We start from the raw sequence: 56135 nt of genomic DNA, 5'->3' as shown, positions 1-56135 counted from the left end.
GCCCGCTCCTCTCCGGGCGCCGCGAGGATCGGGGAGAGGAGCGGGCGGCGCGGAGTGGGCGAAAGGGGGGACCGCCGGTCCCTGGACAGGTGCGGCCTTCATCCGGGGACCGGCCGGGGCGACTCTCGTAAAGGAACAGGAAGACCTGGCAGGGCGCCGTCCGGCGCCTCACCCATCCCGAGGAGTACACATGACAGAGCAGACCGCGGACCACCGCACGCCCAGGGCCACCGCCCCCTCCGGCAGGATCGCGCTCATCACCGGCGCCAACCGGGGGCTGGGCCGTCGTTCGGCACAGCACCTCGCGGCCGCGGGAACCGACCTGATCCTGACCTACCGCTCGCACGCCGAGGAGGCGGAGGAGGTCCTCGCGCACGCCCGCGAGCTGGGCCGCACCGCGGTCGCGTTCCGCCTGGACACGACGGAGCCGTCCGCCTTCCCGGCCTTCGCCGAGGACGTACGGTCGGCGCTGCGCGAGCACTGGGGCAGGGAGGACTTCGACTTCCTGCTCAACAACGCGGGCTCCGCCGCGATGGCCCCCGTGGCGGAGACCACCGAGGAGCAGGTGGACCTGATGTATCAGGTCCACTTCAAGGGCCCGTACTTCCTGACGCAGAAGCTGCTGCCCCTGATCAAGGACGGCGGCCGCATCCTCAACTTCTCGACCGGCCTGACGCGGTTCACCGCCGAGAACGCCGCGCCGTACGCCTCCATGAAAGGCGCGGTCGAGGTCCTGACCCGCTACCTCGCGAAGGAGCTCGGCCCGCGCGGCATCGCGGTCAACGCGATCGCGCCGGGCGCGACGGCCACCGACTTCGGGGGTGGAGCGCTGCGCGACGACGAGCAGGTACGCGCGCACCTCGGCGCGGTCACCGCGATGGGCCACGTCGGTGACCCCGAGGACATCGGGTCGGCCGTCGCCGCCCTCCTCGCCGACGGCACGGGCTGGATCACCGGCCAGCGGATCGAGGCCTCGGGCGGCATGCTGCTCTGAACCAGTGGTCCGCGCCTCGGGCCGGGGCGGGGCCCATGACCCGGGTACGGGGGAGGGACGGTCCCCGGGGCAGGAACGGGCTGACCACCGCATGACACCCCCACGCACCACGGACCGGACCACGACCACGGCCCCGGACCACCCACCACCGCCCGGACCGCACCACGGACGCGGCCCAGCCCCCCCCACCCCCCACCACCCCCACCACGGACACGGCTCAGAACCCCCCGCCCCGGTCCGGAACACGCCCCCGACCGGGACGGCCCCGCCCCGCGCCCGGAAGAAGAGAGGAGACTGGAGCCGTGGACCGAGCTCAACTCGCGGACTTCCTCCGCACGCGCCGTGAGGCCCTGCAACCCGAGGACGTGGGCCTGCCCCGCGGCCCGCGCCGGCGTACGTCGGGGCTGCGGCGCGAGGAGGTGGCCTCGCTGTGCGGGATGTCCGCCGACTACTACAGCCGGATCGAGCAGCAGCGCGGGCCGCAGCCCTCGGAGCCGATGCTCGCGTCGATCGCGCGGGGCCTGCATCTCTCGCTGGACGAGCGCGACCACCTGTTCCGGCTCGCGGGGCACAACACCCCGAGCCGTACGCTGCGCGGCGACCACATCACGCCGGGGCTGATGCGCGTCCTGGACCGGCTGGAGGACACCCCGGCCCAGGTCGTCACGGACCTCGCGGAGACTCTGACGCAGACCCGTCCGGCGGCGGCGCTGCTGGGCGACGAGACCCGTTTCTCCGGGCTGGAGCGCAGCCTCGTGTACCGGTGGTTCACTGATCCGGCGACCCGTCTGCTGTACCCCGAGGCGGACCACGAGCGGCACAGCCGTTTCTTCACCTCGGAGCTGCGCGCCGCGTACTCGCGGCAGGGCAGGGGCGGGCGGGCCGAGCGGATCGCCGGGCTGCTCCGCGACAGCAGCGCGGAGTTCGCGGCGCTCTGGGCGGCCCACGAGGTGAGCCTGCCGCGCAACGAGCCCAAGCGCATCGTCCACCCCGACCTCGGGGTCCTCGAACTGCACTGCCAGAAGCTCATGGACCCCGAGCAGGCGCAGACCCTCCTCGTCTACACCGCGACCCCCGGCACGGAGAGCCACGAGAAGCTCCAGCTCCTCAACGTCTTCGGCGTACGCGCCCCGGGAACCTGAGGGCGCCCAGGCCCGTATCGCCTCCCGGAAACCCTCGAAACTCCCGAAACCCTCGAAACCCCCAGGACCCCCAAAACCCCCAGGACCCTCGGAACCCCCGGGACCAGGCCCCCCGAAACACCCGCGTCCACGAACGCAGAGGGCGGTGTCCCCCACAACCGTGGGGGACACCGCCCTCTGCGTACTGCCTCAGGATTCCGATCCGGCCGGCCGGGGCCGGCGGGGGGATCAGAAGTCCATGTCACCGCCGGGCATGCCGCCCGGAGCACCGGCCGGGGCGGCCTTCTCCGGCTTGTCGGCGATGACGGCCTCGGTGGTGAGGAACAGCGCGGCGATCGACGCGGCGTTCTGGAGCGCGGAGCGCGTCACCTTGGCCGGGTCGAGGATGCCCTCGGCGACCATGTCGACGTACTCGCCGGTGGCGGCGTTCAGGCCGTGGCCCACGGTGAGGTTGCGGACCTTCTCCACCACGACGCCGCCCTCAAGGCCGGCGTTGACGGCGATCTGCTTGAGCGGGGCCTCCAGGGCGAGCTTGACGGCGGCGGCGCCGGTCGCCTCGTCACCCTCCAGCTCCAGCTTCTCGAAGACCGAGGAAGCCTGGAGAAGCGCCACGCCACCACCGGCGACGATGCCCTCCTCGACGGCCGCCTTGGCGTTGCGCACCGCGTCCTCGATGCGGTGCTTGCGCTCCTTGAGCTCGACCTCGGTGGCGGCACCGGCCTTGATGACGGCCACGCCGCCGGCCAGCTTCGCCAGACGCTCCTGGAGCTTCTCGCGGTCGTAGTCCGAGTCGCTGTTCTCGATCTCGGCGCGGATCTGGTTGACGCGGCCCTGAACCTGATCGCTGTCACCGGCACCGTCGACGATGGTCGTCTCGTCCTTGGTGATGACGACCTTGCGGGCGCGGCCCAGCAGGTCGAGACCGGCGTTCTCCAGCTTGAGGCCGACCTCCTCGGAGATGACCTGGCCACCGGTGAGGATGGCGATGTCGCCGAGCATGGCCTTGCGGCGGTCACCGAAGCCCGGGGCCTTGACGGCGACGGACTTGAAGGTGCCTCGGATCTTGTTGACGACCAGGGTCGACAGGGCCTCGCCCTCGACGTCCTCGGCGATGATCAGCAGCGGCTTGCCCGACTGCATGACCTTCTCCAGCAGCGGAAGGAGGTCCTTCACGTTGCTGATCTTGGAGTTGACGATGAGGATGTACGGGTCGTCGAGCGACGCCTCCATACGCTCCATGTCGGTGGCGAAGTACGCCGAGATGTAGCCCTTGTCGAAGCGCATACCCTCGGTGAGTTCCAGCTCCAGACCGAAGGTCTGGGACTCCTCGACGGTGATGACGCCTTCCTTGCCCACCTTGTCCATGGCCTCGGCGATCAGCTCGCCGATCTGGGTGTCGGCGGCGGAGATGGAGGCGGTGGAGGCGATCTGCTCCTTGGTCTCCACGTCCTTGGCCTGCTCCAGCAGCGCGGCGGAGACCGCCTCGACGGCCTTCTCGATGCCGCGCTTCAGCGCCATCGGGTTGGCGCCGGCGGCCACGTTGCGCAGACCCTCACGGACCAGCGCCTGGGCCAGGACGGTCGCGGTCGTCGTGCCGTCACCGGCGACGTCGTCCGTCTTCTTCGCGACCTCCTTGACCAGCTCGGCGCCGATCTTCTCGTACGGGTCCTCCAGCTCGATCTCCTTGGCGATGGAAACACCATCGTTGGTGATCGTGGGGGCGCCCCACTTCTTCTCCAGGACGACGTTACGGCCCTTGGGGCCGAGGGTCACCTTGACGGCGTCGGCGAGCTGGTTCATACCGCGCTCAAGGCCGCGCCGCGCCTCCTCGTCGAACGCGATGATCTTGGCCATGTGAAGTGGTCCTCCCAGGACGGGGTGGGCTGAGGGACCGTGTGGCGCCCGCGACGGACGGCCTGCGCACCGCACGGTTCCTAGCCCCGTACGGCCTGCGGGCCTCACCGACCCGGTCCTTCTGTCACTCTCAACGTCAGAGTGCTAACGCCTATGATTAGCACTCGGCCCAGGAGAGTGCAAGCCTCCCAGGAACGGGTGCCCCGAAGGGGCGGCCCCCGGGAGGCGGTCCCCCCGACAGCCCGAGGGCCCGCACCCCTGGGGGTGCGGGCCCTCGGCCACGTCGTCCGTTTATCGGTCGAGCGCTGTTCAGGCAGCCTGACGGACCATGTCCGCCTGCGGCCCCTTCTGACCCTGCGAGATCTCGAACTCGACTCGCTGGCCCTCTTCAAGGGTGCGGTAACCGTCCATCTGGATCGCGCTGTAGTGGACGAAAACATCCGCACCACCGTCGACCGCGATGAAGCCGTACCCCTTCTCCGCGTTGAACCACTTGACGGTGCCCTGAGCCATGCCTAACTCCCCTATTACTGGCCCTTGCACAGGAACGCACTTCGCGAACCCGGGTCAGACCTCACCCCCCAGACGTATGGGGGTGTGCGCCGGAACGCGTCGACCGCCGCTGAATGTATCTGCCCAACTGCCGTCTGCAACAGGTCAATCGGACGAGAAATCCAGGCATCAGGTATGGACCTATAGGCCGGAATCGGCGGAAGTTCCGGGCAATTCGGGCCCGGCAAAAGGAACGCAAAGCCGCAAAAAGGCAAGAGATTCAGGAGCGGGAACACCGGCTCACAGAAGCCCTGCGGCGCGTTTCCCGGGCCGCCGCCCCGGACGCTCTTCGAGGTGCGGGGAAACGGCGAATCATTATCCCCAACTGTACCTCCGCCAATCACATGGAATTGCCCCCTCCGCTTTTTCGCGGAGGGGGCGACGGACGTGCGGGGTCGGCAGTGGTCAGCAGCCGCCGGCGACCGCCGGGATGATCGAGATCCCGGCGCCGTCGGGGGTCGCCGTCTCCAGGCCCTGCTCGAAGCGGACGTCGTCGTCGTTGACGTAGACGTTCACGAAGCGGCGCAGCTTGCCCTGGTCGTCGAGGACGCGGCCGGCGATGCCGGTGTGGTTCTTCTCCAGGTCGGCGATGACCTCGGAGAGGGTCGCGCCCTCGGCCGGGACCTCGGACTTACCGCCGGTGTAGGTGCGCAGGATGGTGGGGATGCGGACGTTGACGCTCATGGGGTACAGCCTTTCTCGGCCTGCTCGGCCGAAGGGGCACGGGGACGGCATCAGGCGGAGGGCGGACACGGGGGCGCGCCGAGGGCGCGCGGGAGCGCCGGGGGCGGCCCCGTGGTCGCGCGCCGGGTCAGTCGCGGGCGAGACCCGCGGCGCGGAACGCGTCGAGGTCCGGGCGGATGGTCGCGGTCGGACCGGTGGTGGGGGCCACCGCGTCGAGCGTCTTGAGGCCGTCACCGGTGTTGAGGACGACGGTGGTGAGGCTCGGGTCGAGCGCCCCGGACTCGATGAGCTTGCGCGTCACCCCGACGGTGACGCCGCCCGCGGTCTCCGCGAAGATCCCCTCGGTGCGGGCGAGCAGCTTGATCGCGTCCACGACCTGCTCGTCGTTCACGTCCTCAACGGCGCCGCCGGTGCGCCGGGCGATGTCCAGGACGTACGGGCCGTCCGCCGGGTTGCCGATCGCGAGGGACTTGGCGATGGTGTTCGGCTTCTGCGGGCGTACGACGTCGTGGCCGGCCTTGTACGCGGTGGAGACCGGCGAGCAGCCCTCCGCCTGGGCCCCGAAGATCCGGTACGGCTTGTCGGCGACCAGGCCGAGCCTGATCAGTTCCTGGAAGCCCTTGTCGATCTTGGTGAGCTGTGAGCCGGAGGCCACCGGGATGACGATCTGGTCGGGCAGCTCCCAGCCGAGCTGTTCGGCGATCTCGTACGCGAGGGTCTTGGAGCCCTCGCCGTAGTACGGGCGGAGGTTGACGTTGACGAAGCCCCAGCCCTCGCCGAGCGGGTCACCGATCAGCTCGGAGCAGAAACGGTTCACGTCGTCGTAGTTGCCCTCGATGCCGACCAGCTCGCCGCCGTAGACGGCGGCCATGACGACCTTGCCCTGTTCCAGGTCGTGCGGGATGAACACGCAGGAGCGGAAGCCGGCGCGGGCGGCGGCGGCGCCGACGGCGCCGGCCAGGTTGCCGGTCGAGGAACAGGAGAGGGTCGTGAAGCCGAAGGCGCGGGCGGCCTCGACGGCGATGGCGACGACGCGGTCCTTGAAGGAGTGCGTCGGGTTGCCGGAGTCGTCCTTGACGTACAGGCCGCCGGTGACGCCCAGCTCGCGGGCGAGACGGTCGGCCCGGACGAGCTGGGTGAAGCCGGGGTTGGTGCTGGGGTGGGTGGCCACGTCGGCGGGGACGGGCAGCAGCGGGGCGTAGCGCCAGATGTTGTCGGGACCGGCCTCGATCCGCTCGCGCAGGGCCTCGGCGTCGCCCTCGGGGAGGTCGTAGGCGACCTCCAACGGGCCGAAGCAGCTCTGACAGGCGAAGATGGGTCCGAGCGGGAAGCGCTCGCCGCATTCGCGGCACGAGAGAGCGGCGGCGGGTCCGAGATCGACGCCCGTCTTCGCGGGAGCGGAGGTTTCGGCGGTCTGCACAGCCATGGTGGGGAGGCCCTTTCTCCTCATCTTCCTCGCGACGCATCTCGCCACGAGACGGAATTGGCACCTTCCCGAGCCGTGGGCCTCGGTGGCGGACGTACCGCCAGGAGACTCGGCCGGAGGGTTGCCGGGGCTTCAACGGGCCGTATCCCTCTGCCCCTCTGGATGAGCGGTATGGCAGGCGGACCCTGAGGATCCACCGCGTTTGTCACGTGTCCGGCACGTGGTGTCACGTGTCTGTCATGACACGCGGTGCGGGTGGCACAGCCCGACACGGGATGGTCACCGGCACTGTCCAAGACTGTAACCGAAGCACCGGATCGTTGAGATAGTCGTCCGCACGCCGAGATGGAGATCACGGCCGGCCGGCCGGGCCGGCCTCCCAGGTCAGTCAGTTCCGGTATCCGGTATTCCGCAAGCAGTACCCGCACGAGGGGACGCACAACGTGCTCGAAGAGGTGGAGCGCTGGCTCGACCGCCGTTCCTGGACCGCAGCCGACCGCACGCTGCCGCAGATTCTCGCGGCGAAGCGGGCAACCGGGTCCTCGGTGAGCGTGGTCCTGCCCGCACTGGACGAGGAAGCCACGGTCGGCGACATCGTGACCGTGATCCGGCGAGAGCTCATGGAGAAGGTCCCGCTCGTGGACGAGCTGGTGGTCCTCGACTCCGGTTCGACCGACTGTACGGGAGAGGTCGCCGCGGCGGCCGGGGCCCGGGTCGTGCACCGCGACGTCGTGCTGCCGGGCCTGCCCGCGGTGCCCGGCAAGGGAGAGGTCCTGTGGCGCTCCCTGCTCGTCACCGAGGGTGACATCGTGTGCTTCGTGGACTCCGACCTGAAGGAGTTCTCCCCGGACTTCGTGTCCGGCATCGTGGGCCCGCTGCTGACCGATCCGGACGTGCACTTCGTCAAGGCGATGTACGAGCGTCCACTGGGCGACGCCTCGGGGCAGGGCGGCCGGGTCACCGAGATCATGGCCCGCCCGCTGCTGAACATGCACTGGCCGCGGCTGGCCGGTTTCGTGCAGCCGCTGGGCGGGGAGTACGCGGCGCGGCGCTCCCTGCTGGAGCGCCTGCCGTTCCCGGTGGGTTACGGCGTGGAGCTGGGCCTGCTCGTGGACGCGCTGCACACCGTGGGCCTGGACGCGCTCGCCCAGGTGGACGTCGGGGTGCGCAAACACCGTCACCAGGACGGGCAGGCGCTGGGCCGGATGTCGGCGGCGATCTACCGCACCGCGCAGCTCCGGCTGGCCAGGGGCCACCTCGTACGCCCCGAACTGACCCAGTTCGAACGCCACCCGGACGGCGGCTACGTCCACCACACCCACGAGGTGGACACCCGGGAGCGGCCCCCGATGACGGAGATCCCCGAGTACGAGAGCCGGCGCCGGGCGGCCTGAGGACGCCGGGCGGCTCGGGACCGCGCACGCGCTGGGCGGGTACGGCCTCGTACTGGGCGGCGGCCGGGCCTGGCTCCCGGTCGCCGCGTGCGCGCTCGCGGCGTCCCAGGCGCGTGCGCGCTCGCGGCGTTCCAGTTCCGGCGGCGGGCGGCGCACCGCCCCAGTGTCGTGTCCTCGGGCACGAGCGGGTCGAGGACACGACACTGAGGCGGTGGGGACCCCGGCGGTGCGGTCGGCCTCGGCCCGGAGGTCGGCCGTCACGTCCGCGCGACCGCCGCGCAGGGCGTGGAAGGCGCCCGCCGGCCGAGCCCTCCCGATGCTGCTCTCGCCAGAGCCGGAGGCGCCGTCGAGCAGGACTCCCCCGGCGCCCCCCGGCGGCCGTCGTTCCGGTTCCCGCTTCCGCTTCCGCCCCTCCCGTCACCCGTCCTCGCGGCGTCCTCGCGCGTCGCTCCGGCCCCTCTCCCGGCCCCTCGTATACAACTCGTACGTTTGAGCGCATAACGGTGCGGCTAGGAAGGATCTATGTCTACGTCTGCTGATCAGTCGCGCGCCTCCGTCCTGGTGGCGTCCAACCGGGGCCCCGTCTCCTACACGCTGCGCGAGGACGGCTCGCTGAGCGCCAGGCGGGGCGGGGGCGGGCTGGTGTCGGGGCTGTCCGCGATCGGCCCGGAGTCGGACGCGGTGTGGGTGTGCGCGGCGCTGAGCGACGGGGACCGGGAGGCCGTGCGGCGTTCCGGCGGCGATCTCGATCCTGCGGACAGCGGCGGTCAGCGCGTCCACATGCTGGGGATCGATCCGCAGACGCACGCCGAGGCGTACAACGACATCGCCAACTCGGTGCTGTGGTTCGTCCACCACATGCTGTACGAGACGCCCTTCGAGCCCGCCTTCGGCCCGGAGTTCCGGGCGCGCTGGGCCTCCTTCCAGACGTACAACCGGGCCTTCGCGGAGGCGCTCGCGGCGCGGGCGGAGGACGGGGCTGCCGTCCTGGTGCAGGACTACCATCTGGTGCTCGTGCCCGGGATGCTGCGGGCGCTGCGGCCGGATCTGCGTATCGCGCACTTCTCGCACACGCCGTGGGCCCCGGTCGACTACTTCCGGCTGCTGCCCGACGACGTGGCCCGCGAGGTCCTGCACGGCATGCTCGGCGCCGACCGGGCCGGCTTCCTCACCCGCCGCTGGGCCGACGCCTTCGTGGCCTGCGCCGACGCGCTCGTCGACGGGGTCGGCAACACCCGGATCGGCGTGCACGGCCTCGGGGCGGACGCCGACTTCCTGCGCGAGCGCGCGCACCGCGAGGACGTGGACGAGTGGCTGGAGAAGCTGCGCGAACAGGTCGGCACGGACGAGGAGGGGCACCCGCGCCGGACCGTCGTGCGGGTCGACCGCACCGAGCTGTCCAAGAACATCGTGCGCGGGCTGCACGCCTTCCACCGGCTGCTCGTCGAGCGTCCCGAGTGGCGCGGCCGGGTCGTGCACATCGCGTTCGCCTACCCTTCCCGTCAGGACCTCGCGAGCTACCGGGCGTACACGGCCGAGGTGGAGCGGGTCGCGAATCTCGTCAACGACGAGTACGGCACGTCGGACTGGACCCCGGTCCTGCTGCGCGTCGACGACGACTTCGCACGCTCCCTCGCCGCCTACCGGATGGCGGACGTGGCGCTCGTCAACCCGATCAGGGACGGCATGAACCTCGTCGCCAAGGAGGTCCCGGTCGTCTCCGACGAGGGCGTCGCGCTCGTCCTGTCGCGGGAGGCCGGGGCGTTCGAGGAGCTGGGTGAGGACGCGGTGGTCGTCAACCCGTACGACCTCCTGGCGACCTCGGAGGCCCTGCACACCGCGCTCACGATGGAGTACGGGGAGCGGGCCGAGCGCTCCAAGCGGCTCGCGGAGGCGGCCACCGCCCTGCCGCCCGCGCAGTGGTTCCTGGACCAGTTGCACGCGCTCACCCCGGGCGACTGACACGCGGGCGGGCCCCGGCGCCGGGGTGGCCGTGGCAAGGCCGCCTCGGTCCACCGGCCCCTGAGCCCCGTCGCCCTCACGGTGGCCCGGACCCGCTCCAGGGGGCACGAGGGCTCGGCGCTCGCGCGCCGTCAGCGTCCGGCCGCCCGTCCCGCCAGCTCCTCGGCCAGGGCCGCTAGCAGGGCCACGACCTCGGCCGGTCCGCCGGGCAGCGGCAGGTCCGCGCGGTCCACCAGCTCCGTGACCTCCGTACCGCTCGCGACCAGGACACCGGGCAGTCCGGGCCGGCCCCGCTCCACCGCGGCGTACGCGGCGAGATCCCCGAGGTCGTCGCCCGCGTACAGAACCGAGCCGGCGGAGACCTCGTCCAGGTAGCCGCTCAGCGCCCGGCCCTTGTCGACGCCCGGCGGTCGCAGCTCCAGGACCATCCGGCCCGGTTCGAGGATCAGGCCGTTGCGGTGCGCGAGGTCGGTGAGCGGTGCGAGGAGCGCGTCGAAGGCGGCCTTCGGCTGCTCGGCTCTGCGGGTGTGGACGGCGACGGCCTGGCCCTTGTCCTCGATCGAGGAGCCCTTCGCCTCGCCGGTCGCGTCGAGGAGAGCGGGCAGTCCGGCGCGGGCGGCGGCCACCCCGGGGTGCGGTTCCGGGGTCCGCACGGCGTCGCTGACGGCGTCCCAGCGCTCGGCGCCGTAGTGCCCGAGGACCACGAGGTGTTCCAGGCCCCGGACCCCGGCGAAGCCGCCGTTGCGGACCGCGACGGCGGCCGGGCGGCCGGTGACCACCGCGACGGAGCGCACGTGCGGGGCGAGTGCGGCGAGCGCCTCGACCGCCCCGGGGCGGGCCCGCGCCAGGTCCGGGTCGGGGACGATGTCGGCGAGCGTGCCGTCGAAGTCGAGGGCGATCACGGCCCGCTCGGGGTGGGCGAGCAGCGCGGCGAGACCGGCCCGGCCCGCCTCCGTCACGGGCCGGGGCAGCCCGTCCGGGACGGGGAGGGCCCCCGGCGCCCCGGAGGACCCGGGCGCCTCAGGGGGCCCGGACGCCTCGGGGGACGCGGACGACTCGGACGGCTCCGGCGTGTGGCTGACCATGGAACGAGCCTATCCACGCGAGGCGCTCCTCACTCGGCCCGGCCGCGCCGGGAAGTGAACCGCCGCGCACGCCTCGGCGCACCCGGCCTCACCGCGCCGCACGCCGCGCGTCCCGTACGCGGCGCAGCCGGTTGACGGTCACCGGGTCGTGCTCCAGGGCGCGGGGGTCGTCCAGGAGCGCGTTGAGCAGTTGGTAGTAGCGCGTCGGGGACATGCCGAGGCGTTCGCGCACGGCACGCTCCTTGGCGCCGGGGCCCGGCAGCCCGGCCCGCTCCAGCGCGAGGACGGCCCGGTCGCGCGCCGAAAGCCCGGCCTCCGCGCCCTGGGCTCCCGCCTCGACGGCCTCCCCGTCAGCCGCCTCCGCCTCGACGGCCTCCCCGTCAGCGGCCCCCGTCTCGGCGGCCTCCCCGTCAGTGCCCGCGTCGACGGTCTCCGTACCGGCTTCGCGCGGCTCGGTGTCGCCCGGCCCCGGGGCGGTGCTCCCGGCCCCGGCGACGTCGGCGTCCTCCGGCTCCGTCCCGATTTCTTCCTCGTCCACAGCGGCCAGCCTAGGCGGGCGCACTGACGTTTTCCCCGGTGAGTCACCCACTGGGCGGGTGAATGGACTAGACCTCTCGCGGGGTGAGGCGCGAAACTGTTTCACGTGAAACATGTCATCGCCCTGGATGTGGGCGGCACCGGGATGAAAGCCGCCCTGGTCGGGGCGGAGGGCGAGCTGCTGTACGAGGCACGGCGGGAGACCGGACGCGAACGCGGCCCGGAGGCGGTGGTCGAGGGCATCCTCGCCTTCGCCGCCGAGCTGCGCGGCTACGGGATCGAGCACTACGGGGAGCCTGCGAGCGCCGCCGGGGTCGCGATCCCCGGGGTCGTGGACGCCGAGAAGGGCGTCGCGGTCTTCGCGGCGAACCTCGGCTGGGAGAACGTACCGCTGCGCGACCTGCTCACCGAACGGCTCGGCGGCCTGCCCGTCGCGCTCGGCCACGACGTACGGACCGGCGGGTACGCCGAGGGGCGGCTCGGCGCGGGCCGGGACGCGGACCGCTTCCTGTTCCTGGCTCTCGGAACCGGGATCGCCGGGGCCATCGGGATCGACGGGGTCATCGAACCGGGCGCGCACGGCGGCGCCGGGGAGATCGGCCATGTCGTGGTGCGGCCGGGCGGCGTCCCGTGCGGCTGCGGGCAGCGCGGCTGTCTCGAACGGCTCGCCTCCGCCTCCGCGGTGACCGCGGCCTGGTCGGCGGCCACCGGCGACCCGCGGGCCACCGCGGCGGACTGCTCGCGGGCCGTGGACGCCGGGGACCCGCGCGCCCTCGCGGTCTGGGAGGAGGCCGTCGAGGCGCTCGCCGACGGGCTGCTCACGGCGATCACCCTGCTCGATCCGCGCACCCTGATCATCGGCGGCGGTCTGGCCGAGGCGGGGGACACCCTGTTCGTCCCGCTGCGGGCGGCGGTCGCCTCCCGCATCACGTTCCAGCAGCTCCCCTCGATCGTTCCGGCGACCCTCAAGGACACCGCCGGCTGCCTGGGCGCGGCGCTGCTCGCCTGGGATCTACTCGACACGGAGGTACGCGCCTGATGGCCGCCAGCACCGAGTACACCGTCCTGACCGGCGCCACCGCGGTCCTGCCCTCCGGTCCCGTCCCGGACGGGCGGGTGGTCGTGGCGGGCGAGCGGTTCGCCGAGCGGGCCCCCGAGGGCGCCCCCGAACTGGACCTGTCCGGCCACTGGCTGGTCCCCGGTTTCGTCGACCTGCACAACCACGGCGGGGGCGGGGCGGCCTTCGGGGCCGGCACCGCCGAGGACGCGCTGAAGGCCGTCCGCACGCACCTGGAGCACGGCACCACGACGCTCGTCGCCTCCACGGTCACCGGGGAGATGGACTCGCTCGCCGAGCGCGCCGGCCTCCTCTCGGAGCTCGCGGAACAGGGATCGATCGCCGGCATCCACTTCGAGGGGCCGTTCATCTCCCCGTGCCGCAAGGGCGCGCACAGCGAGGGCCTGCTGCGCCACCCGGACCCCGCCGAGGTGCGCAAGCTGATCGACGCGGCGCGCGGACAGGCCCGCATGATGACGCTGGCCACGGAACTCCCCGGCGGCCTCGACTCCGTACGGCTGCTGGCCGAACAGGGCGTGATCGCCGCCGTCGGGCACACCGACGCGACGTACGAGCAGACGCGGGAGGCCATCGAGGCCGGCGCGACCGTGGCGACCCACCTGTTCAACGCGATGCCGCCGCTCGGCCACCGCTCCCCCGGGCCGGTCCCGGCGCTGCTGGAGGACGAGCGGGTCACCGTCGAGCTGGTCAACGACGGTACGCATCTGCATCCGGCCGCTCTCGGCCTGGCGTTCCGTCACGCGGGCGCGGACCGCGTCGCCTTCATCACCGACGCGATGGACGCGGCCGGTTTCGGGGACGGCCGCTATCTGCTCGGCCCGCTGGAGGTCGACGTCGTGGACGGGGTCGCACGGCTCACGGAGGGCGGCTCCATCGCGGGTTCGACGCTCACCATGGACCGGGCCTTCCGGCGGGGGGTGACCGTGGACGGGCTGCCCGTCGAGTCGGTCGTGCGGGCCGTCTCGACGAACCCGGCGCGGCTGCTGGGGCTCGGGGACCGGATCGGTTCGCTGGAGCCGGGCAAGGACGCGGACGCCGTCGTCCTGGACGCCGACTTCCGGGTCAAGGGGGTCCTGCGCAAGGGCGCCTGGGTGGTCGCGCCCGAACTCTCCTGAACTGTGTGACAACTGATCGGCGCTCACTTCTGCCCCGGGCGCGGGATTCGAGTGGAGGCGGACCGCCCGGACCCCTGGGCGGGCCGCCTCCGTTTTGGCATGATCAGTTCGCGTGCCGGCCGACGCGCGGTCGCCGGCGAGCGGCGCGCGCACGTCGCGGACCGTTCGGAGGGGAAGGGGGGCGCCGGGGTGATCCTCACCGTCACGCTCAACACCGCGCTCGACCTGACCTATCAGGTCCCCGTACTGGTCCCGGGCGCCTCGCACCGCGTCGGCGAGGTGGCGGAACGCGCGGGGGGCAAGGGGCTCAACGTGGCCCGGGTGCTCGGCGCGCTGGGACACCGCACGACGGTGACCGGCCTGTGCGGAGGAGCGACCGGCGAGCGGGTACGGGCACTGCTCGCGCGGGCCGAGGGCGTCGAGGACGCCCTCGTGTCGATCCGGGAGCCCTCCCGCCGTACCGTCACCGTGACCGAGGGCCCCGGCGCCGCGCGGCCGGCCGGGGCGACGGTGTTCAACGAGCCGGGGCCGCTCGTGGCCGCCGAGGAGTGGAGGATCTTCCGCCGGACCTACGCCGAGTTGCTGGGCGGGGCGACGGCCGTCGCACTGTGCGGAAGTCTCCCGCCGGGCCTGCCGGTCGGGACGTACGCGAGTCTCGTACGGGAGGCGCGGGCCGCCTCCGTCCCGGTCCTGCTCGACACGAGCGGGGAGGCGCTGCGCCGGGGGGTGGCGGCGCGTCCCGACATGGTGAAGCCGAACACCGAGGAACTCGCACAGCTGACCGGGTCCAGGGACCCGGACAGGGCCGCCCGGGACGCCCGGCGGCGCGGCGCGCGGGCCGTGGTCGCCTCGCTGGGCGCGGAGGGCCTGCTCGCGGCGACCGCCGAGGGCATGTGGCGGGCGGCGGTACCGCGCCGGATCGAGGGCAACGCGACGGGCGCGGGCGACTCCGTGGTGGCGGGACTGCTGTCGGCGCTCGCCGAACGGCTGCCGTGGCCGCAGCGGCTGGCCCGCGCCACCGCGCTGGCCTGCGCGACGGTGCACGCGCCGGTCGCGGGCGAGTTCGACCGGGGCGTCTACGCCGAGCTGCTGCCGCGCGTGCTGGTCACGGAGTCGCGGGCGGGGTGAGGCGGGCGGGGACCTCAGCCCCCGCCTCGCACCTCGGGCGGGGAGCCGGGGCCCGGGGCACTCGGCCGGGGCGGCCACGCAACGGCGGGCGCGCGGCGCTCGCGCGGCCGGGTACGGGAGCGGCCCGGGGCGGCCCACGAGGAGCGCGCGCACCGGGCCGGTTCCGTGCCCAAGGGGCTCGTGGGGCCCCTCAGTTCTTGACCTGGCCCTCCTTGAGCCACAACCGGTCGAAGTTCGCATCGCACTTGTCGCCGTCCTCGCAGCTGAAGACGATGCTGTTGGTGCCCTTCGTCAGGTGCGTGTAGACGTAGGAGTTGGTCCAGCCCTTCTCCCAGTCGCCCTCGGGGGCGCCCGCCCAGTTCTTGAGCGGCAGTTCGCGCCGCTCACCGCCGTTGACGATGAGACTGGCCTGCTGGTCCTTCCCGGGGACGCCGTAGTCCAGGAAGATCGTGTAGTCGCCGTCCTCCGGGATGCCGCTCACGGTCCAGGTCAGCTTGGCGCCGACCTTGTTGAAGCCCGCGACGTAGATCCCGTCACCGGCCTTCGCGCCCTTGACGTCGGAGGAGAGGGTCGTGCCGCCGTCCAGCTTGAGCGCCTTCGCGTCGGACTTCGGCAGGTCCTCGGGCTCCTCGGAGGGGTTCGCGGAGGGCTTGTCGTCGTCCTCGCCGGGCTGCGACTGATGGGCGGTCGGGGCCGGCGGCTGTTCCGCCTTGTTGTCCTTGCCGTCGCCCGAGTCCCCCGTGCCCAGCGCGATACCGATGCCCACGCACACGGCCGCGACCACGGCGATCGCCCCGATCAGCAGGCCCTTCGTGTTGGGGCCGCGCCCCCGGCCACCGGTCTGCTGCTGCGCGCGCCGGCCACCCGCGGGCGGACCGCCGGGCAGCGTCTCGGGCGCCGCGTAGTGCGCGTTCTGCTGGGGGTACCCGGGGCCGCCCGCCGCCTGACCGTCGTAGGGCTGCTGCGCGGCCTGCTGCGGCGGATAGCCGTACTGGCGCTCGCCGACGGGGCGGACCTGATGGTAGGAGCGTGGACCGGGGTAGCCGTAGCCGCCGCCCCCGCCGGGCGGGGTCGCGCCTGCCGCCTGGCCGTCCGCGTACAGGTAACCGAACGGGTCGTCGGCGGCGGGGTCCGCGGGCGGATTCTCGCCCTCGGGCGGGTTCTCGCCGTTGTTGCCGGGCGTCATCCCTTGGTCACTCCTCAACGGTCGGGCTCACGGTGCGGGACAAGCGGATCGGATGAGCGGGAGCGTCATCGGTCGATCCGGCGAGCCTACCCGCTTCACATGGACGCCCCGCCTGCCCCCGGAGCCGGTTCCCGCGGGGCACACGGGCACACGGGGCCCGGGTGGTGACCGGACTCACGAGACACGACAAGCCGGGGCGCACACCGCAGCGCGCCCCGGCACCGGGCGAAGCGCGACCGGCGATGCGGGGCGGCGCGGGTGGGAGCGGCGCGGGTGGGAGCGGCGCGGGTGGGAGCGGCGCGGGTGGGAGCGGCGCGGGTGGGAGCGGCGCGGGTGAGGCCCGCCCGGCCCGTGGGAGGGCGCTCAGCCCGCTCGACGGTGGAGACGGCCTCTCAGCCGCTGCCGACGGCGGACCGTTCCCCTCAGCTCAGCCCGCGCGGCGGTGCTGGCGGGAGCGGGAACGCTTCTCGACGTACATCCGCTGGTCCGCCGACTGCAGCACCTCGTCCGCGCTCTCCCCGCACTGCGCCCAGCCGATGCCGAAACTCGCGCCGACCCGGACCGCGCGCCCGTCCACCCTGATGGGCTGCGTGATGGCGGTGCGCAGCCGCACCGCGAGGTCCTCGGCGTCGCTGCGGCCCACCCCGTCCGCGAGTACGACGAACTCGTCGCCGCCCAGCCGCGCCACGGTGTCGCCGTCCCGCACCCCGCCGGTCATGCGACGCGCGACCTCGATCAGCACGGCGTCCCCGACGTGGTGGCCGAAGCGGTCGTTGATGGGTTTGAAACCGTCCAGGTCGCAGAAGAGGACCGCGAGCCCCTTGGTGCCGTCGTCCGGCTGCCCCTCGGGCGGCGGGGCCACCGCGTGGACGTGGTGCCCGTAACTCCCGTACCCGGTGCCGTACGGGCCCCCGGAGCCGTCCGGCGCGAGGTCGTAGGTGTGTCCGCCCGAGTCGTGGACGGCGCTCGGCGCGTAGGGGTCGCCGGGCGCGGACGCGTAGAGGCCGCCCGCCGGGTCGTGGACGGGGTAGCCCCCGGGGGGCGTGTCGCCGTACGCGGCGTCCAGCGACTCGACCGGGCTCGGCGGGCGCGACATGGGACGCCGGCACAGCCGTGCGGCGAGCCGGGCGCGCAGCTCCGCGCTGTTGGGGAGGCCGGTGAGCGCGTCGTGGCTGGCCCGGTGCGCGAGGTGCTGCTCGCGGCGTTTGCGCTCCCCTATGTCCTCGACGTGGGTCAGCAGAAAACGGGGGCCGTCGGCGGCGTCCGCGACGACCGAGTTGCGCATGTGGACCCACACGTAGTGGTCGTCCCTGCGCCGCAGCCGCAGTTCGGCGTGACCGCCCTCGGCCGAGGTGCGCAGCAGGGTGCCGAGGTCGTCCGGGTGGGCGAGGTCGGCGAAGGACCAGCGGCGCATCGAGGAGGCCGAGCGGTTCAGCAGCCGGCACAGCGCGTCGTTGGCCCGCAGGACGTGCCCGTGCTGCTCACCGCCGAGTTCCGCGATGGCCATACCGCTGGGGGCGTACTCGAAAGCCTGCCGGAAGGACTCCTCACTGGCCCGCAGCGCCTGCTGCTCGCGCTCCAGCCGGACCAGGGCGCGCTGCATGTTGGCGCGCAGCCGCGCGTTGGAGATGGCCGTCGCGGCCTGGAAGGCGTACATCTGCAACGCCTCGCAGCCCCAGGCGCCGGGGCGCCGGCCGTCCCGGGGGCGGTCCACGGACAGCACGCCGATCAGTTCGCCGCCGGCCGTCCCGGCCTCGTACATCGGGGCGAGGAGCAGGTCCTCGGGGTGCCACTCGCCCTCGAAGCGGGGCTCGGGTCCGGGGGTGTGCCAGGTCGGCACCTCGTACTCGCCGAGCATGCGCGCCGTGGTGTACGGGATGAAGCGCAGGGAGCCCCACTCCTCGCCCACCGCGAGCCGGCGCTCCCACGCCTCGCGGGCACCGATCCGGCCGGTCAGGAGCGAGTCGGCGGCCTGGTCGCCGGAGAAGGCGGCGACCACGAGGTCGCCGTCCGGGCGGACGAGGTTGACGGCGGCCAGTTCGTAGCCGATGCCGTTGACGACCCCGTCGGCGACCGCCTGGAGCGTGTCGGCGAGACTACGGGCGGTGTTGAGGTCCGCCACCACCTGATGGAGCTGTCGCATGGTCGCAAGACGGACGTAGGGCTCCGACTCGGTCTCCATGCTCGCTCTCCCCGAGACCTCGACAGCAACTCCAGGATTCGCGCGTACTCACCAGTGGATCAGCCGCGCGCCGTGCGGGCCGCTGATCGTTCGATCACACCGGCTTGAATGGCCTGTGCCACTGAATCACAGTGAGCTGCGCCGCCGGTACTCAGGGTCAGCAAAATCTCGCTCCTGTGACTCAAGTCACAGCAGAAACCGGGGACTTCGCGACTCTCTGTACGCGACTCCCGCTCGCCAGGCACACGGAAAGCGACGGCCGCCCCGCGCGCGACGACGGAACTCGGACACCTCTCGCGCACCGTCCGCCCCCGGACCACCGGGACCCGTCTCCCCGGGGCCAGGGACGGAGGGGGGTCCTAGGTCCGCTCTCGGGCGCAGGTCCGATGCGGGGGGCACGGATACGGCGTTAGCGTTTTCCCGTGCTCAAGTCTCAGCTGTCCGCTTCCCCCGCCCCGTCCGCCACCCCGCATGCTGTGGGGGTGAGCGATGACGAGTTCAAGGCCGCGCTGGGCCGGCTGGCGGCCGGTGTGGTCCTGGTGACGGCGCACGAGCCGCAGACCGACCCGGACGGCCCCCGGGGCGAGGACGCGGGCATGACCGCGACCGCCTTCCTGTCCGTCTCCCTCGATCCCCCACTGGTCCTGGTGAGCCTGCGGGCCGGTGGGCGGATGGACGACCTGCTGGCCGAGCAGCCCCTGTGGGCCGTCTCCGTCCTCGCGCACGGTCAGCGCCAGATCGCGGGGCGCTTCGCGATGAAGGGCCGGGTCAGCGACCGGCTGCTGTTCGAGGACCTGTCCTTCGAGCGCGGGGAGCACACCGGGGCCCCCCTCATGGACGGCGCGCTCGCCACCTTGGAGTGCCGTACGGAGCGGCAGGTCCCGGCCGGTGACCACGTGCTGGTCATAGGCCGCGTACTGAGCGCCCGGCTGCCGAGCGGGGACGGCGAACCGCTGCTGTACTTCCGGGGCAAGTACCGGCACCTGGGCTGAGGGCCGGCCGGGCCGGGGCTGCTCAGGTCCAGTCGCGGCCGGAGCGGCCGCGTTTGCGCTCCGACTTCTGCTTCTTCTCCCGCAGCCGCCGCTCGTTGATGCCGCGCGGGACCTTGCGGGCCTTGCGCGGACGCGGCGGCGGGGCCGTGGCCTCGGCGAGCAGCGCCGCGAGGCGGACCGCGGCGGTCTCCCGGTTGCGCCACTGGGAGCGGTGCTCGGAGGCGCGCACGGTGACCACCCCGTCCACGAGGCGTTTGCCGAGCCGCTCCAGGGCGCGTTCCTTCCACACCTCGGGCAGCGCCTCGGTGCGGGCGAGGTCGAAGCGCAGCTCGACCTGGGTGTCGGAGGTGTTGACGTGCTGGCCGCCGGGCCCCGAGGAGCGGGAGAACCGCCACAACAGCTCGGACTCCGGGAGCACGACCGAACCGCGGATGACGTGGGGACCGGACATGTGCTCCATGGTCGCGCGTCCGGACGGCGACGTCACATCGTTTTCCCGCCGCTACGGCCGGGTGTCCGGCCGCGGTCCCGGGGCCCGTGCGAAGGGACCCGTGCGAAGGGAGCGGCCCCCGGGACGGAACGGTAAAGAAAGCAAAGAAGGCAGGAACCTACGGGCCGGGTGTCCGCGTTCATAGAGGTGACGGCAGCTCCGCCCCCGGTGCGGAGCCCGGCATCTCGACGAAAGGGACTTCCCATGGCTGTAAGCCTGTCCAAGGGCGGCAACGTCTCCCTCACCAAGGAGGCCCCCGGCCTGACCGCTGTCACGGTGGGCCTCGGCTGGGACGTCCGCACGACCACCGGCACGGACTTCGACCTGGACGCCTCGGCGATCGCGGTCAACCCGGAGGGCAAGGTCTACTCGGACGCCCACTTCGTCTTCTTCAACAACAAGCAGACGCCGGACCAGACGATCGTCCACACCGGCGACAACCGCACGGGCGAGGGCGAGGGCGACGACGAGGCGATCAACGTCAACCTGGCGGGTCTCCCGGCCGACGTGGACAAGATCGTGTTCCCGGTCTCCATCTACGACGCCGAGAACCGCAGCCAGAACTTCGGCCAGGTCCGCAACGCGTACATCCGCATCGTGAACCAGGCCGGTGGCGCCGAGATCGCCCGCTACGACCTGAGCGAGGACGCCGCGACGGAGACCGCGATGGTCTTCGGCGAGCTGTACCGCAACGGCGCGGAGTGGAAGTTCCGTGCCGTGGGCCAGGGCTACGCCTCCGGCCTCGCCGGCATCGCCCAGGACTTCGGCGTCAACGTCTGACCGCGCCGCCCGGGGTCCCCGCGGCGGGTCTGTCGCCCGCCGCGGGGACCGGGGCCGTGGCACGGAGTGCGGGTCACAGGTACGGCGCGTGTCACCGGGCCCAGGGGCGGGCGGCCCCGCGGCCGCCCGCCCCTGGGATCAGTCGGTGAGGAGTTGAGCGCGGTACGGGTGGGCGGCGTAGACGCCCAGTTCCCGGACCTCGGCGGAGAAGAAGGACAGCTCCTCCAACGCCAGGGCCACCGAGGGCTCCTCGGGGTGGCCCTCGATGTCGACGTAGAACTGGCTCGCGAAGAAGCTGCCGCCCAGCTGGTAGCTCTCGATCTTCGTGAGGTTGACGCCGTTGCTCGCGAAGGCGCCGAGCGCCTTGTAGAGCGAGGCGGGGATGTTGCGGGTGCGGAACAACAGGCTCGTGATGTAGGCCGTGCCCTCGGCACGCTCCGGGCGGGGCGCGCCCTGGGACAGCGCGAGGAAGCGGGTCGTGTTGTGGTGCTCGTCCTCGACCGCCTCGGCGAGGACGTCCAGACCGTACAGACCGGCCGCCGCGGGCGGCGCGAAAGCGGCCTCGTGCGGGTCGCCGAGTTCCGCGATCTCGCGGGCGGCGCCGGCCGTGTCCTCGGTGACCAGCGTCCGCCAGCCGTGCTCCTGGGTGATCTTCCGGCACTGCCCGAGCGCGTGCACGTGGCTGCGTACCGTCCTGACCTCCTCGATCGTCGTGCCGGGCAGCGCCACGAGGTCGAAGCGGATGGGCAGGAAGGACTCGGCGAACATCCGCAGCCCGGACGAGGCGAGCAGCTGGTGCACGTCGGCGACCCGGCCCGCCGAGGAGTTCTCCACCGGGATCAGCGCGATGTCGGCCTTGCCCTCGGAGACCGCGAAGAGCACGTCGGCAAAGGTGGAACAGGGAAGCGTGCGGCTGGTGGGGAACATGGCGGCGCTCACGGCTGCGGAGTTGCAGCCGGGCTCACCCTGGTATGCGACGACAGTGCTCATGGCATCCAACGTATCGAAAGGGACGACACCCCCGTCGCGCTGTCCACGGAACGGAGGGAGCCGCGCGGAGAGGGAGACGTGCGGGCAACGGCAACGGCAGCGTGCGCGAAGACGGACACGTGCGGGGAACGGCAACATGCGCGGAGGCGGACGCGTGCGGGAAACAGCAGCGTGCGCGGAGGCGGATGGGCCACGGACGGAGCGGGGGCGTCGCGTGGGCGGAGCCGTTCCGGGTCCGTGGCCGTCGGCCGTACGCCGCTCGCCGCCGCTCAGCCCTCGGCCCGTGCGCGTGGAGGGGCGGGCGAGGGGCGGGTGTCGGCGCCCGGCGCCCCCGCGCGACGCCGCTAACCTCCCGGCATGATGGTCGAAACCCTCGTGCCCGTCGACAACGACATCCCCGGCCCGGTCCTCACCGAGCTGACCGGGCTGTACGCCTCGAACCGTGAGTTCCAGCAGCTGAGCGGGGAGTTCCCCGACCCGCAGGACATCCGGCCGGAGCAGGTCGCCGCCTCCCTCGCCGACGAACTGTCGCACCCGGACGCGGAGGTGCTGCTCGCCCGCTCGCGGGGCCGGCTGGTGGGGATCGCGGTCACCCGGCGCCGTCATCCCTCGCGCTTCGACGATCCGGACCCCTGGATCGGGCTGCTGATGATCGACGAGGGCGCGCACCGCTCCGGTTTCGGCCGCCGGCTCGCGCACACGGTGGAGGACCGGTTCAGGGAGGAGGGCCGTACCGGGGTGCGGCTCGCCGTGCTGGAGGACAACACCAGGGCGTTCGCCTTCTGGACGGCCCTGGGCTACGCCGTCATCGACCACCGCCCCGACCTGACGCTCGGCCGCCCGACCGTCGTCCTGCGCAAGGAACTCGCCCCGGGCCCGGAGCTGGACGCACCCGCCGGGGCGCTCTGAGCCCAGGCCACAGGGCGGCTCCCGTCACAGGGCGGCTCCCGTCACAGGGCGGCCCGGCTCCCGCCCGGCGCCACCTGCTCCCGCCTGCCGCGACCGGCTCCCGTCACGGCCTGGACGGTTTCCCGTCCCCGTACAACCAGTCCTTCCACACGCCGCCGAGGTTCTCGCCGGTGGCGTGTTCGGCGTACGCGGTGAAGTCGGCGGTGTCCGCGTTGCCGTGCCGGTGGTCGGTGGCCCAGTCCTTGAGCAGGGAGAAGAACGCCCTGTCACCCACCTGCCGGCGCACTCTGTGCAGGACCATGGCGCCGCGCTGGTACACCGGCGCCTTCGAGATGTCGCGGGCCGAGGGCGGTCTGGCGGGCGGGAACTCCCAGACCGCGGCGCTCGCACCCGGGTCGTCCTCGAAGTACTCACCCGCGTAGAGCGCGTCGAAGGTGTGCTGGGCGCTCGGCCCCCCGTGCCTCTCCTGCCAGAGCCATTCCGCGTAGGTCGCGAAGCCCTCGTTGAGCCACATGTCACGCCAGCTCGCGGGCGTGACGGAGTCGCCGTACCACTGGTGCGCGAGTTCGTGCACGAGGAGACCGACGCTCGGGACGCCCGTGAGGACCGGCCGGGTCTGGGTCTCCAGCGCGTAGCCGGCGTCCCGCTCGCGCTCCACGATCGCCCCGGCGGAGGAGAAGGGGTACGGCCCGAATGCCTCCGCCTCCCAGGCCAGGATCTCGGGCAGCCGGTCGAGCGCCTTGCGGGCCGCCGCGTGACCGAGCCGCGGGTCGAAGGCGGTGATCGAGCGCACCTTGCCCCGGGGGCCGGCCACGGGACCTGAACCGCGGGCGGGGCGGGGCCCTCGGGCCGGGCGGGGCCCTCGGGCCGGGCCGCTTCCGCCGTCGGACCGCGTGGCGACGTCGATCGTCGTGTCCCGCACCTCGTACGCGCCGATCGCGAGAGTGGCCAGGTAACTCGCCATGGGCTGCCCCGTGTGCCAGCGGTACGTCGTCCGGCCGTCCGCGCCGCGCCGCTCTCCGCGCGGTTCGCCGTTGGACAGCGCGCGGAGCCCCTTGGGGACGGTGACGGTCAGGTCGTACGTGGCCTTGTCGCTGGGGTGGTGGTTGCCCGGGAACCACGCCATGGACCCGGTGGGCTGGCCGAGCGCGAGGGCCCCGTCCGCCGTGGGCAACCAGCCCTCCTGGGAGCCGTCCGGGTCGGTGATGGTCCGCGGGGTGCCCGAGTAGCGCACGACGGTGCGGAACGCGTGGCCCTTGCCGAGGTCGCGCCGGGGACGGATCGTCACGTCGTCGGCATCCCTGCTGACCCGGGCGGTCTCCCCGTCCACCGTGACCTTCTCGATGTCGAGTCCGTGCAGGTCCAGGCGGAAGGCGGTCAGGTCCTGTTGCGCGCGGGCCCGGAGGGTGGCCACCCCGCGCAGGTGCTGACCCGAACTCTGCGCGTTCTTACGGGTGTAGGTGATCCGCAGCCCGTAGTGGAGCACGTCGTACCCGCCGTTGCCGAGCCGCGGGAAGTAGGGGTCGCGCAGGCCCGCCGCCCCCGGGGTGCCGTGCACACCCCGCGCGTGCGAACAGGAGACGAGCGGCCCGAGGGACAGCACGGCCAGGACGGCGGCACCGGCCCGGGTGGTCCTGCGGAGGAGCGAATGGGGGCACGGTCGTCTCGGCACCGGCTGATAATACGATCCATGGTGGGTGATTTACGGCATTTCAACCGATTGCCTCCCGTACGTCAGTCCGGTCTTTCTGTCTCCGGTCAGCTCGTCTTCCTGTCTCCGTCCGCTCCCCTTCCGCTCCGGCCAGTCCCCTTTTCCCGCGTTCTCCCGCGCCGACCGGCTCACTTTTCCCGCCTCCGGTCAGCTCGCCTTCTCCACCTCCGCCCGGACGTCGCCGTTCCTGCTCGACAGGTCGAGGAGGTGCGGCTCGGCGCTGCTCTTCGCGTGGGGCACGTCGAGGGAGCGGTGGCCGTTGGTGGTGGAGCCGCCGGTCCGGTAGAGCGTGCCGTCGTCGGGGAGGACCACGGTCACCTGCCCGTTGACGGCGCGGCCGACAACGCGCGCCGGGGAATCGGCGAAGGCCAGCCGGGCCTTGCCGTTGGTGGCGCGGGCCTCCGCGTCGCCGTGCAGGGCCTTGGCGTCTATGCCGCTGTTGGAGGTCTGGAGGTCGCTGTCCCCGGTGACCTCCTCGATGTCCATTCCTCCGTTGGTCGTGCGCACGTGGAGCGAGCCGTCGACGTGGCGCGCGGTGACACCTCCGTTCCGGGTCGTCAGGCGTACCGCTCCGGTCACTCGGTCGACGGTGACGGAGGACGAGGACGTCGTGACGTTCAGGGCGCCTCTGACGTCGGAGAGGGTCACACCGCCGTTGCGGGAGGTGATGGTCGCCGCGTGCCGCAGCCCGGCGGCCCGCACGCTTCCGTTCTGGCTGTCCACGTCGACCGCGAGCTTCCTCGGCACCCTGACCTCGGCCCGGCCCTCGCAGGAGAAGTTGATGCCGGGGCAGTTCAGTTCGACCTTGAGCCGGTCCCCGTCCAGCGACCACCGGGCCTTCGGGCTGCGCAGGCCCGACCCCTTGATCCACCGGTCGACCTTCACAGTGGCACCGTCGTAAGGGACTATCCGCAGCTTCATGTTGCTGGTCTGGAGCGTGAGCCGGGTGCCGTCGTAGGCGAAGTCCTTGCTCGCGTGCTCCTCGTCGCCCGCACCGCAGCCGGTGAGCAGTCCGGCCACGAGCACCACGAAGGCGGACGACAACGCGGCGCGGGCGGCCCCGCGGGAGCCGCGAGAGCCCGGGAGCACGGCGGCGGGCACGAGGCCGGTGCCGGGGCGGGAGGAGCGGGCAGAGGGAGCCGAGTAGTCGGGGAAACCCGAACGGCTGCTGGATACACGCGGCTTGAGGACCATGCGTTCAGCTTGCCGGGCCACCGGACCGCTCCACCATGAGGTGTACCGCACAGAGTTACTGAGGTTTACCCCACCGTGCCCGCTGTGGTGGGCCGCCCTCTTCCGTCCTCTTCCGCCCGCCCGCCCGATCACTCAGCCGGCCAGTCAGCCGACCATTCAGCCACCCAGCCAGCCAGCCGGCCGGCCGGCCGGTCAGTCAGCTCAACCGGCCGTAGCCTCGGCCGCCCGCAGCAGGCCCTCGATGCGGTCGAAACCGAGGCGCCGCGCGTGCTGCCGTGCGGTGACGCCGTCGCCGTCGGGCAGGTCGGGCGTGGCGCCCGCCGCGAGCAGCAGCCGCACGATCTCCTCGTGCGCGGCTCCTCCGTCGCCGAGGATCACCGCCTCCAGGAGGGCGGTCCAGCCGAGGCGGTTGACGTGGTCGACGTCCATGTCCGTCTCGCGCAGCGCCGCGCGGACGTACGCGACGTGCCCGCGTTCGCACGCCGGGATGAGCGCGATCCCGCCGAACCGGTTGCGCAGGGTCAGGTCGGGGTGGGCCGGCAGCAGGGCGCGCATCATCGCGACGCTGCCGGTGACCCCTGTGACCAGCCACGGACTGTTGAGCTGCTCGTCCTGCGCGTCCGGATCGGCCCCGGCCGCGACCAGCGGCCCGGCCGCCGCCACGTGGTCACCGAGCGCGGCGAGCAGCAGCGGCGTCCGGCCGGCGGCGTCCCGCACCGCCGGATCGGCGCCCGCGTCCAGGGCCTCCCGCACCCCGGCCTCGTCTCCACGGGCGGCGGCCTCCAGCAGCCGGGCCCCGGCCCCGCCCTGGTGACTACCGCTCCCGCCGTGGCTGTGGCTGGTCATCTTCCCGCACTCCTGCCTCGTGTCGTACGCGTTACGGAGCCACGTTACGGAGGCTCCGATCACGCGGACCACCCGGATTCCGTACGCCGCGGTACGCCTTGCTACGCCGATGTCCCCGCTGGTCAGCGGCCGAGGGCGGCCACACCTGCCTGCGCGTACCTCTCGTCCTGGTCGCCGCTCGGGGCACCGGCGACGCCCACCGCCGCGACGGGGGCTCCCTTGGCGGCGACCGGCGCGCCGCCCGCGAGGAACAGCGTGCCGGGGATGTCCTTGAGCGTGGGAGCGCCGTCGAGCCGCTTGACCAGCTCGGAGGTCGGCGCGTTCCAGGACACGGCCGTGAACGCCTTCTTCGCGGCCGCGTCGTACGACTGCGGGCCCGCGCCGTCGCCGCGCAGCGTCACGAGCGTACGGCCGTCCCGGTCGACGACCGCCACGGACACCTTCTGGTGGTCGCGCACGGCGGCGTCGAGGGCGGCCTGCGCGGCCCGGGTCGCGGCGGCCGTCGTCAGGTGCGGGGTGCTCGTCAGGTTGCGCGAAGCGGCGTCCGCCGGTGCGGCGGAGGCCGGACGGGGCGCGGCGGGGGCGTCGGCGTTCGCCGAGACCGTGCCGAGGACGCCCGCGCCGAGCGCCACGACCGCGACGCCTCCGGCGAGCAGACGGGCACGGGAGCCGGGACGCGAACCGTCGCGGGTGGAGCGGTGAGCGGTGAAGCGGGACATGGTGTGACTCCTCGGGCCGGGTGGTGGCGCCGCCGGTCGGGCGGCCTGTCTCCAGCCTGGTGGCGCGGGGGCCGCCTCCGGCTCCTCCGCCCGGCCGCGACCGGCGCTCCGGCCGGTGGACACGCGGGTCGGCCGATCGGTTGACGCGGAGGGCCCCGGGTCCGGGTGATGATGCGGAGGGAGCCGTGTCGCCCGCGCGCACGGCCCGCACACGACCGACGGAACGCGGACCAAGCGGACGCGGACCAACCGGACGCGGACCAACCGGGCACACGCCCACCCAACACACGTCAGCCGGACACACGCCAACCCGGACACACGTCAGCCGGACTGCGCCAACCGAAAACAGCCGACCGAACACAGCCGACTGGAAGCCCCCATGCCCCCCGCCACCCCCTCCGAACGGCCGGAACCGCCCGAGCCGGGTCCCCCGGACGCGCTCGCGCACCCCGGGGGGACCGGGCGCCCCGGCGCCTCCGCGAACCTCGCGGCAGGGAACGGCGCGACGGCCGGGCGCGAGAGGACGCGGGCATCACGTGGGATGCGCGGGTCCCCCGGGGCCCTCGGGACCTGGGGGCGGTACGAGGCCGGGTTCCGTGAGCCCGGGGAGCCAAGCGCGTCCGGCGGGACCGCCGAGGCCGGTGAGCGGAGGCTGTCCGCGCTGCTCACGGCGGCCTTCCTGGTCCTGCTGGCCGGGGCGCTGCTGCGCTACGTCCTGCGGCACGGGGACAGCGAGCGGCTGCCGTGGGTGTGCGCGCTCGGCGCCGTACTCGCCGTGGTCCAGGTGAGCGGGGAGATCCGGCCCGGTGCGCGGCGCACGCAGGTGCTGCGGCTCGGTGCCGTGGTGGGCTGCTGGGTGGTGATCGTCCTGCTGGCGCCGAGCTTCGCCTGGTGCGCGGTGCCGCTCGTGCACACGGCGCTGCGCACCCTGCCCACCCGGGCCGCCGTCGTACTCGTCAGCGCCCTGTCGGCCCTGGTGGTGGCCGCACAGCTGCGGCTGGCGGACGGCGTCGACCCCAATCTGGTCCTGCTGCCGCCCGTGGTCGCGGCGCTCGCCACGGGGGTCTTCGTCCACATGCGCCGGCAGACGGAGCGGCAGCAGCGCCTCATCGACGACCTCGTCCGCACCCGCAGGGAACTGGCCGCGACCGAACGCCGCGAAGGGACGCTCGCCGAACGCCAGCGTCTCGCCAGGGAGATCCACGACTCCCTCGCCCAGGGCCTGTCGAGCCAGACCATGCTGCTCCAGGCCGCCGACCGGCAGTGGACCAGTGATCCGAAGGCGGCGCGCGCCCATGTCCGCAGCGCCTCGTCGATCGCCGCCCACAGTCTGGCCGAGGCCCGCCGTCTCGTGCACGACCTGGGCCCCGCCGACCTCGCGGGAGGCGTCGGGCCGGCCGAGGCGCTGCGGACGCTCGCGGCGCGGGAGTCACGGGACGGGCTGGCGGTCCGCTTCCACGCCGAGGGGCCTGACGACGGGCTCCCCGACCGTGTGGCCTCGGCCCTTCTCCGCACCGCGCAGGGCGCGCTCGCCAACGTACGCGAGCACGCCCGCGCCAGGCACGCGGCGCTGACCCTGACCCGGCTGGACGACGCGGTCGTCCTGGACGTCGCGGACGACGGCCACGGGTTCGACCCCGCCACGGCCGGGAACGGGCCGGACGCCTTGCGCGGCCACGGGTTGCCGGCCGCCCGCGCCCGGCTGCGGCAGGTCGGCGGCACTCTGACGATCGAGTCGGCCCCCGGCGAGGGAACCGTCCTGACGGCCACGGTGCCGCTCACTCCGGCGGGGCCGGGCCGGGCCCCCGTGGCGGACACGGCCCCGGACCCGCGCGCCGACGCCGGTGTGGGGGCGGCCCCGGGAGAGCGTGCCGAGCCGCGCCCCGGGCCGGAAGCGGAAACGACGGAGGAGGGCGGACCACGATGAGCGCGACGGAACCGCAGGGAACACCACGGAACGCCAGGGACACGCACAACGCACCGGAGGCGCCGGACGCGCGGAACGCCCGGGACGTACCGAGCGCGCAGGACGCCGCGAGGGCGCCCTCGCACCCACCCGAGGCTTCCCCTGAGGCTTCGCCGGAGACTTCCCCGGAGGACGGTGGCCGCACGGGCGGCGGGCAGTCGGCCGCCGCCTCCCCCGTGCGCCTTCTCCTGTGCGACGACCACGCCGTCGTACGGGCCGGCCTGCGCGCGCTGCTCGCGAGCGCCCCGGGCATCGAGGTGGCCGGGGAGGCGGGCAGCGGTGAGGAGGCCGTGGCGCTCGCGGAGAAGCTGCGGCCCGCGCTCGTGCTCATGGACCTGCAGCTCGGCGCCGGGATCGACGGGGTCGAGGCGACCCGGCGGCTGACCTCGCTGCCGGACGGGCCGCGCGTCCTGGTGCTCACGACGTACGACACGGACGCGGACATCACCCGTGCGATCGAGGCGGGGGCGACCGGCTACCTGCTGAAGGCGGAGCGGCCCGAGGAACTGTTCCCCGCGATCCGGGCCGCCGCCGAGGGCCGGACGGCGCTGTCCGCCCCGGTCGCGGGCCGCGTCATGGCCCGGCTGCGCAGCCCGCTGCCCGATCTGACGCCACGCGAGCGCGACATCCTCGCCCAGCTCTCCCGGGGCCTCGGTAACCGGGAGATCGCCCGTGCCCTGTTCATCAGTGAGGGCACCGTGAAGACCCACCTCGGCCGCATCTACCAGAAGCTCGGCGTCGACACCCGGGCCGGGGCGGTCGCGGTCGCCCAGGAGCGGAGGCTGCTCGGCTGACTCCGGGGAGGACGGCGGGAGCGGTGGCACCTCCCGGCCGCTCCCGGCATCTCCCGGCGCTCCCGACGCCTCCCGCCCGTTCCTGCCCCCCTCCCGGCACCTCCCGGCCGCTCCCGCCGCCTCCCGACGCCTCGCGGCCCCTCCCGCCCGCTCCCGTCCGGCCCCCGTGGCACCATCGACCCGTGCTCGACATCGGTTACGCCCTCTCCCGCCGCTTCCCGGACCCGCCGCAGACCGACTACCGGCGGGCGGACCGGCACGCGCTGCGGCACGATCTCTTCAGCGGGGACGTGTATCTCGCGGACACCGAGAGCGACCGCGAGTTGTCCACAGCCTGGGGATGGGTTCCGGTGCTGGACTTCGCCTGGGCGTTGTGCGACATCGCGGAGCTGCTGGACGAGGACCCGCTGGGCAGCCGGGCCGCCCGGCCGCAGTACGCCGAACTGGACTTCACGGAGTCCACGGACCGGCTGCTGTTCGAGCGGCGCTTCGGCTGGGTCGACATCGAAGCGGAGTGGCTGCCCGCCGACGTCCCCCCGCTCGCCTTCCCGCACGCCGAACTACGCGGCGAGGCCCGGGACTTCCTGCACGATCTGCTCGCCGACCTCTTCGACATGCACGAGGCGCTCGCCGACAACCCGGTGATCTGGGACCTCCAGGCCCGCTTCCCCCGCCTGCCGGCCGGACGCGGCGGCCGCTGAGGCGGCGGAGGCCGCGAGGCCGCGGAGTGCCCTGAGTCCCCTGAGGCCGCTGAGGCCGCTGAGGCCGCTGAGGCCGCTGAGCCCCCTGAGAACGCCCTGAGCCGCCCGCCCCGCTCCTCCTACTCCCCGTGGTCCAGCACCCGCACCCCCCGTTCCGCCGCGAAGGCCGGGGCCAGGTCGATGAGCTGCTGCGGGCTGATCACCGCGCCGGAGAGGCGGTCCACCCCGCGGGCGATGAGCAGTTCGCCGGCGCTGCGCAGGTCCACGTCCTTCAGGACGGCCCCGCCGAAGTCCACCCCGCGCAGCGCGCAGTCCACGAACTCGACCCGCTGGAGGGTGGCGCCGCCGAAGTCCGGTTCGACCAGGACGCAGGACTCGAAGACCACGTCCTTGAGTTGCGCGGCGCGCAGGTTCAGGTAGTCGATCTTCCCGCCGCGCACCACGACACGTTCCAGCACCGCGCCGTGCAGCTGGACTCCGCCGAGCCGGGGCTCGACGATCTCCGCGTCCCGCAGCGTGGCCTCCGCGAGGTCCGTGCCCACCCCGCGTACGGACTCCAGCCGGGAGTCCACGAACCGGGCGCGGGTCAGCCGGGTCTCGGTCAGATCGCAGTCCACCAGCGCGCAGTCGAGGAAGCCCGCGCCGCCGCCGTCCTCCCCGCCGAGGTCGAGTCCACGCAGCTCCAGCCCGTCGTAGTCACCGTCGGGGGACAGACCACCGGGTGGCAGCGGGCTGAGCGGCGGCAGCCGCAGCGCCGGACGGCGGGCGGGAGGCACGGCGGGCCGCCGACGGGTACCGCCGTGCGGCGCGGAGCCCTGCCGGGGTGACGAGGAGCGAGGTAGAGCCATGTCCCCATCGTGACGTACGCCACTGACAACGCGTCCCCCGCCCGTGCCGTGTCCCCCTCCACCCCTGCCTCGGCGCCCTTGACCTCAAGCGCGATCGAGGGATCAGCCTGGGCTCCGGCACCCGCCACCGACCGACTCCCGCCGAGCCCACGGAGACAGCCATGCACGCGATCCGCCACTACACGTTCGGCGCTCCGGACGTACTCGTGTACGAGCGGGTGGACGATCCGGTCCCCGGGCCGGGGCAGGTGCTCGTCGCGGTCGCCGCCGCCGGGGTGCACCTGCTCGACACGGCGATCCGCTCGGGCGTCACGACGGGACCGATGCCCACGCCGCCCGAACTGCCGACCGTCCCGGGGCGGGAGATCGCGGGCACCGTCGTGGGACTGGGGGCGGGCGCCGATCCCGGGCTGCTGGGCAAGCGGGTCGTCGCGCACCTCGGTTTCGCGCCCGGGGGCTACGCGGAACTGGCCGCGGCCGAGACCGCGAGGCTGCACGAGATCCCGGGCACGCTGGACGAGGCCGCTGCCGTCGCCATGATCGGCACGGGGCGGACCGCGCTCGGCGTCCTGAACTTCGCCGCCCTCGGGCCGGGCGACGTCGCCCTCGTCCTCGCGGCCGCCGGGGGGATCGGCACGCTCCTGACGCAGTACGCGAGGAACGCGGGCGCGACCGTCGTCGGACTGGCGGGCGGGGCGCGGAAGACGGCGCTGGTCACCGGGAACGGCGCCGATCTGTCCCTCGACTACAACGAGCCCGGCTGGCCCTCCGCCGTACGCCGGTCCCTGGGCGGTCAGCGGCCCGTGACGGTCGTGTTCGACGGGGTCGGCGGCGCGGCGGCCGAGGAGGCCGTGCGTCTGCTGGCTCCCGGCGGCCGGCACCTCGTGTTCGGCTGGTCGAGCCGGGGCATCAGCGCGGACGGCAGCGGGTTCGTCCTCACGAGGAGCGAGTTGGCCGAGCGCGGCATCACCTCCCAGTCGGTGCTCGGCCCGGCGATGACGGCGAGGGAGGGCGGCGAGAACCCGATGCGGGCTCTGGAGAGCAGGGCGCTCGCCGAGGCGGCGGCCGGCCGGCTGCGGCCGGGGACCGACCGGTTCCCGCTGGCCGCCGCGGCACAGGCCCACCGCGCCCTTGAGGGCAGGGCCACGGTCGGGAAGGTGGTGCTGGAGCCGTGACCCGCCCGGACCGCGGGCCACGGGCACCCACCCTGCCCCCGCACGGTTCGCGAAGCCGGCTCCGTACCCCGGGGGCGCGCCGGTCCGGGGTGGCGGCCGGGCCGGTCCCGGCCCTTCCCCGCCCCGGACCGGCCGCGGGCCGCTAGGGTGCGGGCATGGCCGGTTCCCACCAGGAAAGCCCGACATCCCGCGAGTTATCCCCCTCGCACACCGGGGCGTCCGTCCCGGAGCAGCACTCGCCGGCGCTGCCGTCCACCGCACGGCCGGGCGCGCGCCGGGCCGTCACCGTCCCGCGTCCCGCGCGGTCCGGACGGTCGTCACGTACGGCTCCGGCCCCGCTCTCCACCCCGGAGCGGCTCGCGGCCCTGAACATCACCGAGACCGACTGCCGTCAGTGCGGCACCGTCATCGCCGGGCTCAACGGCCGGTACGCCTGCCCTCTGTGCGGGTGGGCCAACGCGTGGTCCGACGGGGACCAGTAGGGGCGCGGACGACCGGGGACGGAACCAAAAAGCGCGTGCGGGCGGCTGGGGCTGGGGGGAACGGGCACGGGGACGGGTGAGGCGGCCCGCCGTCCCACCGGCCCCGGGCCGGAAACCCGGGGAAGCGGGCCCGGAGCGGGGCGCCGGCCGGCCGGGGCGTGGCCTGCCGGCCGGCCGGTGCCGTGGTCCGCGGGCCGGTCCGGGTCATGGCCTGCCGCGGCCGGTCACGTCGCCGGGGACGAGCCCGTACCGGCGACCGGGGCCGGTACGAGGGGTCCGTCCTCGTGTCCTCGCGGGGCGCGACGGTCCGCCCGGCGGGGGCCGACCGGGGCCGCTGCGCCCAGGGGCGTGTCCGCCGGGAGGCAGACCGCGAGGTGCTCGGTCGCCGTGAGCGCGGGCCCCGAGGCGTCGGAGGCCGCCGCCATGAGGCGCGCCGCGACGGCCGGCTCCGTGCCGGGCGGTACGACGAGCAGGTCCCAGCGGCCGACGTCGTAGGACAGCAGCAGCAGTTTGTTCGGGTCCAGCTCCGCCGTGAACCAGCCGACCTTGACGATGTGTCCCGGGACGGCGATCCGGCGCGGGACGGCCGGCCAGGTACGGGAGTTCACCGCGATCCGTGTGATCCTCCCCCACCGGGAGTCGAGCGCCTCGACCAGTTGGGGGATCTCACGGGTCAGGTCGCGGGAGCGGGGCCACCAGGCCCCGTCGAGGAGACCGCGGGGTGCGTCGGGGTCCTTCAGGGAGAGTCGCGGCGACGCGGACGCCCCGGCCGGAGGGCCGGGCACCACGGAAAGCGTCGAGGGGGGCCACACATTGGTCGCGGACATGGCGCGAACCTGTCTCCGGGCGAGTGCCCGGCATTGTCACCTACCGGGAGCGACGCCGGCGGAGCCGGAATGCGAAGAACTCCCGATGTACCGAGGCTACTCCCCCGCCGGGCCCCAAGAGGCCCGTACGCCGGTGACATTGGTGGGCCGGGATTCGGCTGGCCCGGCCGGTGGGGGGTAGATACCCGACGCCGGGGCGCGCAAGGCGCCCCCACAGGCCGTACGACAGGAGTGTTCCGTGACCGAGGTGTTCCTGCGCAGGCTGTCCCGCTGGCAGGCCGAGACCCAGCGGGAGGCCATGGCCGACCTGTACGTCGAGGCGTACCAGGGCGCGCCGGGCGAGGTGTTCCACGACCGGCAGGGCTTCCTGAACCGGTACGCCGAGGACGTGCAGCGCACCGGCTTCGAGATGGTGATCGCCGGGGCGGCCGAACTCGGCGGCTGCGCCTACGGCTACACGGTCGATCGCGCCGGCACTTGGTGGCAGGGGTTCACCGGGGCGCACCCGGAGGCCGAGGAACTCACCGCCGCGGGGCAGGTCTTCCTCGTCGCGGAGCTGATGGTGCGCCCCGGTGAGCGCCGCGCCCACGTGGCCACCAGGCTCCTGGAGCTTCTGCTGACCCGGACGGAGACCGCCTGGGCCGTCGCGGGGGTACCGGCGCACGCCTTCCCGGCGCACCACGCCTTCACGTCCTGGGGCTGGACCACTTTGGGGCGCCTGGACCCGGCTCCGGCCTCCGCGACCGGGGCACTCGACGTATGGGGCAGGCGAAGGGCGCGGTGAACGGGGTGAAGCACCTCACGGACCGCCGGGCGCTCCCCCGTCACGGCCGAGGGACGGGGCGCTCGCCCCGTCACCCCTCCCGCACGCTCCCCGGCGCCTCGCGCCGGGCCCCCGCTGCCGCCAGCGCCTCGTCCGTGAGCCGGTAGACGGTCCACTCGTCCTGCGGGCGGGCGCCGAGGGACTCGTAGAAGGCGATGCTCGGCGTGTTCCAGTTCAGGACGGACCACTCCAGGCGTTCGTAGCCCTCGCGCACACAGATGCGGGCCAGTTCGGTCAGGAGGGCCTTGCCGTGACCGCCGCCCCTGCTGGCGGGGCGGACGTACAGGTCCTCCAGGTAGATCCCGTGCGTACCGCGCCACGTCGAGAAGTTGCGGAACCACAGGGCGAAGCCGACGGGCTCGCCGGCCGCGTCCTGGGCGATGTGGGCGAACACGGCGGGGTGCGCGCCGAACAGTGCCTCGGTCAGTTGCTCCTCGGTGGTGCGGACCTCGTGCAGGGCTTTCTCGTACGCGGCCAGTTCGCGCACCATGGCGTGGATCTCGGGCACGTCCCCGCGGGTCGCCGGCCTGACGAGGCCGCCGGGGCCACGCGTGGTGGCGGGGGTGCCGGGCGTGGTCGCTGTCCTCGTACTGTCGCTCATGGGCGCAGGTTAACCGGCCCGTGCGCGCAGCAACGCCCCGATCTCCCCCTGGCGTGCGGGCAGCGGGCGGCCGTCCTCGATCTCCCACAGGCAGTTCTGGAGTACCCGGGCCAGGGTCCAGGCCGCGGCCCGTCGCCGGTCCAGGCCCAGGACCTCGGTCATGGCGTCGAAGCGGCGGGCGGTCTGCCCGGCGTCGTAGCGGTTGTGCAGCGCGGGCAGCAGGTCGAACCCGGGGTCGCCCGCGAGCGGTTTCGGGTCGATGGCGAGCCAGGGCGCCCGGCCGGACGCCAGGACGTTCTGGAAGTGCAGGTCCCAGTGGAGCAGCCGGTCCCCCGGTTCCGGCAGGACGCCGCGGAGGGCGGCGCCGCAGTCCGCGAGCAGGTCCCTCGCCACGGGGTCGGCCACGCGGGGCAGGGCCCGGGGCAGCGCGTCGAGCATCGCGCTCCCGACCGTGGCCAGGGTCCGCAGGCCCGCCGGGGCCCGCACCGAGTGGAGCAGACGCAGCAGTTCGGCGATCCGCACGCTCGCCCGCAGCGCGTCCGGCACGGAGTCGAGATCCTGGCCCGCTTCGAGACGTTCCAGCAGGAGCGTCGCCGTGCCCGGGTCCTCGGCGAGGAGGCGGACCGCGCCCCGGCCCTCCCAGGCGCGCAGGGCCGCGCCCTCCCCCTCGTTCTCCTCGGTGCGCAACTGGAGTTTGAGGACGGCGGGCGTGCCGTCCGCCTTGCGTACCGGGAGGACGAGGGCGGCCGCCCCGTGCAGTGGGGTGCCGTCCGGTCGCAGATCCCAGCGGTCCAGGAAGTGGGCCGCCCGCGAGGGGAGTTGCCCGACGAACGCCCGCCCCGCCTCCTTCTCGTACCGGATCTGCGACTCGACGAGGGCCGCGGGCACCTCGAAGGGGACGGGAACCGGGCCGCCGGAGGGCGTGGGAGCGCCGCCCCCTCCGGACGGCCTCGGGGGAACCGGGATGTCGCTCATCCGGGCATCGTAGGGGCGGGGGCGGTCCTGGGGGCGCCACCGAGGCGGCGCTCCGGCACCACCCTTCCGGCACGGCCCGCCGGCTGAGACCGGGCCGTGCGCGTCGTGCGCCACTCACCTCGCCGCCGCGCCCCCGCCCGCCCGTTCTCGCCGTGCGCGCGCTCTCCAGTTGTCAAGGTGCGCCCCGACCACCACCCGCCGCCTTCCGCCGCACCGCCGCTCTCCCCTGCCGTGCCCGGGGGCGGCCGGCAGGAGAGGGCGGTGGAGGAGCGCGGGGCGGCGAGAGGCGAGGGTGGCGGCGGGTGCGGGAAGGGGGGACTCGGTAACTCCCCGCATCCATAAAACTACCTGCGGTAGCCGTCGGGGAACCCCACGCGAACGAGTGGTTTCAAGCCGCGGCGCAGCAGAAGAGCAACCACACGAAGCGCGGGTCAGGACGCTTCGCTCGTGGCGCCGGACACCTGGAGCCGGCCGCCGCGGCTCTCCGCCACGCGCAGGGCGTCTCTCAGGGCGGAACTCAAATGGGTGACGTAGAAGAGCAGTTCCGTCTCGGATGTCGCGCCCTCGCGCAGGGCGCTCCGCACGTGGTCGAGCAGCTCCTGCGCCATCGTGAGCTGTATGGCCTCGACGCTGTCCGCCAGGCGGGAGACAACGCTGTCGGCCTCGGCGTCACCGACGCTGATCAGGTAGCAGTCCTTGCCCCCTTCACCGGTCCACGGGAGCAGTCGCATCGCCGTGCCCCCTCTCCCGCTGTCGGCTCCTCGGCTCGTCGTCCATGTCCGTCGCGCTCCTCTCTCCCGGCGACGTCCCGGACTCACGGCCTGCTGCCGTGGCGGGCGTCGGCGGAAGCAAGGCTTCCGCTCCGGGCGTCCGGTTCCCATCCGAAGGACCTATGGGACCGGCCTATATTCGCGACATGGGGCAGATTTCGGATTCCGTCTGGTCACATCCGGAGCTCGACGCGGCCGTCGCCCGCGCGGACTGGGGTGCGGTGTTCCGCGCGTACCGGAAGTTCACGGGCCTGAGCCAGACCCGGCTCGGGGAGCGCGTCGGCCTGGCGCAGTCGGACGTGTCGGACATCGAGCGCGGAAGGCGCCGGGTGACGTCGGTGGAGGTGCGCTCACGCATCGTCTCCGGGCTCGGCGTACCGGTCGTCGGCATCCCCGAGCAGGCGCGGCCCGGCCGGGCCCGGCCGGGCGAGGCACCGGCCCGCGCGCCGCGGCCCCCGGTCGCCGGGCTCGCTCTGCCGGGGACGGAACCCGACGAGGACCTGGCCGACAGGCTCGGCGGCACGATCGCCTCCGTCCCGGGCCGGCGGGGGGTGGACGCCGCGACCCTCGACTGGCTCGACCGGCTGCTCGCCGAGCACCGGCGCGCGGAGGACACCATCGGCTCGCGGCCCCTCGTGGGCATCATGCGCAGGCAACTGCGCACGGTCACCAGCCTGTACGAGCGCACGAGCGGGCCGCTCACCGGACGCGTGGTGCGGCTGGCCGCCGAGCACGCCCAGTTCCTCGCCTGGATGGCACAGGACCAGGGGGACACCGCCACGGCCCTGTCCTGGTACGACCGTTCGCACGAGTGGGCGCTGGAGGCGGGGGACGCCGACATGGCCGCCACGACGCTCAGCATGAAGGCGCACGGCGCGTGGTCGCGCGGCGAGGCCCCGAAGTGCGTACGGCTCGCCCAGGCGGCCCGCTGGTCGGCGCCGGGTGCCTCGCCCGGCGTGCAGGGGATGGCCGCGCAGATGGAGGCGCGCGGGCACGCGATGGCCGGCGAGGCGGCGGCGGCGCACCGGCTGCTCGACGAGGCGCAGGAGCTGATCGTCCGGGCCGCCGGGCGCCCGGAGGACGAACCGGCGTGGATGTACTTCTACGACGAGACGTGGTTCACGCTCCAGCGCGGCATGGCCTCGATGCAGTTGCGGCAGTGGCGGACGGGGGTCGACCAGCTCACGACCGGGCTGGCGGCGCTGCCCGCGACCTACCGGCGGGACCGCGCCTGGTACCGCGCGTGTCTCGCGCACGCCCTGGCCGGCGCGGGTGAGGCCGCCCAGTCCCTCGCGACCGCCCTGGCCACCGTCCCCGACGCGGACGCCGTCGGCCGTCCGCACGCGTGGCAGGAGCTGCACACCACGGCCTCGCTGCTGCTGCGACGGGGAGCGGCCGAGGGCAGGGACCTCGTCGCGGCTCTCGCGGAACGTGGCTGAGCCGAAGGGACGGGGCGGACCACAGGACTGACGACGGGGCTGCGGGGGGCGGGAGCGAGGGCAGGGCAGGGCAGGGCACGGGACTGACGACGGGGCTCAGAGGACGGGAGCGACGACAGGGCTGAGGACCGGGCCGCGGCGGAGCGCCGTACGCGTACGCCGCCCGCGTACGCCGCCCCCGCCGGGGTGCAGCCCGCGCGAGAGCGCGCCCGTCCTCCCAGGACAGGCGCGCTCCCCGCGTGGCGGGCGGCGGGACGGAAAGGGCCGGGTGAGGACCGAGACCGGACAGGACCGGGACCGGACAGGACCGGGACCGGTCAGAACCGGGACCGGTCAGAACCGGGACCGGTCAGAACCGGGACAGGTCAGGACCGGGCGACCCGCTGGTGCGTCTCCCCCGTCATGTCCTCCAGCTCCACGTTCTTCGTCTCGGGGACCTTCGTGCGGACGAAGACGAAGCTGGCGAGGGCGAAGAACGCGAAGGCGCCGTAGAGCCAGGACAGGCCGACCTGCCGGGTCATCGGCTCGAAGGAGAAGGTGACCACGAAGTTGAACAGCCAGTTCGAGGTCGTGCCGATCGCGAGCGCCATCGCGCGCATCCGGTTCGGGAACATCTCCGCGAGCATGATCCACATGATCGGGCCCCAGGACAGCGCGAAGAACACGACGAACATGTTGGCGCCGACCAGCGCGAGCGGGCCGTACGGGCTCGGCAGGGTCACGTCGTCGCCGGAGCCCTGCTGCTGGGAGAAGGCGATCGAGGTGAGCGTGAGGGCGAGGAACATGCCGACCGAACCGATCGACAGCAGTACGCGGCGGCCGACCCGGTCCACGAAGAGCATCGCGACCACGGTCATGACGACGTTGATCCCGGCCGTGATCACGGAGGTCGTGAAGGAGCTGGACTCGCTGAAACCGACCGACTTCCACAGCGTCGTCGAGTAGTAGAAGATCGCGTTGATGCCGACGAGCTGCTGGAAGGCGGCCATCAGGATGCCGACCCACACCAGGGGGTGCAGTCCGAGGCGGCTGCCGCGGATGTCGGCGAAGCTCGACTTGTGCTCCTTGCGCAGCGTGTCCTTGATCTGCCGGGCCTTCGTCGCCCCGTCGCGTTCCCCCGAGACCCGTTCCAGTACCTTCGCGGCCTCGTCCATGCGGCCGTTGAGCACCAGATAGCGCGGCGACTCGGGGATGAGCAGCGCCAGGATGCCGTACACGGCGGCCGGGATCACCCCGACCAGGAACATCCAGCGCCAGGCCGGGAGCCCGAACCACAGGTCCTGCGAGGCACCGCCCGCCGCGCCCGCGAGCCCCTTGTTGGAGCTGAGGACGACGAGCTGGCCGATGGTGATGGCAAGCTGCTGGAGGGAGCCGAGCGCGCCCCGGCCGCTCGCGGGCGCGACCTCGGAGATGTAGGCCGGGGCGATCACCGAGGCGATGCCGATGCCGAGACCGCCGATGACGCGCCACACCAGCAGGTCCGGCACGGAGAAGGCGAGCCCGGAGCCGACCGAGCTGATGATGAACATGGCCGCGCCGAGCACCATGACGCGGCGTCGGCCCCAGCTGTCGGCGAGCCGTCCCGCGTACCAGGCGCCGACCGCGCAGGCCAGCAGTGCGATGGAGACCACGAAGCCGGACAGGAAGTCGCCGAGGTGGAAGTGGTCGCCGAGCGCGTCCACCGCGCCGTTGATGACGGACGAGTCGAAGCCGAACAAGAACCCGCCGACGGCGGCGGCGATCGACACACCGACCGCTTTACCACCCGCCTTCGACTGCCCGTCCGCCGCCGCTCCGCCCGGTGTGCCCTGTGCCGCGCTCATCCGCATGCACCTTTCCGTTTCCGGCGCGTCGGCTCCTGGGGAGACTCCTGAGAGGCTCCGTCCCGGCGGTCGCCCCTGCGGGCGGCCGGTCCGGACCGGTGTCGGCGCGCGCTCCGGTGTGTACATCCTTCGGCCGGAGTACACCCGGTGTGGTTTCGTTCCGCCTGTACGGGTGCGCCGAAAGGCCGTCTTTCACACCTTTGAATGACCTCCGCACCGGTAGTCGGCCCTGTCCGCGCCGCCCCGCGGCTCTCCTCGCCCCCGCTCTGCCGTCTCGCCGGCCCGGAGAGGTCCCCCGGCGCGGGGCGGCCGGGAGGGGCGGGGCAGACTTCTGGATCATGACGCTCACTCCGGCACGGCTGCGCCGTGTCTCCGACTCCGTGCACGTGTGGCTGCCGCCCCGCAGGGGCTGGGGTCTCGCGAACTGCGGGCTGGTGTCCGCGGGCGACGAGGCGCTGCTCGTGGACACGCCGTACGACCACTCCCTCGCCCGTACGCTGCTGAAGCAGGCGGCCGACGTCCTCCCACCCGGTGTGGCCGTGGACCGGATAGCGGTGACGCACGCCAACGGCGACCATCTGTGGGGCGCGGGCGCGCTGCCGGAGGCGGAGGTTCTCGCGACCCGCGAGGCGCTGCACCACATCGACTACGAGCCGAGCCCCGCCCAGTTGCACGCGCTGGTCACCGGGGGCGCCGGCCCGCTCGGCGACTACCTGCGGACGCACTTCGGGGCCTTCGACTGGTCGACGGCCGACGCGGTCCGTCCCGACACGGTCATCGACGCGGAGCACGTCCTGTCCGTGGGCGGGGTGACCGTACGGCTGGTCCCCCTGCCGCCCGCGCACACGACGGGCGACCTGATGGTCCACCTTCCGGACGAGGGCGTCGTGTTCACCGGCGACGTCGTGTTCGCCTCGACCGACGCGGAGCCCGGCGACCACCCGGTGCACTGGGCGGGGCCCCTCGACAGCGTCATCGACGCCTGCCGACAGGCGCTCGACACGGGCGCGGACACCTTCGTCCCGGGCCACGGCCCGCTCCTGGACCGGTCCGGTGTCCTCGCGCACATCGACTATCTCGCGTACGTGCGCGAGCGTGCCCACGCCTACCACGCGCGCGGCCGCACGGCGCTGGAGGCGGCCCGCGCCATCGTGGCCGAGGCCCGCCACCCGCGGCTCGCGCTGCCCGAACGCCTCGTCGTCACCGTCAGCTCCGAGTACCGCCACCTCGACGGCACCGAGCCGAGGCCGATACTCGAACTGTTCGTGGACGTGGTGGCGGTCGCGGAGGAGGGTCCGGGCTCGGCGTAGGGAACGGGACGGGGAGGGGGGCCGGAGGGGGCGCGGCCGCCGACTTCGCGAGGGCCCGTGCCGCGGCGCGGGACGCGGCGGCGGCACGCGCACCGATGCCGGCGCCGTCCCTCGCCGCGCGTTCCTCGCCGCGCGTCCCTCGCCGCGCTCACCGCGCCGCCGTGGCCGGTGTCCCCCCGCCCGCGTCCTCGCGTCCGGGTCCTCGCGCCCGCGTCCTCGCGTCCGGGTCCTCGCGTCCGCGTCCCCGCGTCCGGTGCCCCGCGTTCGCGTCCCCTCCGCGCCGGACAGCGGGTGGGGAGACGGCGTCAGTGCGCCAGTACTTCCTGTGGCAGGCCCATGTCCTCCACCAGGCACCTGAGCACGTCCTCGGTCCCGGTGACGACGCGTACCTCGGTGCGCCCGTCGAGGTAGGTCACCGTCAGTTCGGCGCGGGCCCCGCCCTCGTCCGCGAAGAGCGAGTAGTGCCTGTCGTGGGTCGTGTGCTGGATGCCGAGGCGCCTGTTGAAGGGGGAGCGCGGGTGCGTCGCGACGTACCAGTTGGCGAGCACGCGGTCGGGCTGCGGGACCGGCTCGGTGGTGAACACGTACTGGGAGACCCAGCCGTCCGGCCCGTACGCCTGGAGGACCCACGTGTCGAGGGAGGCGTCCTCGGCGCGGGTGCGGGCCAGGCGGTGACGGCGGCCGTGCGCGTGGTGCTCCGCGTCGACGGTCAGCGGCACGGGCTCCGGGAGCGCCCCGATCGTGCCGAAGCCGACGTCGGCGAGGTACGGCAACGGCTCGCCCTCGACCTCGACGAGCAGCGCCATGTGCGTGAGCGGCCGGCTGTCGAAGCGGTCGGTACCGAGGACCACGCGGGCCGCGAGCCGCCGCACCGAGAACCCGAGCGCCTCCAGAGCGGCGGCCAGCAGGGTGTTCTGCTCGAAGCAGTAACCGCCCCGGCGACGACGGATCAGCTTGTCCTGGATGTCCGCGAGCGCGAGCGAGGGGACGGTCCCGGCGACCGGATCGATGTTCTCGAACGGCACCGCGACGAGGTGCGCGCGGTGCACGGCGGTCAGTACCTCCAGGGCCGTCCCCTCGGGCACGCGGCCGCCCAGGCCGAGACGGTCGAGGTAGGCGGCGAGATCGAGGTCCTCGCCGTCCCCGGCCCTCGCGGGGGCCGCCGGCGTGCCGGGACCTGGAACACTGTGCGGGTTCGGAGTCATGTCAGCGAGCGTACGGGGACCGCTTTCGTCCCGGTACGCCCGGACCCGGCACCCGGTCACGCCGGGGCCTTCGCCGGCCGGTCCGTCTCCCGGTCCCACACCCGCGTACGAGGGCGTGGGACCGGGAGAAGGACCGGCCCGCCCGGACAACCGCTCCCGTCGTACCCGCGAGCGTACGCGTACTTCCGCACCGGCGCGCCGCTCACCTCTCGTAGGCTCGGGCGCGTGACGCATCCTTCTCCCGCCGCTTCCGTACGCGCCTTCCACACCGCCGTCGGACTCGACGCCCGCCACGTGCCCACCGAGTTGCCGCCCCGGCTCGCCGCGCACCGCCAGGACCTGCTGGCGGAGGAGTACGCGGAGGTCGCCGAGGTGGCGGTGGACGGACCGCTCGACCGCTTCGCGCACGAACTCGCCGACCTCGTGTACGTCGCCTACGGCACCGCCCTGGTGCACGGCATCGATCTCGACGCGGTCCTCGCCGAGGTCCACCGCGCCAACATGAGCAAGCTCGGGCCGGACGGGGAACCGGAGCGGCGCGCGGACGGCAAGGTACTCAAGGGCCCGCACTACCGCGCGCCGGACATCGCCGCCGAACTGTGCCGCCAGGGCTGGCAGCCGGCTGAGGCCGGGAGGGGCGAGGGGAGCGGGGCCGGGGGCTGAGCCTCCTGCCCCCACCTCCCGCATCCCCTGCTCCGGCGCTCCGCCGCTCCTCGCTCCCTCGCTTCCTCGCTCCCTCGCTCCTCGCGTAGCCCCTACTCCACGAAGTAGGTCGGGTTGGGCAGCTTGTAGCCCTTGTCGGCGTAGCCGCCGGTCAGGTCGGACTGCTGGTCGCCGAAGTTGCCGATGACGCGGTACCCGGAGTCCTCCAGGTGCTTGCGCGTACCCGCCTTGTACTGGACGGTCGTGCAGTTCCAGGCGGCGGCGCTCGCGCAGTCCTTGAGGTAGGCGGGCGGGTTCGCCTTGTCCTTGAGGAACAGGTGGGCCTTGTCGAGCTGCGTGTCGTAGCCGGCCTTGGCGAGGTTCTTCGCGGCCCCCGGTCGCTGCGGCTCGCTCAGCCCGGTGAGGAAGAAGACCTCGACGCCGTGCTGCTTCGCGTAGCTCACGAGTTCCGGCATGCCGAAGACGGCGGGCCGGTTCGCCTGGTCGACGTACGCGTTCCAGGTGTCGTTGTTGTAGACGTAGTTGGTGCGGCGCTCGTAGTCGAAGCTGAGCAGCGCGGTGTCGTCGATGTCGAGCACGATCGCCGGCTTGGCCTTCGCCCCGCCGTGCTTGCCCCGCGCCCCGTGCCCGGTCCGCGCGGTGGCCTGCCTGATGTCGGCCTTCGCGCGGGACTCGACGCGGGCCAGGTCCTTCGCGTAGTCGCTGTGCTCGGACGCGGTCCAGGTGCCGTCGTCCTGCTGCCGCGCGCCGTAGTAGTCGTCGATCTGCCCGACCAGCAGGCCGATGTTCTGCGGCTCGTGACCCGCCTGCTGCGTACCGCCGTGCGCGCCTGCCGCGCCGGCCCCGTAGACCAGCGTTCCGGTCAGGGCGCAGGCGGCGGTGACGCCCGCCACCTGAAGGGACTTCCGCATGGGGACTGCCTTTCGGAGAACCGGCCACCACGCGGGGCGCCGGGAGGAGATGCCGTGGGTGCGGGACTTGTCTACGCGCATCACACAGTCCTCGGAAAGAGGCTTGACCCCATCGATACCTGATCCATACACACGTGTGCCGTCCGCGCTTCCCGGTCGTTCGCCCGCGAGTTCCCTCGTTGTCCGGACGCGGGTTTGTCCGGACGGGGATTGTCCGGATGCGTGTTTGTCCGGACGCGGGTTTCCGGGCCGGTTGTTCGGACGTGGTTTCACAGTCGACTGTTCGGACGCGGGTTTCACAACCGACTGTTCGGACGCGGGTTTCCCGGCCGGCTGTTCGGACGCGGGTTTCACAGCCGGCCGGGCGTGGGCTTCACGGGAGTCTCAAGTGGGGTTCCGGTCCTCGTCATACGGGGTTCCGGTGGTCGGTCGTATGGGGTCCCGGTGGTCGGTCTGGGGGTTCCGGTGGTCCGGTCGTGGGGGGTTCCGGTGGTCGGTCGTGGGGGCGGCCGGATGGTCAAGCACAGCGCCAGCATGACGCCCTCTCATACCCCCCATACCTGAGAGCTACGGGCGAGTTGGCTCCGTGGTGTGACGCGCCGGGGGGCTTGCCTTTCCTACCTTCAGGGCCTGAGGCGAGGCCACCCGGCCCGCCCTGTGCGATCGCGCTCCAGACCGGCGCGTCCGTCACGGAAAGGCACCTGCCATGACGCTGTCTCCCTCCGGCCGCACGCTGCGGGCGCCCCTCTGTTACGACGGAACGCGGCGCGCGCGATCCCGCACCACCCGCGCCCCTCTGGCGGCGTACCTCAGCCGAACGCGGTGGCCACCGCACTGGCCGGGCCGCAGGCGCGCGGCGCCGTCGCGCGATCCAGGCCGGGTACGGCGGGCCTTGCCGGCCCTCCTTGTCACGGCGCTGGTGGCGGTCGGGGTGACGGGTGCCGCACGGCCCGTCGCCGTGCCCGCTCCCGCGCCCAGTCCGCTCGGCGCGTTGCGGCCGGCCACGGTGGAGCGGCTCACCGTCCGGTACGCCACGACGCGCGCCGACATCGGGGCGGCCGAGCGCACCGCCCGGGAGCACGGGGACGTACGGCGCGCGGCGTCCCTGCACGCCATGGCCGTCCCCGGCCGACGGTTCCTCTCCTTCGACGGGCGGGACGGCGGCCGGTCGGCCGAGGTGTTCGGCGATCTGCCGGGCGCGGAGCGGATCGCGGTGCTGGTGCCCGGCTCGGACACCGGACTCGACCGGTACGGCCGGCTGTTGAGCGGAGCGCGTGCCCTGTCGCGTGAACTCGGTCCCCGGTCGGCGGTCGTGGCGTGGCTCGGCTACGCGACGCCCAGCACGATCGGCCCGTCGGTCCTCACCCCGGGCCGCGCCGACGAGGGGGCCCCCGCGCTACGGGACTTCGTGGGCGCGTTGCGCGGGGCGCGGCCGGGGGCTCGGCTCTCCCTCGTGTGCCATTCCTACGGTTCCGTGGTGTGCGGCAGAGCGGCACACGGACTGCCGGTCAACGGGCTGGTGCTGTACGGCAGTCCGGGAACCGGGCACTCCACGGCGGCGGAGCTGGGGCTTCGCGCGGGGGCACAGGTGTGGGTGGCACGGGGTGCGCGGGACTGGATAGCCTCCGTGCCGCACACCGCCCTTCACCTGCCGTTCTCGGGTACGACGCTGGGACTCGGGGCCGATCCGCTGTCTCCCGCCTTCGGCGCGCGGGTCTTCGACGCGGGGCGCGCGGCCCACAGCGACTACCTGCGACCGGGCACGGCCTCGCTGAGGAACATCGCGCGCCTCGTGGCGGGCCGGGAACCCGTGACCACCCCGGGCCGTGCCGCACAGGCCCACGAGACGAGGCCGGAACCACGTCCCACCCGCCCGGATCAACCCCGGCCCCCACTCCAGCTCACCGTCGCCCGCGCCACTCCGTACCCGCGGTCCGCTCAGCCGGCCCGGACCAGTCAACCCGCTCAGTGTCGAGAGGTGGCACGTCGTGCTTGAGCAACCGCGCCCGCGCCCCTCCCGCCCGGCGGCGCACGCCGGCCGGCCGGTCACCTCGCCGCCCCGGGCCTCGCTCCCACCCACGGTCCCACCCCCGCCTCCGTGCCCCCTCCCGTCCTCCCTGCCCTCCTCTCTCCGTGGCCGGCTGCGGTTCTTCGCGGCGCGCGTGGAGAGGGCGACTCCTCAGGACCGGGACCGTGCGGTGGACGGACTGCGGGCGCTCGCCGTGCTCGGCGTGGTCCTCGGGCACTGGCTCGTGACCGCTCTGGTCTCCGGCAGCGGCGACCTGCACGGCGCGAGCCCTCTCCAGCACCTGCGGTACCTGACGCCCGTCTCCTGGGTGTTCCAGACCCTCGCGGTGTTCTTCTTCGTGGGCGGCCGGGTCGGAAGCCTGAGCTGGATGTCGGCGCGGGCGCGGCGGGTGCCCTACGGGCGGTGGCTCGGCACCCGGTTCGCCCGGTTGTTCCGGCCGGTCGCCGCCCTGCTCGTCGTATGGGCGGTCGTGGCAGTCGTCGCCCTGTGCCGCGGGGCGGAGCCGGCCACGCTGCACGTGCTCCTCAAACTGGTCGTCTCCCCCCTGTGGTTCCTGCTGGTGTTCGCCGCGCTGACCGCCGTGACCCCGCTCGTCGCACGACTGCACCCGCTGTGGCCGCTGGCCGTCGTCCTGCTCGTGGACCTGCTGCGGTTCGGCCTCGGTGCGGCCGGCGGCGGGGCGGGGCCCGGGTGGGCGGACGAACTCGGCGGGGTCAACGTCCTGGCGGGCTGGCTCGTCCCGTACTGCCTGGGGGCGCGCTGGGCCCGCGGCGAACTCGACGGGCGCCGGCCGGGCCTGGTCCTGCTCCTGGGCGGCGCGGTGGGCACCGCTCTCCTGGTCGGCGTCGGCGGCTATCCGGCCTCGATGGTCGGGGTCCCGGGCGGGGCCGTGTCCAACCTGGACCCGCCCACTCTGGCCGCGGTCGCCTTCGGGCTGGCGCAGTGCGGCGGGGCGCTGCTGCTGGTGGGGCCGCTACGCCGGTTGCTGCGGCGCCCGCTCGCGTGGGCCGGGGTGGCGCTGCTGAACCTCTCGACGATGACGGTGTTCCTGTGGCACCAGACGGCGATGATGACGGTCACGGTGAGCGCGCTGCGGCTCGTCGGCCCGCTGCCCGGTCTGCATACGGTGCCGGACGGCCCGGCCTGGATCCTGGCCCGCCTGCTGTGGCTCCCTGTCTTCGCTCTCGCCCTGCTGGTGTGCTGGGCCGCCTTCCGCACGTACGAGCAGGGGCGGCGGGGCCGGACTCGGGGCGGGGGACAAGTGATGGCCGGTCAAGTGTGCTGTGGGACGAGGGTGGTGCGCCAAGGGCACCCGGCGGCCGGGACGGAAAGGGGCGGGCATGCCTAGGGTGAGGCGCCGACACGGCGCGGGGAAGGTGGCAGGGGTGCGGGACGTACCGACGAGGAAGGACGGGGGCGGGACGCGCCGGGCCGGGGTGACGCGGGCAGAAGTGGGCCGGACCGGGTTGGGGCGGGCCGGGGTGGGCCGGACCGGGGCGGCGGGGAGTGCGACGACCGGGGTCCGCCGGCCGGCCGGCGGGCCGGGTGACTCACCGTCGCCGCGCGCCGCGCGTTCGGCGCGGGCCCTGCTTCGTGGGGCGGTACGTGCCGTGTGGGCCGACCTGTGGTCCGAGCCGGCCGACCCGTGGCGCCCGGCGAGCGAGGCGCCGTGGCGGCCGGTCCTGCTGATGCCTCTGGCGGTGTTCGCCCCGTTTCTGGCCGTGCTCGTCGTCAACGACCTGAACTCGCCGGGCGGCGGAGTGGCGGGCCCCTCCCTGCTGTTCGGCCTGGCGCAGACCGCGCTGCTCGTCGCGGGCGTGTTCCGCCCGGTGTCCGCGTGGTGGGGCGGACTGGTGCTGTTCGTCGTGGTGGCGCGGCTGCCGGTGTTCACGGAGGCGGGATCGCTCTGTCCGTGGAGCGTGTCCGGCGCGGTGATCCAGGCGGGGGCGCTGCTGCTGCTGTCCCTGCGGGTGCGAGCGCGCCGGGCGGCGCTGGCCCTCGGGATCAGCGTGCTGGCCGGGCTGCTGTGCCGGGCGGCGGCGACGCAGCCGTACAACGACAGCGTGGGACGCGTCGTCCCTTACCTGATCGCCGCCACCGTCCTCGGTGCCGCGCTGCGGGGGCTGCGCAAGGCGCGCGGCGCCCTCGTGGTGCAGGAGGAACTGACGGCCGGGGAACGCGCGCGCCGCACCGTACTGGAGGAACGCAGCCGGATCGCGCGGGAGTTGCACGACGTCGTGGCACACCACATGTCGGTGATCTCCATACAGGCGCAGGTCGCTCCGCACCTCGTCGAGCACCCCTCGCCGGAGCTGAGGGAGAATCTGGCCTCGATCCGGGGCAGCGCGCTGGAGGCGCTGACCGAACTGCGTCGCATCCTGGGCGTCCTGCGGGCCGGGACACACGGAGGAGGCACGGACGGGGCCACAGGCACCGACGAGGCGAGCCCTGTCCCGCACGCCCCACAGCCGACGCTGGAACGGCTGGACGAGCTGCTCGACGGTGTGCGAGGCGCGGGCCTGGAGGTGACCTGCGCGGTGGCCGGGCCCCGCCGGGCGCTGTCGCCGGGGGTCGAACTGTCGGCGTACCGGATCGTGCAGGAGTCGCTGAGCAACGTCCTGCGGCACGCGCCCGGCGCGACGGTACGGATAGAGCTCGGGTACCACCGGGCGGCGCTGTCGTTGCGGGTCACGAACACCGCTCCCGACCAGCCCGTGGCACCGTCCCCGGGCCCGGGGCACGGCCTGCTCGGAATGCGGGAGCGGATCGCGATGCTGGACGGTGAACTGGTGAACGGGCCCACACCCGAAGGTGGTTACGAGGTGGCCGCGATCCTGCCGGCCTCGGAACCGCGCACCACCCCCTCCGCCGCCCCGGTACCCGGCACCACTACCCGGGCCACCGCCACCCCGGGCACCCCCACTCCTCTCTCCCCCGCCGCCCCTGTCCCCTCCACCGCCCAGCCCGAGGAGCCACCAGCATGAACCTTCCCGAAGCCGATGTCCGGGTGCTGATCGCGGACGACCAGATCATGGTCCGGCAGGGCTTCACGGTGCTGCTCAACGCCGAGCCCGGTATAGAGGTGGTCGGGCAGGCGGTGGACGGCCTGGACGCTCTCGGCCAGGCGGCCCGGCTGCTCCCGGACGTCGTACTGATGGACATCCGCATGCCGGGCCTCGACGGAATCGAGGCCACCCGAAGACTCACCGCCGCCCGGCCGGGCCCGGGAGTCCGCTCGCCCGCCCCGCAGGCCCCGGGAGTCCGCTCGTCCGCCCCGCGGGGACCGAACGGTCCGTCCGCAACCCCGCCGGGACCGTTCACCCCCACTCCCCCGGGACCGCGCACCACGCCCCCGGCCCCGGTTTCCGCTCCCGTCGACGGCTTGGTGCCCGGCCATCTGCCCAAGGTCCTCGTGCTGACGACCTTCGACCTCGACGAGTACGTGTACGAGGCGCTGCGCGCGGGTGCCTCAGGTTTCCTCCTGAAGGACGCCTCCGCCGCCGAACTGGCCCAGGCCGTCCGGGTGGTGGCCGCCGGGGACGCCCTGCTCGCGCCGAACGTCACGAAACGGCTGATCGCCGAGTTCACTCGTCTCAGGGGTGAGGCACCGCCGAGACGTACGAACCCCGCGCCCCTCACCGAACGCGAGACGGAGGTCCTGTCACTCATCGCACGCGGGCTCTCCAACGCGGAGATAGCGGCCCGGCTGACCCTCGCGGAGCAGACGGTGAAGACCCATGTGGGCCGCATCCTGGTCAAGCTCGCGCTGCGCGACCGGACCCAGGCGGCGATCTTCGCGTACGAGACGGGGGTGGTACGCCCGGCAGGCAGACACGGAGAGTAGTCGTGGACGAAGATCAGGAAGCGATGCACGGGTGCCCGCGCCACCCACTACCGTGGGCGCCGTGAACGACCAGGACGGGCACAACGGCCACAACAGGCGCACCGGACACAACGCCCAGGGCGGGCATGAGGGACCAAGCGGCCGGAGCAGACGCGAGGTCCACGAGGCCCTCGGTGAGGACGTCGCGCCCGCCGGGGCCACCGCGCCCGAAGCGAATCCGGACACCCGCCGGGACGCGGAGGCATATCGGGACGCGGGCTCGTCCCCCGCCGCCGGCGCACGCCCGGACAAGGGGACGCACCCGGAAGCGGGGACGCCCTCGGACGCGAAGGCCACCCCGGACGCGAAGGCCACCATGGACGCGAAGGCCACCCCGGACCCCCAGGCGCTCGCGGACAGCCGGACGTCCCAGGACGCCCGGACCCACCTGGACGCCCAGGCGCACCGGGACCCGCTCGCCCCCGAGGAGTGGCCCTTGCACCCGTGGATGGCCGGCTGCGACGTGTGCGTCCGGATGCGGGTGGACATGGTCGAGGCGTGCGCCGATCCGGTGGCGGCCGACGCCGCCGCGTACAGCGACTGGCCGGCGCTGTCGCAGTCCGGTTTCGCCGAGCACGTCGTACGGGCACACCCCGGGGTGCTGCCGGCCTGGTTCGAGGACTGCGCCGCCTGCGCACACCACCGCGCCGCCGAGCGGCGCGCGGACGGGAGCGACGGGCACCACCGGGTCCCGGACACCCGCAGAGACCCCGGCGCCCCGAGCCCTCGCCCCTCCGGCCCCGATCCCTCACCCCCCGCCCGTTCCGGCCCCGATCCCTCGCCCCCCGCCCGTTCCGGCCCCGGCCCCTCGACCCCCGCCCGTTCCGCACCCGATCCGTCAGGTCCCGGTGCCGAGCACCGCGCCCGGCACCTCCTGGTCCCCGAGTCCATCGCGAGCGAGGGCTGAGCGGCGAGGAGAGGACCGCCCCGGCGACTCCCTCACCAGTCGTGCACGGTTCCGTCCTGGAGGCGGTTGACCGGGAGGTAGTCCGGGGCGTACGGGTGGGCGGCGGCGAGTCCCTCGTCGAGTTCCACGCCGATGCCGGGGGTCTCGCCGGGGTGGAGGTGGCCGTCGGTGAAGGTGTAGGCGTGGCGGAAGACCTCGTCGGTGAGCGGGGTGTGGCCGGAGTACTCCTGGATGCCGAAGTTGTGGACGGCGAGGTCGAGATGGACGGCGGCGGCCATGCCGACCGGGGAGATGTCCTCGGGCCCGTGCACGGCGCTCTTGATCTGGTACTGGGCGGCGAAGTCGAACAGCTTCCTGAGCGGCGAGACCCCGCCGAAGTGGGTGACGGCCGAGCGCACGTAGTCGATCAACTGCTCGGTGATCAGGCTCTGGTAGTCGTACACGGTGTTGAAGACCTCGCCGATCGCGAGCGGGGTCGTGGTGTGACGGCGTACGAGGCGCAGAGCTTCCTGGTTCTCGGCGGGCGTGCAGTCCTCCAGCCAGAACAGCCGGTAGGGCTCCAGGTCCTTGCCGAGCCGGGCGGCCTGGAGGGGGGTGAGGCGGTGGTGCGCGTCGTGCAGCAGAGGCAGTTCGGGGCCGAACTCGGCGCGTACGGCCTCGAAGACACCGGGGAGGTGGCGCAGGTAGGCGGCGGTGTCCCAGTCCTCGATGACGGGGCGGGGGTGCGCGGTGGGGGCGGCCGCCTCGGGCGCGGCGGAGCCCCCGACGCCGTAGACCGTCTTCAGTCCGGGCACGCCGGTCTGGACGCGGATGGCGGGGTAGCCGAGGGCCAGCTTCTCGCGGACGGAGTCGAGGAGTTCGGGGATGTCGCGGCCGCTCGCGTGGCCGTAGGTGGCGACGCGGTCACGGCTCGCGCCGCCGAGCAGCTGGTAGAGCGGGAGCCCGGCCGCCTTGGCCTTGATGTCCCACAGGGCGACGTCGACGGCGGCGATCGCGGCCATCGTGACGGGGCCGCGCCGCCAGTACGCCCCCCGGTACAGGGACTGCCAGGTGTCCTCGATCCGGTGCGGGTCGAGCCCGATGAGCAGCGGGGCGACATGGTCGCGCAGGTAGCTGACGACGGCGAGTTCGCGGCCGTTGAGGGTGGCGTCGCCGAGACCGGTGAGCCCCTCGTCCGTGGTGATCTTCAGGGTGACGAAGTTGCGGCCGGGGCTGGTGACGACGACCTTCGCGTCGACGATCTTCATGGCATTCGCTTTCCGGCCGCGCGCGGCGGCCGTCTCAGGGGCATCGGGGAGACAGGACGAGAGCAGGGGGACAGACAGCAGGCGGGGCAGAGCGAGGAGCGCGGGACAGGGCAAGGAGCGCGTGGGACGAGGAGCGCGGGACAGGGAGGAGATGACGAGGAGGAGAGCCCGCTCAGCCCTTGGCGGCGCCTTCCGGCTGGACGTCGCCCCGGCGGAAGGACTTCTCGCCCCCGGCGCGGTCGCTGAGATCGGCGAGCCACCCGGTGTGCCCGAACACCGGCTGCTCCTGGAGGGCCCGGACCCTCATGACCTCGACGTCCGTACCGGAGGCGTTGAGCTTGACGCTGTAGCTGCTGGCGAGCCGGTCGGCGGCGAGCGGCGTCATGGAGACGCGGCGCCCGATCCGTTCCCCGAAGCCTCGAACGCCTTCATCCGCTTCCTGACCGCCGGCGACCACACGTGGTTGATCGCCATGATCCGCAGCGGCGCGTGCGCGGGCCGTCTCCCGCCGGTCGGCGCGTCCGCGCCGACCGCCCCGAGCCCGGCCCCGCCCGCGACGCCCATGGTCAGCCGGCCGAAGGAACGGAGCCTCGGGGCGGGGCCGCTGAGGGTGCGACGGCTGGGGGACTGACGCCTCGTGGACATCCTTGTCCTCGTCTCTCTCGGTCTCCGGTCAGGCCCGGTCCAACTGGTAGGACCAGTGGGTCCGGACGACGGGACGCTAACAGGAGAGAGAAGCCGGTGACCAGACCCCGGCACACTGTTCTCCGAGGCCACGACCCACGGTGCCGCCCTCGCCGTGGCCCTCCGCACCCGCCGCCCGTACCGCCCCCGGCGCCGCTCTCCGCGCCGCCCCGGGCACCGGCGGACGAGGACTAGCTAGCCCACGCGCGCCCCGTCGGACTCGTCCGGCCGCCCCACGCCTGCCCCGTCCACCCGCTCCCCGCCCTGTGGCGCGTGCGGCGTGCCCCGCCCGGCAAGACGTACGGCTTCGAGGTACGCGGTGATGGCGTCCCGGTTCCTGACGAGGCAGCGGATGCGTTCGGCCATGCGGTCGCGTTCGCGCTCCAGCGTGGCGAGCGTCTCCGGCGTCGCGTCGCTGAAGTGGATGTCCCGGGGGCGGTCGAGGCAGGGCAGGACGCGCCGGATCACCCGGGTCGGCAGACCGATGTCGATCAGCGCCCTGACCTGGAGGACCTTGTCCACGCACGCCTCGTCGAACTCGCGGTACCCGTTGGGGGAGCGCCGGGAGCCGATCAGCTCCTGCTCCTCGTAGTAGCGCAGCAGTCGCGGCGACGCGCCGGTCCGCTCGGACAACTGACCGATCCGCATATGACCCACCTCACCCGGGGCCGGCTTGACCCTCACACCGATGGCAGGGTTTGAGCATACGGCCATGACTACGCGGCGGACACAGCCACCAGCACAGCCACAGCCACAGCAGCGGGAGCGGGGCGATCAGGAGGGACGGGGGCAGCCGGGGCCGGAGCCGGGACGGCTGCCGTGGGCGGCGCTGATCGCCCTGGGCAGCGCGGCCTTCCTGGCGATCCTCACCGAGGCGCTGCCCGCCGGGATGCTGCCGGAGATGAGCCGGGACCTGTCGGTGGGGCAGTCCGCCATGGGGCAGTCGCTCACCGTGTACGCGCTCGCGACGGCGCTCCCCGCGATCCCGCTGGTCGCGCTGACGGCGAGGTGGCCGCGCAGACGGCTCGTCGTGGGCGCCGTGGCGCTCGTCTCGGCGGGCAATCTGGTCAGCGCCGTCTCCCCCGCCTACGCGCTGACCCTGGTGTTCCGCGGGGTCTCCGGCGTGGCGGCGGGCCTCGTCTGGGCGCTGCTCGTCGGCTACGCGCGCCGTCTCGCGCCGCCGCGTCTGCGGGGCCGGGCGATCGCCGTCACGATGACCGGCGTCCCGCTCGCCCTGTCCCTCGGTGTCCCGCTGGGGACGCTGCTCGGCGGGGCGCTCGGCTGGCGGCCGACGTTCGCCCTGGTCGCGGTCCTCGGCGCGGCTCTGGGCGGCTGGATTCTCGTGTCCGTCCCGGACGCCCCGGGGCGTCGCGGGGCGAACCGGGAGCCGGTCCTGCGGGCCCTCGCCCGCCCCGGTGTGAAGGCGGTCCTGTTCGTGGTCGCGGCCTACGTGCTGGCGCACAACATCCTGTACACGTACATCGCGGCCTTCCTCGACGCGCACGGCATGAAGGGCTCCGTCGACCTGATCCTCCTGGTCTTCGGGCTGGCCTCGCTGGTGAGCGTGGTCGTCACGGGCGCCCAGGTCGACCGCAGGCCGCGCACCCTGACCCTGGCGAGCACCGTCCTCTTCGCCACCGGGGCCGCGATCCTGGCCGCACCGGCCGGGTACGGAGCCCTGGTCTACGTCGCGACGATCCTCTGGGGCCTGGGCTGGGGAGCCGTCTCGACGCTGCTCCAGACGGCGGTCACGGACGCGGGGGGCGAGGGCGCGCAGCCGCTGCTGGTGACGGTGTGGAACGGGTTCATGGGTGTCGGGGGCGCCGTAGGCGGCCTCCTCCTGAGCCGCTTCGGACCACTGTCCTTCCCGTGGAGCGTGCTCGCGCTCCTGGCACCGGCCCTGCTGGTCGTGGTCCTCGCGCGCGGCCACGCGTTCCCGGCGAGGCGACCGGCGGCGGCCGACAGCTCCCCCTGACGGACAGCGGGGGGGGCGGTCCAGCGACAGACGGCGGGGGTCGTTCAGCGCGCGCCGCCGTCCCCCCTCCCGCCACCGACCCCGCTCCCGCCACCGGCCCCGCTCCCCCCACCGGTCCCGGCCTCGCTCCCGCCACCGGCCCCGCTCCCCCCACCGGCCCCGGCCCCGCTCCCGTCGCGCCGTTCGCCGGGCTTCCCCGACTCCCCGAGCAACGTCTCGATGTGATGGCGGGCCATGACGTTGACCTGGACGTCCAGGTCGGCGCCGTAGGTGCGCAGTCCGAGCATGAGGTGGGCGCGCATCCGCTCGCTCGCGAGGTCCGGATCGCGCGCCTCGACGGCCGCGAGGATCTCGGGGTGGTGCGGCACTCCGGGCTCGGCGATCGACGGGTCGGAGTTGGAGCGCAGCATCATCTCGAACATCATGCCGCTGATCGAGGACAGCATGATCCGCAGTACGGGGTTGCCGCCGGCCGCCGCGACGGCGTCGTGGAAGTCGAGGTCGGCCCGCGCTTTCACGACGACGTCGGTCGCGGTTTCGAGCCCGTCGACGGCGGCGCGCATGACCTCGATATCGGCCTCGGTGGCCCGCAGCGTCGCGAGCCGTACGGTCTCGGCCTCCAGGGGCAGCCGGGCCTCGATGAGCTGCCGCACGGTGGGCCGTCCGGCCCGGTACAGCGCGTCGTACCCGCGCGCCTGCCCGGAGGTCTGCTCCCGTACGAAGGACCCGCGCCCGGGAGCGACCTCGATGAGGTGCTGGGCCTCCAGCCTCCGCAGCACCTCACGGACGACGTTGCGGCTGGAGCCGAACTGCGCGGAGAGCTCCCGCTCCGAGGGCAGTTTGCTGCCGACGGGGATCTCCCCGGTCCGGATGTCGTGCTCCAGCTGCCGCGCGATCCGCTCGGTCAGCAGCCCACGCTGAGCCGGACCGGGCTGGTGGGAGGGGGCTTGCGGCGGCATGGTCGGAGGATACAGGGGCCACCAGGGGCGGGTCGGGGCGGCGGAGGCGCCCGCCCGCCGCCTGGGGACGAGCGCTTCCGCGCACGGCGTACGGGGGCCGCGCGGCGCCCACCGTCTCAGGAAGACGTGCGCCGGGCCCGCCGTGTACCGGGCCCACCACACGGCGGCGGCCACGAGCACGGGCCCGC

At 73.7% G+C, this 56135-nt stretch carries 49 protein-coding genes, 2 pseudogenes and 1 riboswitch; of the genes and pseudogenes, 24 read left to right on the top strand and 27 right to left on the bottom strand.

Annotated features, from left to right (window positions below; translation table 11 throughout):
• Positions 1 to 190: 190 nt before the first annotated feature.
• On the top strand, positions 191 to 994 hold the full coding sequence (locus ACFYMP_RS06535) for an SDR family NAD(P)-dependent oxidoreductase (protein ID WP_388851489.1): 804 nt from the start codon (positions 191 to 193) through the stop codon (positions 992 to 994).
• A 302-nt stretch (positions 995 to 1296) separates the two neighbouring features.
• Positions 1297 to 2136: a helix-turn-helix transcriptional regulator gene (locus ACFYMP_RS06530; protein ID WP_388851486.1), complete on the top strand. Its 840-nt coding sequence runs from the start codon at positions 1297 to 1299 to the stop codon at positions 2134 to 2136.
• A gap of 228 nt (positions 2137 to 2364) precedes the next feature.
• Here the strand turns inward: ACFYMP_RS06530 and groL are convergent, their stop codons facing one another.
• From groL to thrC, 4 genes are all read right to left on the bottom strand, one after another.
• Positions 2365 to 3990 carry a chaperonin GroEL gene (gene groL / locus ACFYMP_RS06525; RefSeq protein WP_388851483.1) on the bottom strand — a complete coding sequence of 542 codons (1626 nt, stop codon included), beginning with the start codon at positions 3988 to 3990 and terminating at the stop codon, positions 2365 to 2367.
• Between the two features lie 309 nt (positions 3991 to 4299).
• Positions 4300 to 4503, bottom strand: a complete 204-nt coding sequence (locus ACFYMP_RS06520; RefSeq protein WP_363144319.1) for a cold-shock protein — start codon at positions 4501 to 4503, stop codon at positions 4300 to 4302.
• Between the two features lie 444 nt (positions 4504 to 4947).
• Complete coding sequence (locus ACFYMP_RS06515; protein WP_388851479.1) at positions 4948 to 5226, bottom strand: MoaD/ThiS family protein; 279 nt, start codon at positions 5224 to 5226, stop codon at positions 4948 to 4950.
• Positions 5227 to 5353: 127 nt separating this feature from the next.
• Positions 5354 to 6652, bottom strand: a complete 1299-nt coding sequence (thrC, locus tag ACFYMP_RS06510; protein WP_388851476.1) for a threonine synthase — start codon at positions 6650 to 6652, stop codon at positions 5354 to 5356.
• A 17-nt stretch (positions 6653 to 6669) separates the two neighbouring features.
• Positions 6670 to 6821: riboswitch (SAM riboswitch) on the bottom strand.
• Between the two features lie 274 nt (positions 6822 to 7095).
• Between thrC and ACFYMP_RS06505 the strand changes: the two genes are divergently transcribed.
• Together ACFYMP_RS06505 and ACFYMP_RS06500 are read left to right on the top strand one after the other, a co-directional pair.
• On the top strand, positions 7096 to 8046 hold the full coding sequence (locus tag ACFYMP_RS06505; protein ID WP_388851473.1) for a glucosyl-3-phosphoglycerate synthase: 951 nt from the start codon (positions 7096 to 7098) through the stop codon (positions 8044 to 8046).
• A 522-nt stretch (positions 8047 to 8568) separates the two neighbouring features.
• Positions 8569 to 10008, top strand: coding sequence for a trehalose-6-phosphate synthase (locus tag ACFYMP_RS06500; protein WP_388851470.1), 1440 nt, complete (start codon positions 8569 to 8571; stop codon positions 10006 to 10008).
• 131 nt (positions 10009 to 10139) lie between these two features.
• Here the strand turns inward: ACFYMP_RS06500 and otsB are convergent, their stop codons facing one another.
• Positions 10140 to 11093, bottom strand: a complete 954-nt coding sequence (otsB, locus tag ACFYMP_RS06495) for a trehalose-phosphatase (protein WP_388851467.1) — start codon at positions 11091 to 11093, stop codon at positions 10140 to 10142.
• A gap of 88 nt (positions 11094 to 11181) precedes the next feature.
• Positions 11182 to 11631, bottom strand: a complete 450-nt coding sequence (locus tag ACFYMP_RS06490) for a DUF3263 domain-containing protein (RefSeq protein ID WP_388851464.1) — start codon at positions 11629 to 11631, stop codon at positions 11182 to 11184.
• 105 nt (positions 11632 to 11736) lie between these two features.
• On the opposite strand from ACFYMP_RS06490, the gene ACFYMP_RS06485 reads away from it, so the two are divergent.
• The 3 genes from ACFYMP_RS06485 (at position 11737) to ACFYMP_RS06475 (ending at position 14951) form a co-directional block, all read left to right on the top strand.
• Positions 11737 to 12669 (top strand): ROK family protein, encoded by a 933-nt coding sequence (locus ACFYMP_RS06485; protein ID WP_388851462.1) that lies wholly within the window; start codon positions 11737 to 11739, stop codon positions 12667 to 12669.
• Positions 12669 to 13823: an N-acetylglucosamine-6-phosphate deacetylase gene (nagA, locus tag ACFYMP_RS06480; protein WP_388851459.1), complete on the top strand. Its 1155-nt coding sequence runs from the start codon at positions 12669 to 12671 to the stop codon at positions 13821 to 13823. The genes ACFYMP_RS06485 and nagA overlap by 1 nt, the downstream gene beginning before the upstream one ends.
• A 189-nt stretch (positions 13824 to 14012) precedes the next feature.
• Positions 14013 to 14951: a 1-phosphofructokinase family hexose kinase gene (locus ACFYMP_RS06475; RefSeq protein WP_388852258.1), complete on the top strand. Its 939-nt coding sequence runs from the start codon at positions 14013 to 14015 to the stop codon at positions 14949 to 14951.
• A gap of 190 nt (positions 14952 to 15141) precedes the next feature.
• Here the strand turns inward: ACFYMP_RS06475 and ACFYMP_RS06470 are convergent, their stop codons facing one another.
• On the bottom strand, positions 15142 to 16137 hold the full coding sequence (locus tag ACFYMP_RS06470; RefSeq protein WP_388851456.1) for a dimeric protein: 996 nt from the start codon (positions 16135 to 16137) through the stop codon (positions 15142 to 15144).
• A 427-nt stretch (positions 16138 to 16564) separates the two neighbouring features.
• On the bottom strand, positions 16565 to 18319 hold the full coding sequence (cdgB, locus tag ACFYMP_RS06465) for a diguanylate cyclase CdgB (protein WP_388851453.1): 1755 nt from the start codon (positions 18317 to 18319) through the stop codon (positions 16565 to 16567).
• 482 nt (positions 18320 to 18801) lie between these two features.
• On the opposite strand from cdgB, the gene ACFYMP_RS06460 reads away from it, so the two are divergent.
• Positions 18802 to 19311 carry a flavin reductase family protein gene (locus ACFYMP_RS06460; protein ID WP_388851450.1) on the top strand — a complete coding sequence of 170 codons (510 nt, stop codon included), beginning with the start codon at positions 18802 to 18804 and terminating at the stop codon, positions 19309 to 19311.
• 22 nt (positions 19312 to 19333) lie between these two features.
• On the opposite strand, the gene arfB is transcribed toward ACFYMP_RS06460, so the two are convergent.
• Positions 19334 to 19762 carry an alternative ribosome rescue aminoacyl-tRNA hydrolase ArfB gene (gene arfB / locus ACFYMP_RS06455; protein WP_388851447.1) on the bottom strand — a complete coding sequence of 143 codons (429 nt, stop codon included), beginning with the start codon at positions 19760 to 19762 and terminating at the stop codon, positions 19334 to 19336.
• Positions 19763 to 20005: 243 nt separating this feature from the next.
• Between arfB and ACFYMP_RS06450 the strand changes: the two genes are divergently transcribed.
• Positions 20006 to 20581, top strand: coding sequence for a TerD family protein (locus ACFYMP_RS06450; protein ID WP_388851444.1), 576 nt, complete (start codon positions 20006 to 20008; stop codon positions 20579 to 20581).
• Positions 20582 to 20719: 138 nt separating this feature from the next.
• Here the strand turns inward: ACFYMP_RS06450 and ACFYMP_RS06445 are convergent, their stop codons facing one another.
• Positions 20720 to 21571, bottom strand: coding sequence for a prephenate dehydratase (locus tag ACFYMP_RS06445; protein ID WP_388851441.1), 852 nt, complete (start codon positions 21569 to 21571; stop codon positions 20720 to 20722).
• Positions 21572 to 21928: 357 nt separating this feature from the next.
• Between ACFYMP_RS06445 and ACFYMP_RS06440 the strand changes: the two genes are divergently transcribed.
• Entirely contained in the window at positions 21929 to 22480 is a 552-nt protein-coding gene (locus tag ACFYMP_RS06440; RefSeq protein WP_388851438.1) for a GNAT family N-acetyltransferase, read from the top strand.
• Between the two features lie 103 nt (positions 22481 to 22583).
• Here ACFYMP_RS06440 and ACFYMP_RS06435 read toward each other — a convergent pair whose 3' ends face one another.
• The 4 genes from ACFYMP_RS06435 to ACFYMP_RS06420 form a co-directional block, all read right to left on the bottom strand.
• On the bottom strand, positions 22584 to 24152 hold the full coding sequence (locus ACFYMP_RS06435; protein ID WP_388851435.1) for a M1 family metallopeptidase: 1569 nt from the start codon (positions 24150 to 24152) through the stop codon (positions 22584 to 22586).
• Positions 24153 to 24338: 186 nt separating this feature from the next.
• Positions 24339 to 25385: a hypothetical protein gene (locus ACFYMP_RS06430; protein WP_388851432.1), complete on the bottom strand. Its 1047-nt coding sequence runs from the start codon at positions 25383 to 25385 to the stop codon at positions 24339 to 24341.
• A gap of 201 nt (positions 25386 to 25586) precedes the next feature.
• A complete protein-coding gene (locus tag ACFYMP_RS06425; protein ID WP_388851429.1) occupies positions 25587 to 26231 on the bottom strand; it encodes an ankyrin repeat domain-containing protein in 645 nt (214 codons plus the stop codon).
• A 122-nt stretch (positions 26232 to 26353) separates the two neighbouring features.
• Positions 26354 to 26950, bottom strand: a complete 597-nt coding sequence (locus ACFYMP_RS06420) for a heme-binding protein (protein WP_388851426.1) — start codon at positions 26948 to 26950, stop codon at positions 26354 to 26356.
• Positions 26951 to 27491: 541 nt separating this feature from the next.
• Here ACFYMP_RS06420 and ACFYMP_RS06415 point away from each other — a divergent pair.
• From ACFYMP_RS06415 to ACFYMP_RS06405, 3 genes are all read left to right on the top strand, one after another.
• A complete protein-coding gene (locus tag ACFYMP_RS06415) occupies positions 27492 to 28877 on the top strand; it encodes a sensor histidine kinase (RefSeq protein WP_388851423.1) in 1386 nt (461 codons plus the stop codon).
• A gap of 215 nt (positions 28878 to 29092) precedes the next feature.
• The gene (locus ACFYMP_RS06410; protein ID WP_388852255.1) at positions 29093 to 29710 is read left to right on the top strand and encodes a response regulator; all 618 of its coding nucleotides are present in this window, start codon (positions 29093 to 29095) and stop codon (positions 29708 to 29710) included.
• 182 nt (positions 29711 to 29892) lie between these two features.
• Complete coding sequence (locus tag ACFYMP_RS06405) at positions 29893 to 30411, top strand: hypothetical protein (RefSeq protein WP_388851420.1); 519 nt, start codon at positions 29893 to 29895, stop codon at positions 30409 to 30411.
• A gap of 119 nt (positions 30412 to 30530) precedes the next feature.
• On the opposite strand, the gene ACFYMP_RS06400 is transcribed toward ACFYMP_RS06405, so the two are convergent.
• Positions 30531 to 31259, bottom strand: a complete 729-nt coding sequence (locus ACFYMP_RS06400; RefSeq protein ID WP_388851418.1) for a pentapeptide repeat-containing protein — start codon at positions 31257 to 31259, stop codon at positions 30531 to 30533.
• A 161-nt stretch (positions 31260 to 31420) separates the two neighbouring features.
• Here ACFYMP_RS06400 and ACFYMP_RS06395 point away from each other — a divergent pair, with 161 nt between their 5' ends.
• Positions 31421 to 32434, top strand: a complete 1014-nt coding sequence (locus ACFYMP_RS06395) for a zinc-binding dehydrogenase (protein ID WP_388851416.1) — start codon at positions 31421 to 31423, stop codon at positions 32432 to 32434.
• A 706-nt stretch (positions 32435 to 33140) separates the two neighbouring features.
• On the opposite strand, the gene ACFYMP_RS06390 is transcribed toward ACFYMP_RS06395, so the two are convergent.
• A complete protein-coding gene (locus ACFYMP_RS06390) occupies positions 33141 to 33743 on the bottom strand; it encodes a DUF5994 family protein (protein ID WP_388851413.1) in 603 nt (200 codons plus the stop codon).
• 238 nt (positions 33744 to 33981) lie between these two features.
• On the opposite strand from ACFYMP_RS06390, the gene ACFYMP_RS06385 reads away from it, so the two are divergent.
• Complete coding sequence (locus ACFYMP_RS06385) at positions 33982 to 34527, top strand: hypothetical protein (RefSeq protein WP_388851410.1); 546 nt, start codon at positions 33982 to 33984, stop codon at positions 34525 to 34527.
• A 70-nt stretch (positions 34528 to 34597) separates the two neighbouring features.
• On the opposite strand, the gene ACFYMP_RS06380 is transcribed toward ACFYMP_RS06385, so the two are convergent.
• From ACFYMP_RS06380 to ACFYMP_RS06370, 3 genes are all read right to left on the bottom strand, one after another.
• Positions 34598 to 35167, bottom strand: coding sequence for a GNAT family N-acetyltransferase (locus tag ACFYMP_RS06380; RefSeq protein WP_388851407.1), 570 nt, complete (start codon positions 35165 to 35167; stop codon positions 34598 to 34600).
• 9 nt (positions 35168 to 35176) lie between these two features.
• A complete protein-coding gene (locus ACFYMP_RS06375; RefSeq protein ID WP_388851404.1) occupies positions 35177 to 36142 on the bottom strand; it encodes an aminoglycoside phosphotransferase family protein in 966 nt (321 codons plus the stop codon).
• A gap of 431 nt (positions 36143 to 36573) precedes the next feature.
• Complete coding sequence (locus ACFYMP_RS06370; RefSeq protein ID WP_388851401.1) at positions 36574 to 36873, bottom strand: hypothetical protein; 300 nt, start codon at positions 36871 to 36873, stop codon at positions 36574 to 36576.
• Between the two features lie 185 nt (positions 36874 to 37058).
• Between ACFYMP_RS06370 and ACFYMP_RS06365 the strand changes: the two genes are divergently transcribed.
• A complete protein-coding gene (locus tag ACFYMP_RS06365; protein WP_388851398.1) occupies positions 37059 to 38351 on the top strand; it encodes a helix-turn-helix domain-containing protein in 1293 nt (430 codons plus the stop codon).
• A gap of 365 nt (positions 38352 to 38716) precedes the next feature.
• Here the strand turns inward: ACFYMP_RS06365 and ACFYMP_RS06360 are convergent, their stop codons facing one another.
• The gene (locus tag ACFYMP_RS06360; RefSeq protein WP_388851395.1) at positions 38717 to 40174 is read right to left on the bottom strand and encodes a sugar porter family MFS transporter; all 1458 of its coding nucleotides are present in this window, start codon (positions 40172 to 40174) and stop codon (positions 38717 to 38719) included.
• A gap of 338 nt (positions 40175 to 40512) precedes the next feature.
• Here ACFYMP_RS06360 and ACFYMP_RS06355 point away from each other — a divergent pair, with 338 nt between their 5' ends.
• Positions 40513 to 41484 (top strand): MBL fold metallo-hydrolase, encoded by a 972-nt coding sequence (locus tag ACFYMP_RS06355; protein WP_388851392.1) that lies wholly within the window; start codon positions 40513 to 40515, stop codon positions 41482 to 41484.
• Between the two features lie 305 nt (positions 41485 to 41789).
• On the opposite strand, the gene ACFYMP_RS06350 is transcribed toward ACFYMP_RS06355, so the two are convergent.
• Entirely contained in the window at positions 41790 to 42689 is a 900-nt protein-coding gene (locus ACFYMP_RS06350) for an arylamine N-acetyltransferase (RefSeq protein WP_388851389.1), read from the bottom strand.
• Positions 42690 to 42914: 225 nt separating this feature from the next.
• Here ACFYMP_RS06350 and ACFYMP_RS06345 point away from each other — a divergent pair, with 225 nt between their 5' ends.
• Positions 42915 to 43352 (top strand): hypothetical protein, encoded by a 438-nt coding sequence (locus ACFYMP_RS06345; RefSeq protein ID WP_388851386.1) that lies wholly within the window; start codon positions 42915 to 42917, stop codon positions 43350 to 43352.
• 92 nt (positions 43353 to 43444) lie between these two features.
• Here ACFYMP_RS06345 and ACFYMP_RS06340 read toward each other — a convergent pair whose 3' ends face one another.
• The gene (locus tag ACFYMP_RS06340) at positions 43445 to 44263 is read right to left on the bottom strand and encodes an HAD family acid phosphatase (RefSeq protein WP_388851383.1); all 819 of its coding nucleotides are present in this window, start codon (positions 44261 to 44263) and stop codon (positions 43445 to 43447) included.
• An 892-nt stretch (positions 44264 to 45155) separates the two neighbouring features.
• Here ACFYMP_RS06340 and ACFYMP_RS06335 point away from each other — a divergent pair.
• The 5 genes and pseudogenes from ACFYMP_RS06335 to ACFYMP_RS06315 form a co-directional block, all read left to right on the top strand.
• A pseudogene (locus tag ACFYMP_RS06335) lies at positions 45156 to 46073 on the top strand (alpha/beta hydrolase); the annotation flags it as partial.
• Between the two features lie 331 nt (positions 46074 to 46404).
• A complete protein-coding gene (locus ACFYMP_RS06330; RefSeq protein WP_388852252.1) occupies positions 46405 to 47640 on the top strand; it encodes an acyltransferase in 1236 nt (411 codons plus the stop codon).
• A gap of 262 nt (positions 47641 to 47902) precedes the next feature.
• Positions 47903 to 49276, top strand: a complete 1374-nt coding sequence (locus ACFYMP_RS06325; RefSeq protein ID WP_388851380.1) for a histidine kinase — start codon at positions 47903 to 47905, stop codon at positions 49274 to 49276.
• Entirely contained in the window at positions 49273 to 50136 is an 864-nt protein-coding gene (locus tag ACFYMP_RS06320) for a response regulator (RefSeq protein WP_388851377.1), read from the top strand. The genes ACFYMP_RS06325 and ACFYMP_RS06320 overlap by 4 nt, the downstream gene beginning before the upstream one ends.
• Positions 50137 to 50197: 61 nt before the next feature.
• Positions 50198 to 51082 (top strand): hypothetical protein, encoded by an 885-nt coding sequence (locus ACFYMP_RS06315; protein ID WP_388851375.1) that lies wholly within the window; start codon positions 50198 to 50200, stop codon positions 51080 to 51082.
• Positions 51083 to 51114: 32 nt separating this feature from the next.
• Here ACFYMP_RS06315 and manD read toward each other — a convergent pair whose 3' ends face one another.
• From manD to ACFYMP_RS06295, 4 genes are all read right to left on the bottom strand, one after another.
• A complete protein-coding gene (manD, locus tag ACFYMP_RS06310; RefSeq protein WP_388851372.1) occupies positions 51115 to 52329 on the bottom strand; it encodes a D-mannonate dehydratase ManD in 1215 nt (404 codons plus the stop codon).
• A gap of 172 nt (positions 52330 to 52501) precedes the next feature.
• Positions 52502 to 52714, bottom strand: coding sequence for a hypothetical protein (locus ACFYMP_RS06305; RefSeq protein WP_388851369.1), 213 nt, complete (start codon positions 52712 to 52714; stop codon positions 52502 to 52504).
• Positions 52711 to 52974, bottom strand: coding sequence for a hypothetical protein (locus ACFYMP_RS06300; protein ID WP_388851366.1), 264 nt, complete (start codon positions 52972 to 52974; stop codon positions 52711 to 52713). The genes ACFYMP_RS06305 and ACFYMP_RS06300 overlap by 4 nt, the downstream gene beginning before the upstream one ends.
• A gap of 234 nt (positions 52975 to 53208) precedes the next feature.
• Entirely contained in the window at positions 53209 to 53661 is a 453-nt protein-coding gene (locus tag ACFYMP_RS06295; protein ID WP_388851364.1) for a MerR family transcriptional regulator, read from the bottom strand.
• 64 nt (positions 53662 to 53725) lie between these two features.
• Between ACFYMP_RS06295 and ACFYMP_RS06290 the strand changes: the two genes are divergently transcribed.
• Positions 53726 to 54988, top strand: coding sequence for an MFS transporter (locus tag ACFYMP_RS06290; RefSeq protein WP_388851361.1), 1263 nt, complete (start codon positions 53726 to 53728; stop codon positions 54986 to 54988).
• Positions 54989 to 55185: 197 nt separating this feature from the next.
• Here the strand turns inward: ACFYMP_RS06290 and ACFYMP_RS06285 are convergent.
• A pseudogene (locus ACFYMP_RS06285) lies at positions 55186 to 55947 on the bottom strand (FadR/GntR family transcriptional regulator); the annotation flags it as partial.
• Positions 55948 to 56135: the final 188 nt, after the last annotated feature.

The organism is Streptomyces sp. NPDC007088 (assembly GCF_042869355.1).
In the GTDB taxonomy this organism is placed as follows: Bacteria; Actinomycetota; Actinomycetes; order Streptomycetales; family Streptomycetaceae; genus Streptomyces.
Note: the sequence above shows the minus strand (reverse complement) of the source record. Positions and strands in the feature narration are given on the sequence as shown.

Coding starts and splice junctions, on each gene's coding strand:
- ACFYMP_RS06320 (WP_388851377.1), top strand. CDS start 49,273: ATGAACCTTCCCGAAGCCGATGTCCGGGTGCTGATCGCGGACGACCAG.
- ACFYMP_RS06420 (WP_388851426.1), bottom strand. CDS start 26,950: ATGTCCCGCTTCACCGCTCACCGCTCCACCCGCGACGGTTCGCGTCCC.
- otsB (WP_388851467.1), bottom strand. CDS start 11,093: ATGGTCAGCCACACGCCGGAGCCGTCCGAGTCGTCCGCGTCCCCCGAG.
- ACFYMP_RS06355 (WP_388851392.1), top strand. CDS start 40,513: ATGACGCTCACTCCGGCACGGCTGCGCCGTGTCTCCGACTCCGTGCAC.
- ACFYMP_RS06520 (WP_363144319.1), bottom strand. CDS start 4,503: ATGGCTCAGGGCACCGTCAAGTGGTTCAACGCGGAGAAGGGGTACGGC.
- nagA (WP_388851459.1), top strand. CDS start 12,669: ATGGCCGCCAGCACCGAGTACACCGTCCTGACCGGCGCCACCGCGGTC.
- ACFYMP_RS06390 (WP_388851413.1), bottom strand. CDS start 33,743: ATGTCCGCGACCAATGTGTGGCCCCCCTCGACGCTTTCCGTGGTGCCC.
- ACFYMP_RS06295 (WP_388851364.1), bottom strand. CDS start 53,661: ATGCGGATCGGTCAGTTGTCCGAGCGGACCGGCGCGTCGCCGCGACTG.
- ACFYMP_RS06415 (WP_388851423.1), top strand. CDS start 27,492: ATGCGCGGGTCCCCCGGGGCCCTCGGGACCTGGGGGCGGTACGAGGCC.
- ACFYMP_RS06400 (WP_388851418.1), bottom strand. CDS start 31,259: ATGGCTCTACCTCGCTCCTCGTCACCCCGGCAGGGCTCCGCGCCGCAC.
- ACFYMP_RS06535 (WP_388851489.1), top strand. CDS start 191: ATGACAGAGCAGACCGCGGACCACCGCACGCCCAGGGCCACCGCCCCC.
- ACFYMP_RS06300 (WP_388851366.1), bottom strand. CDS start 52,974: ATGTCCACGAGGCGTCAGTCCCCCAGCCGTCGCACCCTCAGCGGCCCC.
- ACFYMP_RS06305 (WP_388851369.1), bottom strand. CDS start 52,714: ATGACGCCGCTCGCCGCCGACCGGCTCGCCAGCAGCTACAGCGTCAAG.
- ACFYMP_RS06395 (WP_388851416.1), top strand. CDS start 31,421: ATGCACGCGATCCGCCACTACACGTTCGGCGCTCCGGACGTACTCGTG.
- ACFYMP_RS06360 (WP_388851395.1), bottom strand. CDS start 40,174: ATGAGCGCGGCACAGGGCACACCGGGCGGAGCGGCGGCGGACGGGCAG.
- groL (WP_388851483.1), bottom strand. CDS start 3,990: ATGGCCAAGATCATCGCGTTCGACGAGGAGGCGCGGCGCGGCCTTGAG.
- ACFYMP_RS06430 (WP_388851432.1), bottom strand. CDS start 25,385: ATGGTCCTCAAGCCGCGTGTATCCAGCAGCCGTTCGGGTTTCCCCGAC.
- ACFYMP_RS06500 (WP_388851470.1), top strand. CDS start 8,569: ATGTCTACGTCTGCTGATCAGTCGCGCGCCTCCGTCCTGGTGGCGTCC.
- ACFYMP_RS06350 (WP_388851389.1), bottom strand. CDS start 42,689: ATGACTCCGAACCCGCACAGTGTTCCAGGTCCCGGCACGCCGGCGGCC.
- manD (WP_388851372.1), bottom strand. CDS start 52,329: ATGAAGATCGTCGACGCGAAGGTCGTCGTCACCAGCCCCGGCCGCAAC.
- ACFYMP_RS06380 (WP_388851407.1), bottom strand. CDS start 35,167: ATGAGCGACAGTACGAGGACAGCGACCACGCCCGGCACCCCCGCCACC.
- ACFYMP_RS06445 (WP_388851441.1), bottom strand. CDS start 21,571: ATGAGCACTGTCGTCGCATACCAGGGTGAGCCCGGCTGCAACTCCGCA.
- ACFYMP_RS06340 (WP_388851383.1), bottom strand. CDS start 44,263: ATGCGGAAGTCCCTTCAGGTGGCGGGCGTCACCGCCGCCTGCGCCCTG.
- ACFYMP_RS06470 (WP_388851456.1), bottom strand. CDS start 16,137: ATGACGCCCGGCAACAACGGCGAGAACCCGCCCGAGGGCGAGAATCCG.
- ACFYMP_RS06440 (WP_388851438.1), top strand. CDS start 21,929: ATGATGGTCGAAACCCTCGTGCCCGTCGACAACGACATCCCCGGCCCG.
- ACFYMP_RS06370 (WP_388851401.1), bottom strand. CDS start 36,873: ATGCGACTGCTCCCGTGGACCGGTGAAGGGGGCAAGGACTGCTACCTG.
- ACFYMP_RS06375 (WP_388851404.1), bottom strand. CDS start 36,142: ATGAGCGACATCCCGGTTCCCCCGAGGCCGTCCGGAGGGGGCGGCGCT.
- ACFYMP_RS06450 (WP_388851444.1), top strand. CDS start 20,006: ATGGCTGTAAGCCTGTCCAAGGGCGGCAACGTCTCCCTCACCAAGGAG.
- ACFYMP_RS06290 (WP_388851361.1), top strand. CDS start 53,726: ATGACTACGCGGCGGACACAGCCACCAGCACAGCCACAGCCACAGCAG.
- ACFYMP_RS06515 (WP_388851479.1), bottom strand. CDS start 5,226: ATGAGCGTCAACGTCCGCATCCCCACCATCCTGCGCACCTACACCGGC.
- ACFYMP_RS06365 (WP_388851398.1), top strand. CDS start 37,059: ATGGGGCAGATTTCGGATTCCGTCTGGTCACATCCGGAGCTCGACGCG.
- cdgB (WP_388851453.1), bottom strand. CDS start 18,319: ATGGAGACCGAGTCGGAGCCCTACGTCCGTCTTGCGACCATGCGACAG.
- arfB (WP_388851447.1), bottom strand. CDS start 19,762: ATGTCCGGTCCCCACGTCATCCGCGGTTCGGTCGTGCTCCCGGAGTCC.
- thrC (WP_388851476.1), bottom strand. CDS start 6,652: ATGGCTGTGCAGACCGCCGAAACCTCCGCTCCCGCGAAGACGGGCGTC.
- ACFYMP_RS06425 (WP_388851429.1), bottom strand. CDS start 26,231: ATGACCAGCCACAGCCACGGCGGGAGCGGTAGTCACCAGGGCGGGGCC.